The sequence below is a fragment of the Nocardia sp. NPDC004568 genome, from assembly GCF_040609955.1.
GTDB lineage: Bacteria > Actinomycetota > Actinomycetes > Mycobacteriales > Mycobacteriaceae > Nocardia.
The window spans coordinates 1-55,605 of the sequence record NZ_JBEXLL010000022.1 but is presented as its reverse complement, the minus strand read 5'-3'; the positions used below and the strand labels follow the sequence as shown (position 1 = coordinate 55,605).

The following is a 55,605-nucleotide window of genomic DNA, read 5'->3' as shown; positions in this document are numbered from 1 at the left end:
GATCAGCACCACTTCCGCCTCGACGGTCTCCTCCGGCCCGTCCGGGAACGACACCGCCACCCGATGGGTCGCCCGGCCCGAGCCCGGGCCCGCCAGCCGCCCCCGCCCCGGCAGGACCCGCACTCCCGCCGCCTGCAACTTGGACCGGATATCCGACGACTGGGCCAGCGCCAGCGCCTTCACCCGCTCGTTGACCTCCGGCAACCGCACCTCGGTCTGACTCTGGTCCAGCGCGACCCCCAGGTTCCGGGCGCGCCGCAGATCGGTCCGCACCCCGGTGGACGCGATGAAGGTCTTCGACGGCACACAATCCCACAGCACGCACGCCCCGCCGATTCCGTCGGAATCGATGAGCACGACCTGCGCCCCGTGCTGGGCCGCGACCAGCGCCGCTTCATAACCTGCCGGTCCGCCACCGATGATCGCAATGCGGGTCATACATTCCCCTTGTCCTAATCACCCGCGCGCGGCGCGCGGCAGCTTCGCGGCCTTCACTCGCCGGGGACCAGCCTAATAGGTCCTGCTGAGCCCACCCCGTCGGCATTCCGCGCGGCGGCGCGGCGACGCCGGACGTAGCCCCGGCACGCGCCCCGCTCCCGCTCCCGGCCTGGTCGCACCGGCCGTGGCCGTCCCGAAGGACATCCCGGAACACGATTTACGACGCCCCGTACCGCGGAGAGCGAGCACACAACTAAGCTGCCGGTGTGCCGATCTACGCTGCCTACGGGTCCAATATGGATTCGACCCAGATGCTCGAGCGCTGTCCGCACTCCCCCATGTCCGGGACGGGCTGGCTGGAGGGCTGGCGCCTCACCTTCAGCGGGGACGACATCGGCTGGGAAGGCCCGCTCGCCACCGTGGTGGAAGAACCGGGCTCCCGGGTCTTCGTCGTGCTCTACGACGTCTCCCCCGAGGACGAGCAGCGGCTCGACCGTTGGGAGGGCTCCGATTTCGGAATCCACCGCAAGATCCGGCTCCGCGTGACCCCCAGCCCCGGCAGCGGCACCGACCCGATCCTCGCCTGGCTGTACGTCCTCGACGCCTACGAAGGCGGGCTCCCCTCGGCGCGTTACATCGGCGTGATGGCCGACGCCGCAGAGAAAGCGGGCGCGCCGGAGGAGTACGTACACGCCCTCCGCACCCGAAACAGCCGAAACGTGGGCCCGGGAAACAACTTCAGCTGAGCTGTGTTCATTTGCGGCGCCTCCGGCGGTACGCCACCCACTACGGCCGGCCGGTAGTACCGTCGTTCCCGGGGCGTTCGCAGAATGCAGATTGCTCCGCGGGAGGACGAGACATGTGGGTGCCGTTACTCGCGATGGTTGTGTACATACTGGTAACCGCTTTTCCCGTCTTGGCACTGGGGTCGTATCTGGCCGAACAGGTAGAGGGGTGGTTGGGCTACCTGCTGGCCTCGCTGATCCTCGAGTTCTGGCTCGCCGGGATCGTCGGCGCGGTCCTGCTGCCCGGGCAGCGGGAAGACCGCAACGAGAAGCGTAAGCAGGCCGAGCAGGATGAGCAGGAGCGTGAATTACTGGATCGAATCCAGCGCGAACGCGATGAAAACCCGCATAATGTCGCGGTGCGGAGGAGGTGGGAGGAGATGCATCCAGGGCAGAAGTTTCCCTGGTAGAGCACTGACCGGGCGAACACCCACCGCCTCTTCGTACCACGATTCGCCCCGCGCGCCGAGAACGCCGGCGCTCCACGAACCGGGCCCGCTCTGGCATCTCGGAGAGCCGAGTCACCATCACGCTGGAACCCACAGTCGGCCGAGCACCGAACCGGTGAGCCGCACCGCGCGGCGCACCGGCGACTCGGGTCGGACCAGTTCCTATCCGGCCCGCAGCACGATATTGGTCAATGTCCGCACCCCCACCGGCAGCGCCCGTTCGTCGAGGTCGAACGTGGGCTGGTGCAGGTCGAGCGGGGGGCCTTCGCCGGGCCAGACGCCGAGGCGGGCCATGGCGCCGGGAACCTCTTCGAGGTACCAGGAGAAATCCTCGCCGCCCCCGGATTGCGGGGTGTCGGCGAGGGCGTCGGGGCCGATGGCGCGGACCGCGTCGCTGAGCATGCGGACCGATTGTTCGTCGTTGACCACCGGCGGCACGCCGCGCCGGTAGTCGAGCTGGTAGCGCACGCCGGTGGGCGCGAGCAGGCCGTCGACGATCTCGCGCACCATCGGTTCGAGCAGGGACCAGGTGGCGTGGTCGCCGGTGCGGACGGTGCCGGTGAGCATGCCCGTCTGCGGGATAGCGTTCGGGGCCTTGCCGGCGCTGACGGCGCCCCACACCATGACCGTGCTGGTGCGCGGGTCGATCCGGCGGGTGAGCAGGCCGGGCAGACCGGTGATGACGGTGCCGATCGCGTACACGAGGTCACTGGTGAGATGCGGGCGCGAGGTGTGCCCGCCGGGGGAATCCAGCACCAGTTCGACGGTATCGGCGGCGGAGGTGATGGCACCGACCCGGATGCCGACCTTGCCGACTTCCAGGCGCGGATCGCAGTGCAAGGCGAAGATCCGGTCCACGCCGGTCATCGCGCCGGCCGCGACCATATCGATGGCGCCGCCGGGCATGACCTCCTCGGCGTGCTGGAAGATCAGCCGTACTCCGACCGGAAGATCGAGGTCTGCCAGCGCCAGCGCGGTACCGAGCAGGATGCTGGTGTGCGCGTCGTGGCCGCAGGCATGCGAGACGCCGGGTACCGTCGAGGCGAAGGGCCGGCCGGTGAACTCCTGGAGCGCCAGCGCGTCCATATCGGCGCGCAAGGCGATCCGCGGCGCGTCCTCGGGACCGATATCGCAGATCAGGCCGGTACCGGTGGGCAGCACCCGGAACGAGAGTCCGGCCTTCGTCAGCCAGGTGCCGACGAATTCGGTGGTCGCGAATTCGGTGCGGGATAATTCCGGGTTGGCGTGGATGTGGCGGCGCCATTGAACGAGATCGACCGTGTGCTCGGCCAGCCACGCCGTCACCGCGTCCTGTCCGTCTCGCACCGTACGGCCGGTTGTGCTCACCGAATGTCCTCCTGTCGTAGAACGAGCAGCTGAACCACTTCTCCACGTGCGCGGGGTCGCCCGTACACGTATCCACCGCGGCCGTGGCCGCAGTACATACCGGCGGTTCCGCTATCCCCCCGGGGAACGGCCGTATCCTCCAGTTTCGCACCGCTGGCGGATCCGTGCGCGGCGGCGTCCGCGCCGCGCCGCGTATCCGGTGGGGCGAGGGCGTTCCTGTCGCCGCCCGTCCGGCCCGCGCGCGGCTAGTTCCCGGCGAATGCCAGGTTATCGGGAGTGGTGGGCACCGCGAGTCCGGCCAGCGCCGTGGCGTGCAGAGAGCGTTTGATGGCGGGCAGACTGGGGGTCCGGTTGGCGGCCAGTCCGGCACCCCTCTCCACCGCGGCGGCGCGCAACGCCTCGGCCTCGGCAATGTCGTCCACGATACCCGCCGCCAGGGCCTCCGCGGCTCCGAACCGGTGGCCGGTGGTCATGGCGGAGACCGCCACCTGGTTGGTCAACCGGGTGCCGAGCAGGGCGTTCATTCCGACCGTGAACGGCATCCCCAGATGTACCTCGGGTAGGCACCAGAATCCGCGATCGGCGCGCATCACCCGGAAATCATGGGAGGTGGCGAGCATGGCACCGGCGCCGAAGGCGTGCCCGTTGACGGCCGCGACGGTGGGCAACGGAAACGCGAGGAGCCGGCTGAACACGCTGTGCACGCGGTCGAGGTAGCCGTGCATGCGGTCGAGGTTCGCGAACAGCCAATCGGTGTCGAGTCCGTTGCTGAAGAACTTCCCGGTGGCGGTCGTCACCAGCGCGGCGGGGCCCTCACTGGCCGCCACGGTGTCCAGCAGCGCGTGCGTCTCGTCTATCCACTCGTGGCTGAAGCGGTTCTCGCTGTCGGTCTGGGCCTCGTTGCCCAGCGACAGCACGAAAACGTTCCCATCACGTTCCAGGTACGGCATCTGTGCAGCGTATAGGCGACGGGCGCCGGAGGCCGCACCGGCGCGGGCGGTTCGGGCGGGCCGACGGCGCGGAAGGCCATACACTGGCCGCCATGCTTGCCGAAGAGGCCGCCGAGGAGATCGCGGCCCGGTCGTCGGTGGATCGACACCGGGTCGCGGTGGTGCTGGGTTCGGGCTGGCAGGACGCCGCCGCCGAACTCGGGACCCCCAACGCCGAGATACCGATGCCGGAGCTGCCCGGATTCGCCGCGCCCACCGCGCAGGGTCATGTGGGGCGGGTGGTGTCGGTATCGGTCGGCGACACCCACGCCCTGGTACTGATGGGGCGTCAGCACCTGTACGAGGGTCATTCCGCCGAGGAGGTCGTGCATCCGGTGCGGACCGCGGTGGCGGCGGGCGCAGAGACGGTGATCCTCACCAACGCCGCCGGCGGTATCCGCCCGGGGATGCGGGTCGGCGAGGCGGTGCTGGTGCGCGATCACCTGAATCTGACCGGGACGACGCCGCTGACCGGGCCCTCCTTCGTCGATCTGGTCGACGCCTGGGACCCGCGGTTGCGCGATCTGGCGCGGCGCGTCGACCCGGACCTGACCGAGGGCGTGTACGCCGGGCTCACCGGACCGCAGTACGAGACGCCCGCCGAGATCCGCATGCTGGCCACGATCGGAGCCGATCTGGTGGGGATGTCGACTGTGCTGGAGGCCATCGCGGCGCGCGCGCTCGGTGTCCGGCTGCTCGGCATCTCCCTGGTCACGAACCTGGCGGCCGGGGTCACGGGGGCGCCACTGGCCCATGCCGAAGTGCTCGCGGAGGGACGCGCGGCGGCGCCGCGCCTGGGCAAATTGCTGCGCGGCGTGCTGGAGCAACTGTAGATGCTGACTTTCGGCACAGCGGGTCTGCGCGGGCCGCTGGCCCCGGGCCCGGACGGGATGAACGAGACCACGGTGGCGCGGGCCACCGCCGGGCTCGCGGCCTGGTTGCGCGACCGCTGCCTCGGTGGCGGCACGGTGGTGGTGGGCCGCGATGCCCGGCACGGCTCCGCGGAATTCGCGGCGGTCACCGCGGAGGTGCTGGCCGCGGCCGGTTTCGCGGTGACCCGGCTGCCCGAACCGCTGCCGACTCCGGTAACCGCCTTCGCCGTGCGCGAATCGGGTGCGGTGGCGGGTGTGCAGATCACCGCATCGCACAATCCGCCCGGCGACAACGGCTACAAGGTTTTCGTCGACGGCGGCACCCAACTGGCGCCGCCCGCCGATACCGAGATCGAGCAGCGGATCACGGCGGTGACCGAACCGATCGGACACGAGCCCGTGGCCGCGTCGGGCGGTGCGGTCCTGTCGCATTATCTGGCGCGGGTCGCGCAATTGCCCCGGCTGATCGGCGGGGACGGGGATCGCGCCGGGATCCGGATCGCGTTCACGCCGTTGCACGGTGTCGGCGGCGCGACCGCCGTGCACGCGCTCACCGCCGCGGGTTTCACCGATATCCACGCGGTGACTGAACAGTTCACGCCCGATCCCGATTTCCCCACTGTGTCCTTCCCGAACCCGGAGGAGCCGGGGGCGGCGGATCTGCTGCTGCGGCTGGCCGAACGGGTGGACGCCGATGTGGCCGTGGCGCTCGATCCCGATGCGGACCGGTGCGCGCTGGGCATCCCCACGCCGGACGGATGGCGCATGCTGCGCGGCGACGAAACCGGGGTACTGCTGGCCGAGGACGTGCTGCGCACCGCGCCCGCGGACCCGCTGGTCGCCACCACGATCGTTTCCTCGCGGCTGCTCTCCCGGCTGGCGCCGACGCGCGGCGCCCGCTACGCCGAAACCCTTACCGGTTTCAAATGGCTGGCGCGGGCGGGCGACGGCCTGGTCTACGCCTACGAGGAGGCGATCGGGCACTGTGTGGACCCTGCCGCGGTCCGCGACAAGGACGGTGTCTCCGCGGCGGTCATGGCCGCCGACCTGGTGTCCCGGCTGCGTGCGCGCGGCCGCACGCTGCACGACGAACTCGACGATCTGGCCGTCGAGTTCGGTGTCCACGCCGGCGATCAGGTGTCGTTGCGCCTGCCCGATCCGCGGGCGGCGGCCGCGGTGGTCGAGGCGCTGCGGGCCGCACCGCCGACAACCTTGGCCGGGACCGCGGTCGACTACACCGATATGGCGGCGCTGCGCGGCCGGATGCGTACCGACGCACTGGTCTTCGCCGGTGACGGCCTACGGCTGGTCGTCCGGCCGTCGGGTACCGAACCGAAGCTCAAATGCTATCTGGAGGTGGTACACCCGGTTTCCGGCCCGGCCGGGTTGCGCGCCGCCAGAGCCGCCGCGCGGGAGCGGCTTTCGCAGTTGCGCGACTACTGCCGCACGCGGGCCGGCTGAGGCGGGTTCAGCGGGGTCCGAATTGGCGGTCCCCCGCGTCCCCGAGACCGGGCACGATATAGGCGTCGTCGTTGAGCCGGTCGTCGATCACGGCCGTCAACAGCCGGACCGGATATCCCGAAGCCGCCAGCGCCGCGATACCTTCCGGAGCCGCCACCACGCAGACGGCGGTGATGTCGAGCGCCCCCCGGTCGACGAGCAGGCCCAGTGTGTGCAGCATGGATCCGCCGGTGGCCAGCATCGGGTCCAGCACCATCACCGGGGTGGCCGACAGGTCGTCGGGCAGCGATTCCAGATACGGCACCGGCCGGTGGGTCTCCTCGTTCCGGGCGACACCGACGAATCCCACCTGCGAGTCCGGGATGAGGTCGGTGGCGGCGTCGACCATGCCGAGCCCCGCCCGCAGGACCGGTACCAGCAGCGGCGGCCGGGCCAGTCGCGCGCCGCGAGTGGCCGCGACCGGCGTGGTGATGTCGAAATGTGTCACGGGCGCGTCCCGCAGGGCCTCGTAGACCAGGAGTCTGGACAGGTCTCGCAGGGCGGCCCGGAAGGCGGGGTCGGGGGTGCGTTCGTCGCGGAGCGTGGTGAGCAGTATCGCCACGAGCGGATGATCCAGCGTGTGCGTGCGCATGAGGGAACGATAAAGTCGATCGGGAGCGGCGGCCTTCGCGCCGTGACTTTCCGCGGTCATCGAATTCCGCGGAACCGCGCGGGAAGCCGATGCGTCGAAACCGGTAGATGACATACTCTGCCCGTTAACGAAGTCGATGGGGGAACCTCTGATGGTGAACATCTCAGCCGATGCCGAGGGCATCGCGGCCTACGGCGCCACCGCCGGGGTGATGGCCTCCGAACTCGCGACGGCGGGGACCGGGGCCGCGGGTGCGGCGCCCACGGTACTGGGGCCGATCTTCGGTCTGATCGGCGGTGATTTTCTCGCGGCGTACGCGGCCGCGCACGCCGGCCACGTGGCGACGATCGGCCAGCTGTCCGCGGTGCTGGGCACGATGAGCGGGGCGGCCGGCGTGGCCGCGGTGAGTTACGCCGAGGCCGACATCAGCAATGCGGCCGCCCTGCGCGGTGCTGCCGGGGAGTGACCCGGTGATCGATATCAACGCCCTGGCCAGGCCGATTCTCGACTTGCTCGCCAGTTTCGGCACCGGGGTGCTGGCCACCGGCGGCCCCGGCGATGCGCTGCGTTCCGCGTCCACGGCGATCGACCAGGTTCACGCGCTGGGCCGCGGCGGCATCAATCAGATGAACACCGCGTGGGACGGCACCGGCGCCGACGCCGCGACCTCGAAGGCGCTACGCGTGCAGACCTCGGCCGCGAGCATCTCCGACCGCGGCAACGAGATGGCGACCGTGATGGGCCAGGCCGCGGCCCATGTCGAGACCGGCAACAAAGACCTCACCGCCATCGCGCAGTCGTTCGTGAACACCGCTGCCGCGGCCGCGCCCGCGCTGGGCACCCCGGCGGGTATGTCGCTGCTGGTGGGTTCCGCCATCGATCACCTGGGCCAGGCGCTGGGCGTGGTGGGCCGGGTGCAGAACGAACTGCAGACCCAGACCTCCTCGATGAACGAGCTCACCCCGCCACCGCCCACCCCGTCGGCGGCGAGTACGGCGCCGGTGAGCACCCAGGCCGTTTCCACGGTGACGTCGGGGCTGAGCAGTGCGGCCGGGCTGGCCGGCTCGATGATGAGCACCGCCATGTCGTCGAATACCAGCGGTACCACGACGAGCTCGGGGACCCCGCAGAAAACGGCCACCTCGACCGGTACCGCCACCGGCGAGGGCGTGAAGGTCACCCTGCCGGACGGCAGCGTGGTGGAGGCGCCGAACGAGAAGGCCGCCACCGCGGTGAAATCGGCTCTGGGCACGCTCGGCACCCCCTATGTCTGGGGCGGCAACACCCCCGGCGCCGGGCTGGACTGCAGCGGGATGACCAAATACGCCTACGGCGAGGCCGGCGTGGACCTGCCCCGGCTGGCCCATGAACAGGCCAACGGCGCCACCCCGGTGTCGCCGGGCGATCTCATGCCCGGCGATCTCGCGGTATGGGACGGACATGTGGCGATGGTGATCGGGAACGGCCAGTTGATCGAAGCCGGCGACCCGGTGCAGATCAGCTCGGTCCGGACGGAGAACAGCGGGATGGAATTCCTCGGGTTCTACCGGCCCACCGAATGAAACAGGAAGGCCCTGTCGTGAGTCAGGGAACCCCGGCCGTTCAGGACCGGGAGGAGGTCGAGAGTGGACAGAATCATGAGCGAGCAGCAGCTTCCCGAGGTACCGAATGTCACGATCGCGGCCAGCCGCAATCGGGCCGGCACACTGTCGGTGCGCGCCACCGACCAGGGCATGCCGGTGGAGATCGCATTCGAGCGCAGCGAATACCGTTACGGCGCGCAGGCTCTCGCCGACGAGATCCTGCGGCTGACCCGTCGCTCCACCATCGCGGCCAAGGCCAAGCGCCGGGAGCTGCTGGCGGAGAACGGGATGCCGGCCGAGATCCTGGACCGGCTCGGTCTGCCCACCCGGCAGCAGGCGGTCGACGAACTGGACCGGATGGACGATGCCGACACCGGCCCGACGAGTTGGATGCGGCCGGTATGAGCGGCCCGCACGCGCGACACCACCGCAGCGGATCGCCGCTCGGACCCAGGAGAGATGTATGAGCGCGGAAATGGACGCCCTGGTCGCCGGCGCCACGCGGAAACTGGAAGCGCTGGAAGCCGCGCTGTACGGGCTGAAACAGGTACGTGGCCGCTTCAGCACCGAGGACGGCATGGTCACCGCCGAGGTGGACAGCGACGGCGCACTGGTGAGGTTGCAGCTCACCGAGGCGGTGACCGCGTTACCGCCCGCCGAAGCCGCCCAGCTCGTCATCTGGGCGTGCCGCCAGGCCGCCGAGGACGCCGGCGGCCGGCGTTCGGAGGTCGTTGCCGCACTGAACGAGTCGTTCGCGCCGGCGCCGGAGACAGTGGTCGGACCGACCGGAACCGAATCGGACGGCGCCTGACAGGCAGCTCGCCGAGCACGTTCCACCCGATGTGGCGCGCTGACAGCGGCCCGGAATACCTCGCTTCCGCTACAGCTGTGCGTGGACCAGGGGTGGGCTCCGCCCAGCTGGACCTATTAGGCTTCCGCGTATGGCTTCTGGAGACATCGTCCCGATCGAGCTCGGTCTGACCGACGGCGATCTTGTCACCCTGTGGGCACCGCGCTGGCGTGACGGTGACGACGAGTGGGAGGCGTTCCTAGGACATGAGGACGCCCTCTACGGCTTCGAGTCCGTGGCCGAACTAGCGGCCTTCATCCGGACCGACTCCGACAACGACCTGATCGATCACCCGGCGTGGAAGGTGGTCGCCGGTCTGTCGGCCGCCGAACTCGAGCCCGGCGACAACTACTCCTTCGACCTGGTCGGCGTGCCGGAACTCGTCGCCGGTGACCCGGATGTGGACACCGTCGCCGAGTTGGAGGACACCTTGGCCATGGTGCGCAATATCGGCGAGGTCTGCGAGCTCGAAACGGTCACCAAATTCTTCGGTTCGCATCCGTCGCTGAGTGCCCTGGCCGGCGGCACCCAGATGTTCGCGGGCCGCGACGGCGAGGAGCTGTGGGACCAGATCGGGGCCGCGGTGGCCAAGAGCTGGGACGACGTACTCGACGCCATCGATTCGGTGGTGCGGGTGCCCGAAGTCGACGCCGAGGCCGTCGCGCTGGCCGAGGCGGAACTGCTGGCCGCCGAGGAGAACGAGGTCGATGCGGACGACGCGGCCGACACCGACGACGACAGCGACTTCGAGCCCGTCGACCTGGACGACGAGGACGACGACGAGGACGACGACGCGGAACTCACGTTCTGGGAAGAAGTCGGGATCGACCCCGTCAAGATCGTGACGGCCGATACCGAATACTTCACCCTGCGCTGCTATCTCGACGATGAACCGATCTTCCTCGGCGCGAAGAACTCGATCTCGGTATTCGCCAGTGAGCGTGCACTTGCACGGTATCTCGCCGACGACCACGAACACGATCTGGCCCGGATCAGCACCTTCGCCGAAGTGCAGACCGCCGCCATCGACGGCTCGCTCGAGGTCGAGGTCACCGAGGAGAACGTCTACGTGCTGCCCGGCCTCGCCGACGATCTGGCCGAAGGCCCGGAAGCGGTCGACACCGAGCAACTCGACCTGGTCCTGGAGCTGTTCTCCGACGCCGCCGACTACGCCGACGACGACGCGGTGGAACAGGCCCTGGCCAAATCGACTCCGCTCGGGTGGTACGTGTCCTACCTGCTGCATCCGGACCCGACCCGGATGGCGCCCAACCCGCCGTTCGACGCCGAGGCGCGGGCCTGGCGTGAACTCGAACGCAATTTCGAGTCGCGCCTGTCTCCACACTGACCCGGCGCTGTGCCCGCCGCGTCGACCGACGCGGCGGGAGGCGCTCCTAGGTCTCGATGTGGACACACGGCGTGACATTCGGTCGATAAACCGGCGGCGACTGGGCAAACTGACTGGCCAGCGGCATTTGTTCGCGTGGTCATCGCCCGGGTGCCGACGCCACGCTGCCGCAGCAGGGCGGATGTACTAAGGAGGACGCATGCCGACAGTGCGGATCGAGCTGGATCAGGATCTGCTGGCGGCCGCCGGGGCCATCATGGGCACGGCGTCGAACAAGGCGACCATTCACGAGGCGCTGCGCCGGATCGTGGTGCACGAGCGGCAGCTACGGCATTTCGAGCGGCTGGCGGCGTCGGCGCTGAACCGTCCCCCGCAGCCCGCGGTCGTCGACGGCTGATCCGGCCGGACAGCCGCCGGCGAGCCCGGCCGAACCCTCCGGAACTGTCGGTACCCGCTGGCATGATGGCCACGGAATCTGGAGGGGGAATCATGCCGGTACCGATCGCCGATCTACCCGAGGCGCAGCGACCGCGGGAACGCCTGTGCGCCCTCGGGCCCCAGGCGTTGAACGACGGTGAACTGCTCGCCCTGCTGCTCGGTCAGGGCCGCCGCGGCGAGAGCGCGGTCGAACTCGCTTCGGCCCTGCTCACCGAGTTCGGCGGAGTGGGCGGCCTGGCCTCGGCACGGCCCGAGGAACTGCGGCGCCGGCCCGGGGTGGGGGTGGCCAAGGCCGCGGCCATCGCTGCCGCGTTCCAGCTCGCCGCGCGGGCCCGCACCGGTACGCAGGCTCCGGCGCCGCTGCTGCGGCCCGACGATGTGGCCCGGGAAGCGGCCCCGTTGTTCGCCGGAGCCCGGGTGGAGCGACTGCTGGTGCTGATCTGCGATGCGCGCAACCGGCCCCGGCAGCGGGTCTTCGTGGCCGAGGGCGCTATCGACGAGGTGGCGGTACCGGTGCGCGAGATCCTGAACACGGTCCTGCGCCACGACGGTCGCGCCTTCGCGCTGGCACACAATCATCCCTCCGGCGATCCGACTCCCAGCCCCGACGATCGCCGGGCCAGCACACTGCTCGCCGCGGCGGCACGAACGGTGGGCCTGCGGTTCCTGGACCACGTGGTGATCGCGGGCGACTGCTGGCGGCGGGCCGCCCCGTTCGAGGATGCGTTCCGGTGATCCCGCCATCGACGCCGCCGGGGTGGGCTGAGTTCTCGTCGCCGAAGACCCGGCGTTCGCGCGACTGTGCCGGCAGATCGGGGTCACCGTCATCGACCCGAAGCCGTGCGCCAACTCGGCGCACGCTGTGCACCTGATGGTCCCGCCGGTGCACACCACGCAGAACCGAGCCCGAGGGGCACATCCGAATACCGGACAGGAGCATCGCGCGACGGCGGCGGTCCACATCTCCGGGGCGACCGGTGCGCCGGATGCAGTGCGGGTCGGCCACCGCGACCCCGCCGAGGTGGGCGCCGCACCGGCCGAAGCGTTCGCAACCACCGACTCGCCGGTCACCTCGTCGGGCTTCGTCTGTGTCTCCGAACAGCTGCACCTCGGGCGACGGTGTTTCCGCGGGCTCCCCGGCGGTCAGGTGGTCGGTTCGACGGCCACGGCAGCCGTCGGCTTGCCGGACAGCTCGCGCCCCCGGCGACGCCCGGCCGCCAGCCGGGAGCCGATCAGGCCCTGCCGCGGCGCGAACAGATAGACCACGGTGAAGACGACACCCTGGGCCAGCACGATGGTGGCCCCGGGTGCGGTATCGGCGTAGTAGCTCACATACAGGCCGGTGACGGCGCAGATCGCCGAGAGGGTCGGAGCGATCACCAGCATCCGCCCGAATCGGTCGGTGAGCAGGTAGGCGGTCGCGCCGGGAATGATCAGCATGGCCACCACGAGGATCACACCGACCGCTTGCAGAGCCACCACCGAGGTCAGCGCGAGCAGGCCGAGCAGGGCCGCGCCCAGGAACCGTGGGTTCAAGCCGAGCGCGTAGGCGTGGGTGGGGTCGAACGCGTACAGCGTGAAATCCCGGCGCTTGAGCACGAGCGCGACGAACACCAGGGCCGCCAGCCCGGCGATCTGGACCAGCTCCTCCTGGCTCACCCCCAGCAGATTGCCGAAGATGATGTGATTGAGGTCGGTATTGCTGGGGGTCACCGAGACGAGCACCAGCCCGAACGCGAACAGCGTGGTGAACACGATGCCGATGGCGGCATCCTCCTTCACGCGGCTGGTGTCGCGGACCAGGCCGATCAGGCCGACCGCCAGGAACCCGAAGATCACCGCCCCGACAGCGAACGGCACCCCCGCGATATAGGCGAGTACCACGCCCGGCAGCACCGCGTGCGAGACCGCGTCCCCCATCAGCGACCAGCCCACCAGGACCAGCCAGCAGGACAGCAGGCCGCAGACCACCGCCGCGACGAGGCTGGCGGTGAGCGCGCGCACCATGAACGCGTAGCGCATCGGCTCGAGCAGGAATTCGATCAGGTCCATGGTGCTCACCGCTGCCCGATGACATCGAGGCCGAAGGCGAGGGCCAGGTTCTCCGGCCGCAGCGCCTCCTCGGGGTCACCGTGGACGAGCACCCGACGCATCAACAGCACGGCTTCGTCGGCCAGGCCGGGCAGGGCGTGCAGGTCATGGGTGGAGATCAGGACGGTCGCCCCGTCGGCCGCGAGTTCGCGGAGCAATCCGGTGATCGTCGCCTCGGAACGCTTGTCCACCCCGGCGAACGGTTCGTCGAGCAGCAGGATCCGGGCACCCTGCGCGATACCGCGCGCCACGAACGCGCGTTTGCGCTGGCCACCGGAGAGCCGGCCGATCTGCCGGTCGGCCAGATCGGTCAATTCCACCCGCTCGAGCGCCTCGTCGACCGCGGCCCGGTCGGCCCGGCTCGCCCGCCGGGTGAAGCCCATCCGGCCGTAGCGGCCGGTGGTCACCACATCCCGGACCGACAGCGGAAACGACCAGTCCACCGCCTCGCTCTGCGGGACGTAACCGAGCACGCCGGCCCGCCGGGCCGCGACCGGTTTGGCCCCGCCGATCCGGACCGTGCCGCGATCGGGGGTAATCATTCCCATCAGGGTTTTGAACAGCGTCGATTTCCCGGACCCGTTCATCCCGATGAGCGCGCAGACGCGGCCGGCGTCCACGGTCAACCGGACCTGGTCGAGTGCCTGGACCTCGCCGTAGTAGACGGTCACACCGTCGACGTCGATCGCGGGAATTGTCATGGCCTGCTCCCGGTGAGTGCTGCGGCGATGGTTTCGGCGTCGTGCCGGATCAGGTCGAGATAGGTCGGTACCGGGCCGTCGGCCGCCGACAGCGAATCCACGTAGAGCACTCCGCCGAATCTCGCCCCGGTGGCCTCGACGACCCGGCGCATCGGGGCGTCGGAGACGGTGGATTCACAGAACACGGCCGGGACCTCGTGGTCACGAACATATTCGATGACCCGGGTGATCTGTTGTGGGGTGGCCTGCTGTTCGGCATTGACGGGCCAGATGTAGGACTCCGACAGCCCCGCGTCACGGGCCAGATAGGAGAAGGCGCCCTCGCAGGTCACCAGTGCGCGCTGGCGGCGGGGCAGGTTCGCGAGGTCGGCGACGAGTTCATCGTGGACCTGCTGCAACTGCTGTTTGTAGGCCTCGCCGTTGGCCCGGAAGTCCGCCGCGTGCTCCGGCACGAGGCGCGAGAAGGCCGCGACCATGTTGTCCACGTAGGTGCGCACGTTCAGCGGCGACATCCAGGCGTGCGGATTGGGTTTCCCTGCGTAGGCGTCGGAGGTGATGGGGACCGAGGCGACCCCTTCACTCACGGTGACGTGCTCGGCGTCCAAGTCGGCGACGAACTGACCGAACCATGCCTCCAGGTTCATGCCGTTGTCGAGGATGAGATCGGCTTTGGCGGCGCGTTTGATATCGCCCGGGGTGGGCTCGTAGCCGTGAATCTCGGCACCGGGTTTGGTGAGCGACTGCACCTCGAGATGCTCGCCCGCGATATTCGACGCGATATCGGCCAACACGGTGAAAGTGGTGACGACAACCGGTTCACCGGTACGCGGCAGGTGAAACGTAGCGCAGGCGGAGAGTACGACGGTGAGACCACAGGCCGCGAACACGGCGGTGATCCGGGGAAACATCTGCATACCGAACCACCCGCCTTCCGTGCTCGATCATAAGTTCGGTAACCCTAATTTTCAACTTCGCGCAACGGAAGAAAAGCGATCAGGACACCCCCTACGGCCGTGAGCAGCAGAGCAAATCACTCCTGCCGGCGCTGATCCGACGGCGTCGCAGCACCCCTGAGTCAGTGATCACCCACCCGATTGCCGACCCCGGGCGTCACCGGCCGGCGGTGGGCGACCCGGATCGCGCCCTGACGGGAAGTGGGGGGCGCCGCAGAACGCCCGAAAACCGGACTACGTCGAGATCCGGAACGCAAAACTCCTTGTCACCGGTCCAGCGGATTGATCCACTGCACCTCGGGGAAACGAGCGAAATCGGTATCGAAGGAGCAGATCGCCACCCCGTGCTCGATAGCCAGCGCCGCAAGGTGGGCATCGGGCAGCAGATTACCCGTCGCATAGTGATCATCGACAAGTCTGGCGAGAACCCTGCGGTGCCGATCCGTCGGCACGGGAATCCACGCCATATCGTGGTCCAGCCACTCGTCCACGCACGCCCAGGCCTCCCGGCCTGTCATAGGCGCGGCGAAGATCTTCGGGTGAGTGACGATCCGAACGAACCCGACCAGACTGTGCCATGGAAAACCCACCCGGACGTCACCGTTCATCGCCTGCTCGAACCAACTGTGCGCCACCCGGTGATGCGGACTCGTCTCGTCGACCGCGTACAGGAGCACGTTCACATCGATGATCACGGCCGCCCCGGATACGGCTCGTCCATCAGGTCCAGCACTTCCGAGTTCTGGGACAGATCCGCCCGGGCACCCAATGAGCGTGTGCGCTGGCGGAACGGGATCCGCGATGCCATCGGCCTACTGTGCAGTCCGGCCCGCGCCAGTTCGTTGATCGCCTCACCGAGCCCGATACCGCGTTCGCGACGTAGCTGTTCAGCAGCGGCCAGCACATCGCCGTCGAGCCGGATCGTAGTACGCATACCCCAGGCTACATCACTGATGCGGAGTTCCTGAATCAACGATGCCCGGCAGGGGGGCAGAAGAGCCGCAGGTTTCCGACGTAGCCACTGGCGTCGAGGAAGGCTGCCTCCGCACTCCGAGATCCTGCGAGCCGGTCGCCCATCGCGGCCGACAACGCGCGTACTGCCGGAGTTCTCCTCCGATAGAGCGGAAGTGCCGGTGGGCCTCGGCGCGCTCGGGCAATGAGCGACATCGACGAAGCGGCGCAGGTCGCCCCGGAGTGGGCGTGGTCGATCCCGGGCGCATCTCGGCAGTTATCGACCAGGCTGTTCACCGATACGCTGCCCGGCGTACCTGCCGACTGGAAATCTCGGACAGGCTCGGCCAAACCCATAGGCCCCATGCCGCAGGGCATCGACCGCTACAGCGACGAATAGCCCTGCACTGGCCCGACGATCCGCTATGACTGGACCGACGAGACCGACTACCCGATGAACCTGCTGTTGGATGCCGCAGTCGAGAGGCGCTTCGTGGTGATCCCCGATCGGGGCCGGGCGGCATGTCCGACGAACAAGAGATCAGCAAAGGGTGCGCGAAAGGCGCAGGCTCCCCGCGCCTGACGGTGACATCGTTCCGGGGTGTGCGAGGATCTCTTACACCTCGTTCACCGGAGGCGTATCGCGGCCTCGGAGGGCTACCGGCGTCGAGCGAGGAGACAAGAGTCGCCTTATACGATCTCAGGAACTGAATCGAGCAGATTTGAGCCATAGCGTCAATCGGCTTCTCGCAAGGCTCACATCAGGCCTGGTGCGCAGTAGTCGAGAGGTGTGCAAGGATGTCGCCCGGCGATATCGCTCGGGATTCGCGCGCACCACCAAGCACGGCCTCCGCGTCCTGAGTGACAAAGACTCGAGCCAGTTTCCGCAGCCCGGGCCGAACGCGGCGGCCGCCTCCCGCCTCGAGACGGGAGCGCGTAGAACAGGCCAAGATACGTTCGGGACACCTCGCACCGGTAACCCGGTGCCCCAGAACCCGCGCTTGGAGCGTTTGCAGGTGTTGGCGGAGGCAAAAGGTGTCAAACTCGCTGCGACCGAGATCCGGCGACTGCGGCCCGACGACTGGAGGGTGAACCAATTCCTTTCGATCCGAAATGCCGGACGGGATCGCCTCGACTTCTCGGTGACCTTGTCCGACGCTGAACGGACAACCGAACGGGAATACCGTGACACTTTCGACAAGAAGGAGACGTTCGCTGCTTTTTACGGGGAACTACCCGTCGGTCGGGTCCGGTTGAGCCCTGGATCCGATCCGGACGTGCTGACCCTGACAGCGATGAGAGTCGATCCGGTCGCGCAGGGTACCGGGACCGGGGACGGTCTGGTACAGACCGCCCTCGACTGGGCCCGGAAAAACGGCTTCCGCGAGGTCGAGCTCTGGGTACGGGGCGACAACGAGCCAGCCAAGGGCTTATATCTACGCAATGGATTCCGCTTCACGGACGAGTCGAGACCTGGACGGATCGAAGGCGCAGCACCGGACATCAAGATGACATATATCCTGCCTGAGTCTTGAGCACAGGCTCGGCCGTCGGACCGAGATCAGTTCCACCGGAGTTCAGGCTCTGGCCCACTCTTGGTGTATGGCCGTGCCGGATTCCGGCTACTCCGCCCACCGCATCCTCCTGGCGTGAGCCCACCAGCCACCACCGAAAGTGGGCCAGAGCCGAAGTTTCAGACAGTCCCTCTTTCAGATCAGGGGGCGAGCCTGTCGGAGCGCCCGGCGTTGATTCGTGACCATTGAGCGGTGGGGCGGCCGTTGGTCCGGAAGGGGTGTACGTCTGCGACGCCGGTACCGGTCTCCTCATGGAATTGTGGCCAGCCTGCCGGTGAGTCCTCCCATGGTTCCTGTCGTCCGTAGATGGTGAGGTCGATGAGCCGGTAGTTGATGTCGACCGCCTCGACTCCGCGCCAGGAGGTCCAGTAGGTCTCGAAGACACGGTCGTTGTGTTGGAGGTAGCAGACCACGTGCATTGAGCCGATCTGCCGTCCGTCCAGCAGGGTGCCGAGCGATTGCTGGGCGGAGTACCAGGGCATTGTCCAGTTCATGAACTCGTGGTACCGCTTGCTCTCCTCGTACGGACCTTGACAGAACACGGCGTAGGTGATGTCCCGGGAGTGGACGTAGGACAGCTCGTCGAGCTGGGTGTTGTTCCAGGTGCAGCCCTCGCACTGCTGGGCTGCGGGCCGGCCGGAATACCACATGAAGTAGTAGGTGATCAGCTGTCGACGGCCTTCGAACGTGTCGATCAACCGGACCGGTCCATCGGGTCCCGTCAGCGGGGTCGCGGGATCCACCTCGACCACCGGCAGCCGGCGGCGAGCGGCGGCGAGCGCATCGCCGGCCCGGGTGTGCGCCTTCTCCTGGCTGCGCAGTTCGGCCAGTCGTGCCTCGAAGGTGGCCCGGTCGGTGATTGTGGGTTCGGGTGGGTTCTCGATAGCCATGGGGACAGCCCTCCTTGTGGTCGATACGTGACGGTGTTGTGGTCGGGTGAGTTCTCGGTGTCGCGAGTGGGTCAGAGGTTCTCGGCAATGTGCTTGATGGCGGCGAGGCGACGGTCCCATGCGGTGCCGATGGCATCGAGGCGGCGGGCCGTGGTGCTGAGCCCGGTGCCGATGACCCGGTACTGCACCTCGCGCCCGGCCTGGACAGTCTCCACGAGGCCGACCTCGCGAAGCACGGCGAGGTGCTTGGCGATGGCTTGCCGGGTGACGGGTAGTCGCCGGGCAAGGGCGGACGCCGAGGCGTCGCCCTCACCGAGGACGGCGAGGATACTCCACCGGGTTTCGTCGCCGAGCGCACTGCACATGTTCACCACGGCCTGGTCAACGAGACTGCCGGTGCTCATGAGCTGTGCTCGAGCAGGGCGACGAGCTTGTCGAGTTCTTCGTCCCAGCCGCCACGATGGTCGGCCATGAGCCCTGCCGGGTTGCCGGTGTGCTCGAAGCCCGTCTCGACGACGGTGAGCCGAGTGCCGCCGGAGGCCGCCTCGAGGGTGAAGCGGAAGACCGTCGAACGCCGTTCGTCGACCGTCTCCGGCAGCGGGCCTTCCTCGTTGCACCAGCGGTAGGACACCTCCGACGGAGGGTTGAAAGTATCGACACGGATCGGCACCCGGCGCTCACCTGGCCAGCCGATCGTGCCGAGGGCGCCGGCGCCGGTACCGGTGAGGGTGATCTGGCCGAACCACTGCGAGATCAGCTCGGGATCGGTGACGGTGCGCCAGACCTTCTCCCGGGGCGCGTTGATGTGGATCGTGCGGTGCACACTGAAGGTGTCGGCATCGATCACAGCCTGAGGGTTCTGCGTGTTCTCCATGAGCTTTCTCTTCTCTCTTTTCGGCGTTCAGTGGACGGTGGCGGGCTCGGGTTCCAGGGTCGGGGCCGGTTCAGCCTGCAGCAACGATGCGGGGCGCAGGGAGCGGCCGGCGATCGCGGCGGCGATGGAGACGGTCGCGAGAATCGCGGCGGTGAGGATTGCTACCGGGATGCCGCCGGTGTCGATCGCGTGCCCTCCGGAGAAGGCGCCGATGGCGTCCCCGAGGTTCCCTGCGGACGCAGGCAGGGAGGCCGCGACGATCGCACCGGGCCCGGCGAGGTGCTCGACGCGGTGCTGCCAGGGGCTCGTGATGCCTGAACTACACATGCCGAGACCTAGTACCGCGAACACTGCGACCAGCGGGCTCGCTCCCCAGAGAACCATCGCGACAAGCGAAGCCGATACGCCGCCGGCGCCGATGATCAGGGCCCGTGCGGCACCGGTGTCGGCGAACTTCCCACCAGCGAACGACCCGACCGCGGCGGCGATACCGAAGCCCATCAGGCATGCCCCGATCCAGGGCCCGGAGATCCCGGCCACACCCTCCAAGAACGGAACGAGATAGGTCAGCGCCGCCGAGACGCCCGCGAACAGAAGCACGCCGACAGCAAGCACGGCGAGCACACGTGGGGCAAAAGCGAACCGTAGTCGGCCCAGCATTCCGACCTCGCTCTCGGTCGCCACCCGGGGCACCACGAGCAAGGCGATCAGGAGAACGGCGGTGGCCGCCAGGACGACGGCGAGGAACGATACGCGCCAGCCCACGGCTTCGCCGAGGAGCCGGCCCAGCGGCATCCCCACCGCGCCGGAGACAGCGAAACCGGAGATGACCACCGCCATCGCCCGGCCGGCTCGTTCCGGGGGCACGATCGAGGTCGCCGTGGTGATGGCGGCTGCGATGAACAGCCCCTCCACCGCGCCGATAACGACCCGGGCGGCAATGAATGCCTCCAGGCCGGCACCGAGGGCGGGCAGCAGGTTCAACACGGTGAACACGGCGAGCGCGGCCAGCAGCACCGGCCGCCGGTCGAGCCGAGAGGTAAGAACCGTCAGCATCGGCCCGCCGATCGCAATCCCGAGCGCATTCGCCGACACCAGCCCTCCCACTGCCGGGAGCGGGACAGCCAGGTCCGTAGCCATGAGGTCGAGCATGCCCATCACGAGCATCTCGGCGCACCCCATGACGAGCGTTCCCGCGAACAACGCGCCCAGGGCGATCGCCGCCCGTGGACGACCTGATTCTGAACAACCCTGTCGATCGAGCATCGGAACCTCCGAGGACATGCAACCTAGCGATTGCAGTAAACCTTGACACACTATTCGGCGACTTGCAACCCTAGGATTGCACTAGTTGTTCGACCGAGCTTCCGCAGAGGTGGAGATGGTGACGAACCCGATGCGACGGAGGTGCCGAGCTCACCGTGGATACGGGAGAGCCGGCGCTTTCCAGGGTGCTGCGGCCGAAGTGCCTCCGCCGGGCGATTCCTTGCGAACGAGATCGAGCAGGATGCCCAGCTTTTGCGCGACCAACGGTTCGTCGTCGTGGAACGCCCACCAGCAGGTCGCCGCGCGGTGGCGGCTCTTGCGGCAGACCCCGGCCGTGCTCGACGGAACGGATCCTCGACCTCACTTCTCGTTGGTGAACAGCTGTCTCGATCACACGCGCGCGACGAGATCGCCACGCTCTACGGGAGCGAACGCAGAAGTACTGACGGCAAGTACTACCGCGACTATCTGATGCAGTACTGGAACGACCACTGGGATCGCTGGGAGAAGCTGCGTACAGGAGGGTCCTGAGGCGTGACCCTGTTCAACCAGGACTTCGACCAGCGCGAACACGCTCAACATTGGATCCTGGCTGTCGATAAGTCTTTAAAACGATCATTGTTTCGAATCTTCAGCGTTTGGCGGAAACGCCTAGCTGGATGGGTTGCCCAACCGGTCTCGACAGCTTCGTCCGGAAGGTGGCGAGGTCGCCGAGCATTGTCAATTCGCCACCTTGGTCGGCTCCGCGGGCTGGGATCAGTCGTGATGTTCTGGATTGGGTGGAAGTTCTCGTCGTAGGGAGGGTGGTAGCTCGTTCCAGGGCGCGCCGCGGCGGATGCGGGATTCTGTGTTGCGTCGTTCCCAGAGTGGTTCGGTCGCGTACTGGGAGAACAGTGTCGCGGTGGCTGCCGAGGCGAGGAGAGCGGTGGCGATGCCGCAGTAGGTGGGGTAGTCGAGCCAGGCGATGACGGCGCCGGCGGTGATACCCGCCGCGAGGGTGAACACGGTGATGCCGGGGTAGTGGTCGCTGAGCAGTCGCAGGTCCGAGATATCGACCGTGATCAGCCACAGCAGCAGGATCGGGAAGGTCGTGGCGGTGAAGATCAGGCCGAGGAACAACTCGTCGGTGCTCAGTCCGACGACGAGCCCGAACCCTGCGGCGGTGGCGGCGGGTGGCATTGCTTGCCAGGTGAGCATGGTCTGCCAGGCGGGCCGCTGGGGTTCGTGTAGTGCGTAGCAGGCGAGACCCAGCAGGACCGCACCGATTGCGGCGGCCACACCGGTCGGCCACGGCGCTGCGAAGTGGTCGTGCAGGCTGATCGTGGCGAGCAGCATCGCCACGGCGGCCGGAAGCAGGGCGAGCAACAGTCTCCCGCGGCCGGGTGCGGGGGAGTCCCAGGTGGGTAGGAATCGCTGATAGCCCGAGGATCCACTGCGGTTGTGAGGGTTTCCGGTGTAGGTGATGTTCACATCGCCGGCGATGTGAACACTTCGGCCGAGGTCACCGGCGTCGAGGATATCGGCCAGGCTGGGCCCGGGCCGATTCATTGTGTCCTCTTCGGCCACCGGCGAGGTGGGATGGAGGGTTTCCGCGTCGACGGATCGGCTTCGGATGGTGTCGAGTCGTTTCCACCATCGCATCAATTGCTCGACCTGGGGTTCGTCCAGCCCGCAGGCCTTGGCGTATTTGCGGACTTGGTCGGGGTTGGAGGGCAGAGCGGTGTTGGTCGGTGACATGAAGCTGTAGGCGGTGCTGCGCGGGATCTCGGAGAACGCCGCGATCTGGCCTTTGCTGCGCGGGGACTGCTGGGCCATCTGCCGCAGCAGAGCCAGGAATTCCGCGGTCGAGGCCGGTCCTCGGTCGGTCATTTCGTCTCCTCCGCGCCGAGCAGTGTGGCCGCCGCACGCCCCCACCGGCGGGCTGCCGCACTGGCCGGGCAAGCGGGCACGACACAGACCACGACGCCGGTGACCACGGCCAACGCCAGGACGCAGGCGAGTGTGGCCTCCACACCTGAGGTGATGAGCAGGAACGTGAAAACGACAGTCACCGGCACGAGTACGGAGACGACCAGCGCGGCAGGCCACGTCCATGTCGGTGGGGGTGGCTGCCCCGGCTTGCGTGGGCGAGACCGCGTCGGCCGGGAGGGTTGGTTGTGGGTCATGCTCGGTCCTTCACTCGCCCCTGGGGGCGAATCGCTCGGGCCCAGCGGCTGGCGCACGGGCTCATGGGTGGGATGCAGTCGAGACTGAAACAGTTGCGGTGGTCGGCTATCCGGGTCGAGCTGGCGTTCTCGGCCCGGCCGCTCTCGCTCGTGTGAAGTTGTCGATTCCCATGAAACCGCACATCAACTGGCCGCAGGCCCGCCACCGAGATTCGGTGTGCAGACCAGGACACCTCCGGGGACCGCGCGCCGTGTCCAGCCGGTGTCCGGAATCGGCCGGGCAGGGTCCAGATGTCCGGAATCGGCCGACGGAATGAGTTTTCCGTCCAGAACTGTGCAGCGAAACCGCCGGTAGAACCCGGCACCGGCTGCCGGACGTCGATGGATGACCCGCCGGACACTCCGCCGCCGTCTCGGACACATACAGTTCCTGGAGAGGAGATCGGTCGCTGCCGTTGTCCTCGTTCCCGGACTCGCGCAGTGGGATGCAGTCGAGCATGGGTTCCGGTGCCTCCCGCTGGCGTGGGAACGGCGCCTTGCCGAGGGCCTGAAACCACCCGGTTGAGGCCCTCGGCTCAATTTCGGATCGGTCGGCACACCTGCCCGGAACCCGGTTCGCCGAGTGTGATGTTCCCCCGGTTCCACGGCACCAGCCCGACTTGCGGGCACGGTCGGTGAAGGCCCAGGAAGTGAATTGAACGCCGTGCGCCGGGTATCTGGGCGGTGTCAACCAGTTCTTGTTTACGCCGGAAAGGAGGCGGAATTGCATCCGATGCAATATTCGGCAGGTTGGTGAAACCACGGTTTGCGCTGGTGGCGGCTGTCCAATCGGGTTGGGAGACAGCTGAGGCGGTGGGGGTGACCTGGTGCTGACCCCTGATGCATCGTTGTTGCGCTGGATACAACAGTGGGGTGACTCCGATGGCTCCCGATTCGGCGCATCTGATCATCACATCGACGAGTTCGTGCTCTCCCACCCATCGAAATCCCACCCGGTCGATGTGTTCTTCCGCTGGCTCCAATCTCGCGGATTCGCCGCCGGCCTCGACATTCCTACCCAAATCAGCGGACTGCCCAAACCACTTTCGAGACTTCGAAGCCCACCAACAGCAACTACACCGTTGCCTGACCGACGAATCCATCCCGCTGGCAGCACGAGTCGCGGGAGCACTGATCAGGCTTTGTGCCCTGCCCTTGGTCCTCATCGTCGAGTTCACCACCGACCGAATCCACCGCGACGACACCGGCGCCTACCTCACCATCGACCGCCACCCCGTCCTGCTTCCACCGACCCTGGCTCGCTTGATCGACCGGCTCATCGCCTCCGACGCCATCCAAACGATGATCAGACCAGGAGCACACGGACCCGCCTACCTGTTTCCCGGCCGACCACCGGGCCGCCCACGTCATCCCCACGCCTTGCGAGAAATGGGCGCCGACCACGGACTTCCGATCCGGACCGCCCGCAACACCGCCATGATCACCGCCGCCGGAGAACTCCCATCCATGGTCATGAGCGACCTGTTGGGCATCGCCCCCGGCACCGCCGAGAAATGGAGATCCGGGCGCGCCGGCGGGCCGCCCCGGATCGCCGCCGCACCGATGTTCGTTCGAAACCGGGATCATGCCGTTCATACTGGGTGTCGTGGTGACTGCTCGGCTGGTGCACAACAACGGCACAGAGGGAGGTTGCTCGATGCACGCGAACGTCGGAAACCAACTGAGGATACGAAGCCACGATGTGGGCGTGATCGATCAGACGGGGAGATCACCGAGATTCGGGGCGCCAACACCGCACCCCCATAAGTGGTGCGGTTCGAGGATGGACACGAGGGCCTGATCTTTCCCGGGCCGGATTGTCTGATCAGACCGGGCTGACGCCGGTGGTCGCGCGCGACGGGCGGCCGCATTGCCGGACAGGGGTCCGCATGGTCGGCGTCCATGACCGATATCGGTCCGGGCCGGCACCCGGCCTACGCCGCGGTCACCTGCGCGGGGTGCCTGCGCATCCTCGGTCTGGAAGCGATCACGGGCGAGGCGATGCACTGCCGCTGTTCGACCGGCACGCCGGTGTCTTGTAGCAGCCGGGGTGTTATCCACGACAGCGCCCACCCGCCCGTGAGCACGCCGCGACACACCGGCGCCGTCGACATGTTCCTTCCACATTCCACGGAGGAGTTTTCGATGTCCGAAACCGATGAGCATCCGACGTATCCACCGCAGCGTTCGAGCGGAGGTGTGATCGCAACTGATGAAAAGGAACTGCAAGACGTTCGAACCGAAGCCGCACCGACCTCGGGGATCAGCGAAGAACAATTTTTGGCCGGGATTTTCTGGGCCAATAAACAGGCAATCTGCATGGGGCTCGGGTTCGTGCCTGTAATCGGCGGCATCCTGGGTTCAGCCGTCGGAATGCTCATGGATTCGATATGTCCTTTTACTCGAGAGGAAGAGAAAGAGAAACAGGAAGCCCTCATCCGGCTGATACGAGAGGTCACCAAGCAAGAGATCCAGGGCTTCTACAACGAATCCGCCAAGCAGATTCTGGAAGGTATGCATAGAAGCGTCAACTACTATCGCAAATATGCCAAGCAGTACGGAACAGATGTCTGGGATGTGCGGCGCACCGACGAGGAACTGAACGGCGCGATCCGCTATCTCAACAACCGTATCCCCGATCTCACAGTAGGGCAGTATCGTTTCGATGCACTTCCTTACTTTGCCATGGCGGCGAACATGCACCTGATGCTACTGCGCGAAAAGCTCAAGTTCGCCAAGAAACTCAAAATCTCCGAAGGAGATACTCGAGTAACAAAGAGTGAACTCAAAGAGGGCATCGAGAAATACGTCGACTATGTTCGCAAGACCTATGACGAGGGCCAGAAGCGCCCCATGCCTCACTGGAGCTGCAACATCGGCTACGCGCGCATCATGTACATCAGCGCCTACGAATTCACCCTCCTCTGGCCCTACATGGAGGATCCCGACTGGAAACCCGTCGACATACCCCGGGAAATCGAGCTCCACTTCGGCCCGTTCGGCTACGACCAAAGTACGGATTTCCGCCGATGGATAGACTCGAACTGGCCAGGCCCCAAAAAGCCGCGAACCAGCGAACCTCTACGGTGGTTGGAAATCGGTGCAGATTTCGGAACCAAAACAGTCAGTTCATGGGGATCATCCCGGACCGTTGAATATTCACTGATCGACCAATGTTCCCACAACGGAAATAACACTTCGGGAACGGGCAGGAGAGTGAATCGCCGGACCCCCGCACGGCCGCCGTGGCAAAAGAAAGAATCATTCTTCCCTACTCCAGTCCTTATCCCTTTCTATATCGCCGACCTCACACTCTACTGTTCGAAACCGCAATCCCGGGGACTCCACGATACCCGCTTTCACCGTGTGGATGTCGCAGATTCGGTAGGCGATACAGATTCTATCGGCATCCGCGAGGATGAAGATACCAAACTCGAATGCAGCATTCCCGGTTTCGCCCTTTCTCAGTTACGGATCCTGAGTCAGAATTCCCTCGGGCAGGCGAACTGCATGATGGCCAGCTTCAAACCGGCCCCAGGGCATGACACTTTCAATTCCTTCAACGTCCGGCCGAAGCCGGTGTCCGGGCAGGAGTACCACGTCATCGACGCCGACAGTGGCGGCTTTCTGGATGTGGATCACTACACGCTGACCGGTAGTCCACGGCCGGTGGTGCGTGAGGGTGCGGGCTCCCGGAGTCGTGACTGGGTCGTCTCCGCAACCGAGGACGGCGGGTGGATCCTGGTCAATGCCTACAGTGGGCAACGGCTGCAACACAGCCCCGATGGCCTGCGCCTCGTCGATGCGGACGAGCCCGCGACCGACGACCACGTGTGGGACTTGCATCCGAACCCGGCCTCGGGCACCGGCAACGGCACCGATCCCCAAGGCACCGACGGCACCTGGATGATGGGCTGCCGCGGCCAAGGTCGCGACCACTACGCCACGGTGGCCGACGGCCCCCTGGTCGAGGGCCAGTCCGATCGAGTCCAGGCGACCCGGTGGGTACTCGCGCCCGCGCCGGTCCTCGGCGACGCGCTCGTTGATCAACTGCCGTCGCTGTGGACGGACTCGTCCCCCCTCGGATACTCCGCCACCACAGAATTCATCTTGCACAACCCCACCGCCGGGGAAGCAATCCCGGGCCCATGGACCCTGCGGCTGATGCTGCCCGCCGAAACCGGTAACGGACTCGTCCTCGACAGCGACGCCGGACTCGAACTCACTCACACCACCACCGACCGCGGCACCCGAGCGACGATCATCGCCGCCACACCCCCGACCCCCGGTGAAACGATCACTTTCACCCTCACATCCACCAGCGGACGCATCGCCCCCACCGACATCACCCTCGACAATCACCTCCTACTCACCAACGACGACCTCACGACCAACCCCGCCACGCTCTAGATGTTATGACCATGGACGTTGGTGACGCTGTGTCGAGCTGACAAAACGAAGACCTCCGAGTGAAGTGCGAGCTGTCCAGTAACGCACCCATCCATCGGAGGTCTTCGTGTCCCACCGTAACGCCCCGCTGTCGGAATTGGGCCGGTTACGGCCGGCTCGTTGTGTCGTCGAGGACGGCCGGCCACTACGACGCGCGGCCGAACGGTTCCAGGTCCCGGAGGGAAACCGTGCAGGCCGCCGCGCCGGCAATCCTATGGGCGGTCGAGATCGCCGGTTCGCAGGGTTGCGGTGAAGGTGTCCCATTCGGCCGGGGCGAAGACGAGAGCGGGGCCGGCCGGGTTCTTCGAATCGCGCACACCGACCATGCCACCGTCGAGGAAGGCGGCCTCCACACAGTCCTTGTCAGGTGCGCTGTGGCTCGATTTGAACCACCGGGCCGTGGACTGGTCTGCGGTCATGCTCGGTACTCCCTGGCTGCTATTTGCCTTATCAGGCTCTTGCTGGCTGCAACATCAAGCGACGATTGCCGGATGGCGTCGTACGCCTGACGATACCGGCCCACGTCCTTGGCACGTTCCAGGTACACATCGCCCGCGTAGGACTCGATGTAGACGACCGTGGGCGAGCTCTCCCGTCCCCTGGCGTCCCGGCCGAACTCGAGGATCGTGAACGGGCCGGTCGCGACGCCCGCAGGAAACCCCGCCATGAAGGTCAGCACGGATACCGTCACATTGGCAGGCATATTCGCCAACCGGTTCAGCTGCTCCCGCATTACCTTGGCGCCACCGACCGCAGTACGCAGGACGGACTCGTGGACTATAAGGTCCACAGTGGCGGGCTTGGTCTTGCGGGTGATCAGCGCCTGACGCTTGCTCTTGAGTTGGGTACGCCTTTCCCGGATCTCTTCGGTAACTTCCGGCATGTAGATTCGATCGAGCGCGCGAGCATAGTCCGGTGTCTGAAAGAGGCCGGACAACATATCTGGTCGGTAGATGGTCAGGTGTTTGGCTGATGACTCGAGTCCGACGTAGAGGTCGAACCCGCGAGACACGACATCGTCGAACTCCTGCCACCAGTTCTTGACTGCCGCCTGCTTCGCCAGCCCGATCAATCCCGCGATAACGCCGGGGTCATCGATGCCGTAGATGCGGCAGAGCGCTTCCACATCCGGCACCCGAATACCGGTAAGACCCCGCTCTATTCGCGACAGCGTGCTCACCGAGAGCTGCATGAGCGGCGCCACATCGTCGAGGTTCATATTGACCGCTTCGCGGGCTTCCCGGAGGTAACGACCGAGCTGGCGGCGGGGCAGGGTGGTCGAGCTGTTCTCTGGCACAGGAGGTTCCTCGCTTTGCATCAGGAGCGATGGTCGTTTGCACGCTGCAAGCCTTGTACGCAGGTGTGACAACCGCTCTGGCCCTTTGGAGATACTTCAGCGCAATTGCAGACTGCGCTTGATTCGGTTGCTTGTCCAGTGGTGTGCTGGATTCACCCGGCAGCCGGGAAGCTCGAATCGAGAAGCCGCCCACAAAGATCCCCATCCCAGGCGCGACCGGTTCGAGACATTACCGCGAATCATCGAACGATCAAACGGCACGACTCCATGTCGTCGCCCCCGGCCGCCGGGCCCACCACCCACACCCGTCGATCGGGAGCCTCAGCCATGACGAAATACGGAGCAGGACAACTCGATAGCCCGGCCGATCGACCGCCGCGTGCCGGCGCGGCGCGACAACCGCGCGTGCACCCATCGGTTCGCCGCGCACCGGCAGGCCACCGGCCGAAGGCATCGGCCGGCGACCATATCGTGCGGATCCGCACGTGAGTGTCCCGCGGCGTGCGGTGGCCGTGCGTGCCCACGGCAGCGACAGCGGCGATATCGACCGATTGTGCGAAATACATGGTCTCCGTGTGGTGTTCACGGCCTATATCGGTGCCGGTTCGGTGCATGCGCCGATGATCGCCGCCCATCACGCGCTCGATCACGATGCCGACGTGGTGCTGGTTCCGCATCTCGGCATCCACGAAGCCCGGTCGCCCTCGTGGCGGACGGTGACCCGGTTCGCGGACTTGATCACCGCCGCCGGGGTACTCGAATCCGGGTCATGACCCGCCGGTCGTCGCGGTAACCGATACAGCGCCCACCGGATATCTCCCACCGGGAAATTCCCGGCCCTCGCTCGCGCCGCGCGCGAGTACACGAGTCCACTTCTCGATCTCGACTGTCTGGAGTGTGTTCCGTCATGTCTTCTTCACCTGTCCCCGAGCGTCCCGTTCTCGTTGTCGGGGCCGGTCCGTCCGGCCTCACTCTCGGCATCGAACTCTTGCGCCGGGGTGTGGATGCCCGCGTCATCGACAAGCTGGACGGCCCGGTCACCACATCACGGTCGTTCACCGTGCACGCCCGTACCCTGGAACTCCTCGAACTGGCGGGGGTGGTCGACGAGTTCCAGGACCGCGGCCTGCGGGGTGAGTGGATGGACTATCACTTCCACGGCGCCGCGGAGAAGGTGCGCCTGGATTTCACCGGTCTCGACAGCCGGTACCCGTATTACCGGGCCTTGAGCCAGAAAGATACCGAGGAGATACTGCGGCGCCGGTTCACCGGACTGGGCGGGGCCATCGACTGGCAGCGTGAACTCGTCACCGTAGATATCGGCCCCGGCGGCGAGGTCACCGCGACGGTGCGGGATACGCGGTCCGGACGCGTGGAAACAGCGCGCCCGCCCTGGTTGGTCGGCTGCGACGGGGTACACAGCACCGTCGCCACCTCGCTCGGCGCGCAGGCCGATCGTGTCGAGTACGCGGGCACCGCGATGCGGATGATGGACGTCCCGCTCCGGGTGCGACCGGACTGGCCGGTGCAGGCCGGAGGTGTCGATTACCGCGTCACCCGTGATCGGATGCTGCTCACGACCGCACTGCCGGACGGTGTGTGGCGAGTGTTGATCAGCGATACCGGCGACGCGCGGGACGCGGATACGTCGGTGCACGCTTTTCAGGCCGTCGTCGACGAGCACTTCGGGGGCGCGGTGCGATTGGGGACCCCGGAATGGACCTCCGTGTTCCGTACCCGGCGGCGATTGACCTCCCGGTACCGGAACGGGCGTGTCCTGGTGTGCGGGGACGCCGGGCACGAACGCTCCCCGGCCGGTGGGCAGGGGATGAACACCTCGATGCAGGATGCGTTCAATCTGGGATGGAAACTGGCTGCGGTGGTCCACGGCGATTCCCCGGACGCGCTGCTGGATTCGTACGAGGCGGAACGGCGCCCGATCGCCGAACAGGTGAACGCGGGTACGCACGAATTGCATTCGGTGTTGATGAACCACGGTATGCCCCTCGCCGAACGGATGGCCCTCGCCCGCGAACCGGGGTTCACCGACCGGGCGGTCGCCCGGATCTCCGGCCTCGCCTACCGGTATCCGGCGACCGGTGAAATCTACGCACCACCCGGGCACACCCGGTTGGACGGTCTCGGGGCCGGGGACCGGGCGCCGGATGTGGAGATCACCCCACGGCTGCGCCTGTACGAGATGCTGCGGCGTCCCGGCCACACCCTGCTGATCACCCACCGCGACCCGAGCGCGGCCGCACACACCGCGGCGCTGGTCCACCGGCTGTCTCCGCAATTCGGCCACCGGGTCGAACCGGTGGTGATCACTGTCCCCGGCCACCACCGGCCGATCCCGGCCGACGCGATCACCGCCGACAGCTTCCGGGTCCACGAACTCTACGGCGCCCCGGACACCGACGCGGCATGCCTGATCCGGCCCGACGGCTATCTGGCCCACCGCTGCCGGACCACCGAGCACCACACCCTGCACACCGCCCTACGCGCGACCTTCGCCTGATCCGCATACCGGCCACTGCCGCCGCAGAACCCGCCGCACCGTCGGCATTCCGGCGACTCCCGCCCTTGGATTCGCCCGCCTGCCCGGCCCACCCGTCTCTCCCGCCCGCGTCGCCCCGCCTGGCCTGCCCGGTCGAGATCGGGTGCCGGCCCCCGAACAGCGCCGCACGTTGTTCGACCCCAGGGACCACCGCCCCGACCAACCCGCTGTCTTCCGGAAAGAAACCGCCATGCCCTCGTCCGCTTCGCCACCCTCGATCTCGCTCCCCCACTCCGGATCGCCGGCCGGCTGCCCGGTCGTGCCCGGCATCCCCGCCGAGACCGGTTCCCGGGTACCCCTCCACACCCCGGAATTCGCTGCCGATCCCCACGGCGCCTACCGCATGATGCGGAAACAGTTCGGTGATCTCGCACCCGTCGAACTCGCGCCCGGAGTCCCCGCCACCCTCGTCCTCGGCTATCACACCGCACGCCGCATCCTGCACGACCCCGACCACTTCCCCACCGACCCACGCACCTGGCAGCACACGGTCCCCGCCGACTGCCCGGTCCTGCCGATGATGCGCTGGCAACCCGCGGCCCGTTACAACACCGGGATCGCGCACACCCGCTACCGGCAGACTGCCACGGCCGCCATCGACGCCATCGACACCCATGCCCTGCACGCGACGGTGGAACAGGTGGCCGTCCCGTTGATCGACACCTTCGCTGCGTCCGGGTCCGCGGAACTGGTCACCGACTACGCACAGCCCCTCGTCATCACCGTCCTCAACCGGCTCATGGGCTGCCCATCCGATATCGGGCAACGAATCGTCTCGGGGACGGCCGCCCGCTTCGACACCGTCCGAGCCGCCGAAGGCATGCGCGTCATGCACGCCGCGCTCACCGAATTGATCGCGCTCAAACATCGGTATCCCGGTGACGACGCCACCACCCGCCTGCTCACCCACCCCCACCACCTGGACGACGGCGAAGTACTGGCGCAGTCGATGAGCTTCTACGGCGCGGGCGGCGAAGCCCAGCCCAACCTGATCACCAACACCATCCTGCTCATGCTCACCGACCCCCGCTTCGGCGGCAGCCTCCTCGGCGGCAGTCTCTCCACCCGCGACGCGCTCGACGAGGTGTTGTTCCACGACCCCCCGATGGCCAATTTCTGCACCACCTACCCGCACACCCCGCTGCTGCTCGGCGATACTTGGTTGCCGGCGCATCAACCCGTGGTGATCAGCCTCGCCGCCGCCAATACCGACCCCGCCCTGACCGGCGGCGACCCCACCGGTAACAGGGCACACCTCGCCTGGAGCGCGGGACCACACGCCTGCCCCGCCCGCACCATCGCGTACCTGATCGTGCAAGACGCCATCGACCAGCTCCTGGATGCGGTCCCGGACATGGAGCTCGCGGTCGCGCCCACGGAACTGGTGTGGCGGCCCGGACCCTTCCACCGGGCGCTCACCGCCCTACCGGTCACCTTCCGGCCCACCCCGCCGACCGGCCTCCGCCACGACACCGGTGACCGGGAATGATCCGGTATTCGCTGGCCATACACCAAACCCTCGCCCTCTACGAATCAGAATTCCAGCGGATCGGACCGCGTTTCGGCCCGAACCGCTGCGGATCCGCCCCCGAGGTCACTGCGGCCACTGCTCATCCGACCCGGCTTCGGATGACGCATACACAGAGGTATCGCCCTGGGGCGTCAGGCCAGTCGGACACCTGATCACCAGACCCGCACGGCCTCGTCGTCGCCCCGAAAGGCCGGGACGCCTGCACAACCGCAGCCGGTACGACCTACCAGGAGGTTTACGGCGCGTCGGATCCTGGCGCGGGGACCCCTTCAGCGGGTGGCGCTCATTCCCAACGCTGTTCACCGGCAGCGTGATTGAGCCTATTGTTGCAGCATGGTGACCGAACCGAGTAGAGAGCAGGTGTACGCCGAACTGTCCTTCCCGAGTACGGACCAGGCGGTAACGTTCGACCTGTACCAATGGCTGCCGAACGATCCGGGCCTCCGCACGCACGCCGAGGTGGGGCTGGCCCGCCGGCCCAGTGCGGACACCTCGATGGGGCACTGGAGGTCATCGGCCTCGTCCTGAGTCGGGGCATCGCCGCGACGAACCTCGCGGTGGCGTACGCCGCCCGGCGGACTGCGCAACGACGAACCGGGCTCGGATGACCGCCGCGCCACGGGTGGATTCTGGGCGGACGGGTACTACGGGCCCGCACTCCCGGCGTCACCCAGGCCTGCGTTCCGCATAATTCGGGGCGGCTAGGTGTTGCGGGTCATAAGGTTGGTGACGCCTGGGCAGAGGTGAGGTGCAGGGGACGGGTCTTCCGGCGGCGGGATAGAAAACGCCAATCCTCCGCCCGCGCTACCGGAAAGACCCGTCCGTGACCCACGGTAATGCCCCGCTGTCGGTCGAGGGCCGACGCCGCCTTGTCCGACGCTGCCGCAACCGCCCCATCGCCCATGTCGCCGCCGAAATGGGTATTTCCCGTCAATGCGCATCGAAGTGGGTGAATCGGTGGCGCCGTGTCGGTGAGCTGGGACTGGTCGACCGGTCCTCGATGCCGTATCACCAGCCCCGGGCAACGCCGGCCGAAGTCGTGGCCCGGATCGAACAGTATATAGACACCGCGATGGCGGCGGAGAACGCCGATATCGCCGATGCGTTCAATGGTCCAGAATTTGTGTGGCTCGGCGTCGAAGCTTTGCCGCTCGGTCATCCCTCCTGATGCTCGGATCGGGTCAGTTCCCGGGTGAATTCTCGCCGTGCTTTCTCGATGAGCTCGTCAGTGGCTGCCGGGTACGCTGCGGCTATCGCGATCAATGCGCCCTCGACATGGGGCCCCAGGCCAGTGTGGGATCCAGGAGCCAACCCGTCCAGCGCACGAACCAAGCTTGTATCGAAGTTGCGTCGAACCTGATCGACAGACAATCCTCTTCCTATCAAGTCAACCTCACTTTCCGCCACTCGGACCGGGCCGAGTTCACCAGCATCTCATGCAGCACTTTTGCAGGTTCGGTCGCACGAACACCATTCATCTCGACGTCGGCAAACGCCTCTGCCAAGGCCTCGATGGGATGAAAATATCCTTTACAAAAACTGTATCCACTGAGCTTTCCGAGCCAATCCTTGTAGGATTTTTCCAGATCGCTTTCAGGATTGCTATACTTCCGGCGATAGTATTCGAACAATTTTGTTTCAGCTATATCGACGATGGCCGACCGTCCTTCATAGGTTAGTGCGTGACCGAATTCGTGAACTATTGCGCTGTATGCCGGGCCTTCGGATCGCCGGGAAAAATGGCCCCTATTTATGGCCTGTTCCGTATCCTCCGATAGTAGCCTAGGATTCGAGGCGTACTTTGTCGAAAATGCAATTCTGGTACCGACGAGACTGGTTTGAGAGGATCTGTCTTCGAACGATCGAGCAATACTTCCATCGACGTCACCGATTTCTATCGATAGAATTCTGGTATGTGGATACTTGGCCAGCATGTTGTCCATGGCTCTGACGATTTCCCGTATCGTGCCGGTATCGAGGCCCGGCCTGCCGAAGCCGTATGTCTGGATACCGTGCCGCTCGGTCAGGCCATTTGCAATCTGCGTGTTCAGCCTTTCGAGTTGTCCGGCCCGGCGACGAACAGGAAGTGGCGACTCCAGATTGCCTGCGGTTGCGGGAACTGGCTGTATTACTTTTGCATTGTCGGCACTGTGCAATTCAGAGTCTGCGGCCCGCACGTAGTGCGCAGCGCCCCGTGGCAGAGTCGCCCGGATGTGTGCAACGTTGTTTGTGACGGAGATCAACCTGTCGAGAAGACCTGCTCCCTCATCGATTTTCCTGATCATGGGATGTGACCGATCACTCGATCCGCCCGGCGCTCGGGCAGGACTGAAGAATACGCACCGGTCGGTCTTTGTTTCAGCCTTGGGAGTACCTACCTCGATTTTCCGCGGCTGCTGGGTCGGGTGTGTCGGGTGGTGAGGTTGTCAGGGCAACAGTGTTCTCGGTTGACCCACGCTGACCCGCGCTGACGATACTCAGCGACATGCAACCCCAGATACGGGCAGGTACAGGCACGTTCAGGTACCAATCAAGATGCTCTACGCCGTCTCGTTCCCAGAGTGCCCGTGCCCGCAGCAACACTATCTCGGTTCCCGACTACCCTCGATCGCATGACTTGCCCGCGAGACCCGACACCTCGAATCCGGGTCTGCTGAAAGTTCTCGCCCCGGTACCCGACCCCCGAGATCCCCGTGGACTGCGCGACTCGATGCCGCTGCTGTTAGCCATCGCGATCCCGGCCACCGCCGCTGGCATGCGCGGCTTCACCGGCTACTCCATCTGGGCGCACCGCACCCGCGGCCCTGCTCGCCGACCTCGGCCTGACCGAGAAGTACCGGCCCAGCGATAAGCCTCAAGGTGCTCCGCGGCACGGCACGGTGGCGCTGCTCGCACTTCCGCAGCGCTCTTCGCGAGGGGGATCAACCTGTCGCAGCGTGGGCGGATCTCCGGGATATGTCATCATGTGCAATACTCGCGAGCTGAGTGTTTCCGACGCCGCCCAGCGGGGCGTCGCCGGCCTGGTGGCGGATGCCGAAGGTGGTACCGATCTGTTTGTCACGCGCCATCACCGGCCGGTTTCTGCCGTGGTCGGCATGGATCGGTTCGCTGAATTGGATCGCGCGGAGTCCGACCTTCGTGACCTCGCATTGGTGCTCGCCCGGGCCGCGACCGACAACGGGAACCGGACGTCACTCGATGACGAGCTCCGCGCGTCCGCAAGCTGATCGTCGGCCGCAATACCTGGCGAATCGTGTATCGGAGCATGGACCGGCAGACCATCGAGATCTGTGAGATCTGGCGGCAGCGCGGTGGGAGGGCGGCTTTCATTCGAGCCGAGTCGTAGCTATCCGGTCGAGCGAGCGGGGGAACCGCAGGGCGCTTCCCGCATCGGGAACGCCCCACGGTTAGGCGCTGAACGGTTCAGCGGGCGAAGAGCAAAGCCCGCTTGACCTCCTGGATGGCCTTGGTGACCTCGATACCGCGCGGGCAGGCATCCGTGCAGTTGAAGGTGGTGCGGCAGCGCCACACACCGTCGACCTCGTTGAGGATGTCCAGGCGCTCCCGGGCAGCCTCGTCGCGGCTGTCGAAGATGAAGCGATGCGCGTTCACGATCGCGGCCGGGCCGAAGTAGCTGCCGTCGTGCCAGTACACCGGGCAGGACGTGGTGCAGCAGGCACACAGGATGCACTTGGTGGTGTCGTCGAACCGGGCGCGGTCGGCCTGACTCTGGATCCGCTCGAAGGTCGGCTCGTTACCGGAGGTGATGAGGTAGGGCTTCACCGCCCGGAACGCGTCGAAGAACGGTTCCATGTCCACGACCAGGTCCTTCTCGACCGGCAGACCACGGATGGGTTCGACGGTGATGGTGACCGGCTTACCGTTCTTCGGCAGCATGTCCTTCATCAGGACCTTGCAGGCCAGCCGGTTCACCCCGTTGATCCGCATGGCGTCGGACCCGCACACCCCGTGCGCGCAGGAGCGCCGGAAGGTGAGGGTGCCGTCCAGATAGGACTTGATGTAGATGAGGATGTTGAGGAAGCGGTCCGTCGACAGCGCGGGCACCTGGAACGACTCCCAGCGCTGGCCCTGACCGTCCTCCGGGTTGAACCGCGCCACCTTCACGGTGATCATGGTCGAACCCTCGGGGACCGGCGCCGGGTTCGCGGCCGTCGGATTCTCGGCTACAGCGGTCATCAGTACTTACGCTCCATCGGCTCGTAACGGGTCTGCACCACCGGCTTGAAGTCGAGGCGGATATCGGAGAGGAGATCCGCGCCGTCCTTGTAGGCCATCGTGTGCCGCATGAAGTTCACGTCGTCGCGGTCCGGGTAGTCCTCGCGCGCGTGCCCGCCACGCGACTCCTTGCGGTTGAGCGCCCCGACCACCGTGACTTCGGCCAGCTCCAGCAGGAAGCCGAGTTCGACGGCCTCGAGCAGATCGCTGTTGTAGCGTTTGCCCTTGTCCTGCACCGTGATCCGGGCGTAGCGCTCCTTGAGCGCATGAATATCGGTGAGGGCCTGCTTGAGCGTGTCCTCGGTACGGAAGACCGAGGCGTTGTTGTCCATCGACCGCTGCAGTTCGGTGCGGATATCGGCGACCCGCTCGTTGCCGTGGTCGGACAGGATCAGCGCCAGCCAGTCCTGCACCATCTGGGCCGGGTTCTCCGGCATCTCGACGAATTCGGCGCGATGCGCGTATTCCGCGGCGGCGATACCGGCGCGGCGGCCGAACACATTGATATCGAGCAGCGAGTTGGTGCCGAGCCGGTTCGCACCGTGCACCGAGACACAGGCGCATTCACCGGCGGCGTACAGGCCGGGCACGATATCGGTGTTGTTCTTCAGCACCTCGCCCTGGATGCGGGTGGGGATACCGCCCATCACGTAGTGACAGGTCGGGAACACCGGTACCAGTTCCTTCACCGGGTCCACACCGAGGTAGGTGCGGGCGAACTCGGTGATATCGGGCAGCTTCTCCTCGAGGACGTCCTCGCCGAGATGGGTCACGTCGATGTAGACGTAGTCCTTGTTCGGTCCGGCGCCGCGACCCTCGAGCACCTCGAGCACCATGGAGCGGGCGACGATATCGCGCGGCGCGAGGTCCTTGATGGTGGGCGCGTAGCGCTCCATGAACCGCTCACCGTCGGCGTTGCGCAGGATGCCGCCCTCACCGCGGACGGCCTCGGAGATGAGGATGCCCAGGCCGGCCAGGCCCGTGGGATGGAACTGGTGGAATTCCATATCCTCGAGCGGCAGCCCCTTGCGGAACACGATCGCCATACCGTCACCGGTCAGCGTGTGCGCGTTGGAGGTGGTCTTGTACATCCGGCCCGAGCCGCCGGTGGCGAAGACGATCGACTTCGCGTGGAAGACGTGCAGCTCACCGGTGGCGAGCTCGTAGGCGACCACGCCGGTGGCGACCTGCCCGCGATCGGTGTCGGTCAGCACCAGATCCAGTACGTAGAACTCGTTGTAGAACTCGACGTCGTGCTTGACGCAGTTCTGGTACAGCGTCTGCAGGATCATGTGACCGGTACGGTCGGCGGCGTAGCAGGCGCGCCGGACCGGGGCCTTGCCGTGGTCACGGGTGTGACCGCCGAAGCGACGCTGGTCGATCTTGCCCTCGGGCGTGCGGTTGAAGGGAAGACCCATCTTCTCCAGGTCCAGCACCGCGTCGATGGCCTCCTTGGCCATGATCTCCGCCGCGTCCTGGTCGACCAGGTAGTCGCCACCCTTGACCGTGTCGAAGGTGTGCCACTCCCAGTTGTCTTCTTCGACGTTCGCCAGGGCCGCGCACATACCGCCCTGAGCCGCGCCGGTATGGCTGCGGGTGGGGTACAGCTTGGTCAGCACCGCGGTCCGTGCCCGTGGGCCGGCCTCGATGGCCGCCCGCATGCCCGCGCCACCGGCACCGACGATCACCACGTCGTAGCGGTGCTCCTGAACAGGTCGGGATTCAACGGGTCCGCTGGTTCGTTCGCTGCTCTCACCTGCGGCGGCACTTCCTTCGCTGCGCTCACCGGTAGCGTCGATTCGTTCGCTGCGCTCACTCATGCGAGGTGGCCCGTTCCTAACTGATATTGGGGTCGAAGGTGAAGATGACGTAGGTGCCCACGCCCATGATCAGGATCATCGACAGCACCAGCAGCGTGTTCAGCCAGAACCGGGTCGAATCCTTGCGCGAGTAGTCGGCGATCACGGTGCGCACACCGTTACCGCCGTGCAGCTGCGCCAGCCACAGCATGGCCAGATCCCAGATCTGCCAGAAGGGGCTGGACCACCTGCCGGCGACGAAGGCGAAGTTCAGCCGTTTCACGCCGCCGTCGAGCAGCAGCATGATCGCCATATGACCGAAGACCAGCACGATCAGCGCGAGACCGGAGAAGCGCATGAACAGCCACGCGTACTTCTCGAAGTTCCCGCTGGCGTGCGAACGCGGGGAGCGCGGCAGATCCAGGCTCGCCGGACGGTCGTAGGACTTGCCGAGAACGGGTGCAGGCCCACCCGTCGCCCGACCGCCGCCCCCCACGGAATTGCTTCGCAATGCAGTCATTCTCAGTGCTCCGTCAACAGTAGGTAGAACATGCGGCCGATCGAGGGCACCAGGAGCACGACCAGGAGCCCGATGATGCCCCAGAGCATCTGCTTCTGGTAGCGCGGCCCCTGGGACCAGAAGTCCACCAGGATGACCCGCACACCGTTGAGCGCGTGGAACAGCACACAGAAAACGAGTGCCATCTCCATGAGCGCGACGATCGGCGTCTTGTAGATCTCGATCGCTTCGTCGTACATCTGCGGGCTGACCCGTACGAGCGCGGTGTCCAGGACGTGCACGAAAAGGAAGAAGAAAACCGTGACACCGGTGATCCGGTGCAGGGCCCAGGACCACATTCCGGGGTCGCCTCGGTACAGCGTTTTGCGCTTCGGCTGGGCCGGAGCTTCTATCGTGGCCATAGAGTTTCGGTGCCTCCAACATCGTTGATGGACCCGGTCGCAGATCCCGGCACCGGTGTGGCGGGCCGGAAATTCGGTGGCGTACCAACCCGCGGCCGACAGGGACCGACTCCGGGGCCGCTGTCGATAGGGCTCGCCGCCGCCGAACCTGAACCGATCTGTTCTGGACTCTAATCCTCTGGCAATCGGGGAACTAATTCGGCGTGCCGCGCGTTGCGCCCAGATCACACAGGTTAGGTTTACCTTTGTAAGGCGGTGGAGGGGTTCCGCGGCGGGTCCGTCGCGCCCTCGATCACCTACTCACAGAACCACTCCGCGGCGTCGGATTGTTCCGCAAAACCTTGGTGTGCAGCGGATTTCACATCCGACCCGCCACGCACGCGCACACCGCGCGATTTCCGGCGCGCACCGCGACGCACAATGCCGATCTCGCCGTCGCGCACACCGGCAATGTGCAAAATGTCTCAACCGGAGAGACGAAGTTACTCCAGAGTAGCGTACCGATCGCCGCGGCGACGAACACCTTTCCGCCGTGCCCGGAAATACGGACAGACCGCCCGCCGCCCGGGCCGGGCGCGAGACCCGGGCCCACCGGCCGCCGCGCATCCGGGGCGGGCCGCCGGTGGAACCACGCCGGGTCAGTCGCCCTAGTGGATCGAATCGACCCGTAGCCGCACGGCCTCGTAGTTGAAAACGGTGTCGACGACATCTCCGGGCACCCGCCCCAGCAGTGCCTGACTCGCCGGCGCGCTCTGCGGGTACTTGCCGACGGCGGGATCGGCCTCGTGATCGGGCACGATCTGGTACTCCATCCGCACCTCGACCTTGTCGAAGGCGTCGAGCCTGGACAGCAGCAACTTCGAATACACCATGACGATGAGGAACTTCGGAAGCGTCATTCGCACCTTCCTGGTGAGGGGCCCCGGACCGAGCGGCCGGGTTCTCTACATATCTCCGAGCGGAACGACGTGTTTCACATCTGCGCGGAACAGATCGTGCGCGTAGTCGCACGGCGGACACGGTGATGCGGCAGGCTGGGCCGGGACCCGGTGGGTCGCCCACGGACGCGGGAGCAGCTATGGATATCGACTGGAATCTTCTTCGCACCAGCGCGCACACCGCCATGCGACGCGCCCATGCCCCCTATTCCCGTTTTCCGGTCGGCGCGGCCGGTTGGGACGGCAGCACCATCTCCCTCGGCTGCAATGTCGAGAACGTGTCCTACGGGCTGGGGCTCTGCGCGGAATGTGTGCTGGTCGGCAATAACAGAACCGTCGGAGGCGGCCGGCTGCTCGCCGTCTCGGTCTGCGATTCCCGGGGCGCGATCCTGCTGCCCTGCGGGCGCTGCCGCCAGGTGCTCTTCGAGTTCGGCGGGAAGGAACTGCTCATCGACCACCCCGACGGGCCGGTACCCCTGGGCCGGCTGCTGGCCGACGCCTTCGGGCCCGACGACCTCGCTGCCGGTAGGACCTGACCGCCACACCGCATCGAGTTCCCGGCGCCGATCGGCAGCGCGCCTTCCTACGGCGCCGGCCCCCAGGTCGGCTCGGTGCCGGCCCGGCCGATCCGCCGGCAGCAGGCTTCAGATCCACAACGGCCGCGAGTACGAGCCGATGGGCGACCGGCGCAGCGCGCGACGGCCCCGCCGGCGTCCCGCCGTCGTGGAATCCACGCGGGACAGAACGGGTTGGTCCGGGTATGACTGTTCCCCTCTCCGTGCTCGACCTGGCCGCCGTCGCCGCCGACGGATCACATCGGCAGGCGCTCGCCGACACCCTGACCGTCGCCCGGGAGGCCGAGCGACTGGGGTACCGCCGGTTCTGGGTGGCCGAGCACCACGGCATGCCGGGTATCGCGAGTTCGGCGCCGCCGGTGCTGATCGCCGGGGTGGCCGCGGCGACCGAACGGATCCGGGTGGGTTCCGGCGGGGTGATGCTGCCCAACCATTCCTCGCTGGTGGTCGCCGAACAGTTCGGCACCCTGGTCGCGCTCTACGGGGACCGTATCGACCTGGGATTGGGCCGGGCCGCCGGTACCGATCCGCTCATCTCGGCCACCATCCGGCGCGGCGCGGCGGCCGAGGCGGTGGAGGATTTCCCGAAACAGGTAGTGGAACTGCTCGCCTACTTCGGGACGATTCCGCCGCTGCGTGGTGGACAGGGCGACCGTATCCAGGCGGTGCCCGGTAAGGGCGACGTCCCCGAGATGTGGCTGCTGGGTTCCAGTGATTTCAGTGCCCGGCTGGCCGCGATGATGGGCCTGCCGTTCGCGTTCGCCCATCATTTCGCCGGTGGCCGCAACACCCCGCTGGTGTTCGAGCTGTACCGCAGCGAATTCCGGCCCTCCGAGGTGCTCAGCGAACCGCATTCGATGCTGGCGGTGGCCACCGTGGTCGCCGACTCCGCCGCGGAGGCCCGCCGCCGCACCCTGCCGCAGAGCCTGGTCCAGCTGCGGATGCGCACCGGTCAGCTGCCCCAGCGGATACCGACCCTGGCCGAGGCGGAGGAGTACCCCTGGTCGGACGCGGAGAACGCCTTCGTCGACGACCGCAACGCCGACCAGGCGATCGGCATGCGCGAGCAGGTCCTCGACCGGCTCGACACACTGGTGAAGGACACCGGAGCGGACGAGATCATCGTGACCCCCACGGGGCCCACGGTGCAGCACCGCCTCGAGACCCTGCGGGCGCTCCAGGAGTAGTTCTCCGGACACACCGGGCGTCCCGCCGGCCGCGATCGCGACCGCGGCCCCGACGTGGCCGGGTAGAAGAGGCCCGCCGGACCGGCTCGGCGTACCCGGGCGCGACCGCCGCGGCGCTGCCAGACTGGTGACGTGACAGCACACGACGCGGTATCGATCATCGGGGCCAAACGCGACGGCGGCGAGCTGTCCGACGCGCAGATAGATTGGGCCATAGCCGCTTTCACCCGCGGTGAGATGGCCGACGAGCAGATGGCGGCGCTGGCCATGGCGATCGTGCTGCGCGGGATGAACCGGCGGGAGACCGCGCGCTGGACCGAGGCGATGCTGCGGTCGGGCCGGCGGCTGGACTTCACCGATCTCCCCCGGCCGACGGTCGACAAACATTCCACCGGCGGCGTGGGTGACAAGATCACCCTGCCGCTGGCCCCGCTGGTCGCCGCCTGCGGTGCGGCGGTACCGCAGCTGTCCGGCCGTGGACTGGGCTACACCGGCGGCACCCTGGACAAATTGGAATCGATTCCGGGCTGGCGGGCCGATATCGACCCGGACCGGATGCGCGAGATCCTCACCGACCCGGCCGCGGGCTGTGTGGTCTGCGCGGCCGGCGCCGATCTGGCGCCCGCCGACAAACGCCTCTACGCGCTGCGCGACACCACCGGCACGGTCGAATCCATTCCGCTGATCGCCGGCTCCATCATGAGCAAGAAGATCGCCGAGGGCACTGCCGCCCTGGTCCTGGACGTGAAGGTGGGATCCGGCGCGTTCATGCGCACCCGCGACGAGGCGCACGCGCTGGCCACCGCCATGGTCGAACTGGGCGCCGACGCGGGCGTACGGACCGTGGCACTGCTCACCGCGATGGACAGCCCGCTGGGACGCACCGCGGGTAACGCGCTCGAGGTCGCCGAGGCCGTGGAGGTGCTCGCGGGCGGCGGACCGGCCGATGTCGTGGAGCTGACGCTGGCCCTGGCGCGCGAGATGGTCGCGCTGGCGGGTCTGGACACCGATCCCGCCGACGCGCTCGCCGATGGACGCGCCATGGACCACTGGACCGCGATGATCCGGGCGCAGGGTGGTGACCCCGGCGCCCCGCTGCCGGCGGCCGCCCACACCGAAACGCTGTCCGCGCCGGACTCGGGGACCCTGACCCACCTCGACGCGCGCGGGATCGGTATCGCCGCCTGGCGCCTGGGCGCCGGCCGCGCCCGCCAGGGCGACCCGGTCCAGGCCGGCGCGGGCGTCCAGTGGCATGCGGTCCCCGGCGACCGGGTCACCGCCGGCCAACCGCTGCTCACCCTGCACACCGACACCCCGGAGGCCTTCCCCCGCGCGTTCGAGGCCCTGGCCGGGGCGATCACCGTCGGGACCGGATCCACCGACCGACCCGCCCGCGGTCCGCTCGTCCTCGACCGGGTGGCCGATGCGCACCGCGCCGGACAGCACTGGTCGCCACACCGGCATTCCGGTCACCCGCGCGCCCGGTCCGGGCCGGTTACCGCGCACAACCACCCGCGTCCGGCCGCTGACCACGAAGGGAATTCGACGTGAGCGCCTGTCGAAGAGGTGGAACATTTCCGGCCGTACGGCTGACCGCCGCGACATTCGGCGATACCGTCGGCATATGACCGGACCTCTGCCGCTGGATCTCGCCACACTGCGCCGGGCCCCGAAGGCGCTGCTGCACGATCATCTCGACGGTGGGCTGCGGCCCGCCACCGTGCTGGAACTGGCCGCTGACTGCGGATACGACCGGTTACCCGCGACGGATGCCGAATCTTTGGCGCGCTGGTTCCGGGACGCGGCCGACAGCGGCTCGCTGGAACGCTATCTGGAGACCTTCACCCATACGGTCGCCGTGATGCAGACCCCGCGGGGGTTGCACCGGGTGGCCCGCGAATGCGCCGAGGATCTGGCCGCGGACGGGGTCGTCTACGCCGAGGTGCGGTTCGCGCCGGAACAACACCTCGAGCAGGACCTGACGCTCGACGAGGTGGTCGAACACGTATTGGCCGGTTTCGCCGCGGGTGCGGCGGCCGCCGCTTCGGCCGGGCAATCCATCGTGGTGCGCTGCCTGCTCACTGCCATGCGGCACGCGGCCCGGTCCCGGGAGATCGCCGAATTGGCGGTCCGCTTCCGCGACCGCGGGGTCTGCGGTTTCGATATCGCGGGCGCGGAGGCCGGATACCCGCCCACCCGGCATCTGGACGCCTTCGAGTTCATGCGGGTCAACAATGCGCATTTCACTATCCACGCGGGTGAGGCCTTCGGCCTGCCGTCCATTCACGAGGCGCTGGCGTTCTGCGGGTGCGACCGGCTCGGGCACGGCGTCCGGATCGTCGACGATATCGAGGTGCCCGGCGAAATCGAGGATGCCCGGCTCGGGCGGCTGGCGGCATATGTGCGTGACACCCGGGTGCCGCTCGAACTGTGCCCGTCGTCGAACGTGCAGACCGGCGCGGTGCCCTCGCTGGACAAACACCCGTTCGACCTGCTGGCGCGACTGCGCTTCCGGGTCACCGTGAACACCGACAATCGCCTGATGAGCGATACCAGCATGAGCCGGGAGATGCTCAAACTGCACCAGACCTTCGGCTACGGCTGGAGCGATCTGGAACGGTTCACCATCAACGCGATGAAATCGGCGTTCATCCCGTTCCCGGAGCGGCTGCGGATCATCGACGACATCATCAAACCCGGGTACGCGGTGCTGCTGGGCTGAGGCGGCGCCCCGGAGTACCGGTCGGTCCGGAAACCATCGGTGGGAGCCCGTGGCGCACCTCTCGGGCGCCGGGATTCTAGGCTCGGCGTCGATATGTACAACAGGCAGCTAAACCAGCGCACCGCCCGCCTCCTGGGTTCGGTGCTCTCCGCCGCGGTTCTCGCGGCCGGACCGCTCACCGTCTGCGGGAGCGCGGCAGCGCAGCCCGCGCCACCCACCACCACTCCGTTCACCACCCCGGTCACCGATACGTGCCCGCAGAAGGCACAGCCGCCGCCGGCGATCGACGCCTCCGAGGTCCCCGCACCCGGCGAATCGGCGCCGACGCCGCTGTCGGTCCCCGATTCACCGATCGGCGGGAAACGGCTCAGCGAATGCGGTGTGGTGCTGCCCGCCGGCGCGCCGGCACTGCCCGCCGATATCTCCGCGACCGCCTGGATGGTCTCGGACCTGGACACCGGGGCGGTCCTGGCCACCAAGGACCCGCACGGCCGTTACCGCCCGGCCAGCACCATCAAGGTGCTGCTCTCGATCGTCGCGCTGCGCACCCTCGACCTGGACAAGGTCGTGGTCGGCACCCAGGCCGACGCCGATGTCGAGGGCACCCGCGTCGGGATCGGTCCGGGCGGCCGCTACACCAACCGGCAACTGCTGCACGCCCTGGTGATGGCCTCGGGTAACGACGCCGCCCACGCCCTGGCCGCTCAACTGGGCGGCGACGACGTGGCGGTGCTCGAGATGAACGATCTCGCGAAATCACTGCACGCCTACGACACTCGCGCGGCCACTCCGTCCGGTCTGGACGGTCCCGGGATGAGCACCTCGGCCTACGACCTGTCGCTGCTCTTCCGGGAGGCCATGTCGATCCCGCTGTTCGCGGAGATGATCAACACCGAACAGTTCGACTTCCCCGGCTACCCACCGGACCCACGCATCCCCGGCGACCAGGACCATCCCGGCTTCCCGATCGCGAACGACAACGGACTGCTCTACAACTACCCGGGAGCACTGGGCGGCAAGACGGGTTACACCGACGACGCCCGCCAGACCTTCGTCGCCGCCGCCGAACGCGACGGCCGCAGGCTCGCGGTGACCCTGCTCCAGGCCGATGTACTGCCGATCCGCCCGTGGGAGCAGGCGGCCCGGTTGCTCGACTACGGTTTCGCGCTCGGCCCGGACGCGCGGGTCGGCGATATCCCCGGCGACGACGACGAATCCGAACTCGACGCACCGGGGCTCGCGGTCCCGCCGCAGGACGCGGTGGCGTACTCGGCCCAGGGCCCGGGCGGTGGAGGATTCGAAGAGCTGTGGATGCTGCTCATGGTCGGGGGTCTGATCCTGGTACCGATTCTGCTGCTCGGTACCTGGCACGTACGCACCCGTCAGCGCTAGCCGGAGTTTCCCGGCGGTGCCGGCCGGGGGTCCCTCACCGCCCCCGGCCGGCCCGGGTCAGTCCGTGGTGAAGAAGTCGCCGGCCCGCTTCCGGACTTCGGCGCACCGGAAATCGAGTTCCTCGGCGGTATCCGCGACGACGAACACCAGGCCGAGGGCCACCGAATCCATCATGGACCGGGTGGCCGGATAGATCCGCCCCGGCTCGGCCGCCATCCGGACCTCCCGCACACCCGGGAGCTCCGCCAGGAGCACATCGGCTCCACCGAGGTACCGGGCCTCTCGCTCGACACTGAGCAACACCAGCGCGCCGCGCCGGGACAACACATAGCCACAATCGCGTGCCGGCACCGGCGCGCGCAGACCGAAGAGCTCGGCGATGTATTCGCTTTCGCGGTGGATCTGCGAATTACCGGTCAGCACATAGGTGTGCTGGGGGTGACCGATCCCGTGGGCGCGCGCCCCGAAGTCGATCAGCCGGGGGCCCAGCGGGCCGGACATGATCTCCATATGCCCGGGCCCCACCCGCATACCCAGGGCATCGAGCACGCGGCGCGCGTATTCGGCCAGTTCCCGCACGATCGGCTCGTCGTGGTCGAGCCACCGGCCCTTCTCGTAGACGAAATCGCCGGACTCCGAGACCCACTTGTCGTACACGGTGACGCAGAGGATCTCGTGTCCGGCCGGGGTGGAGAAGGTGTCCACGGCGTATTCCACCCGGGGGGCCGGATACATCTCCTGGATGAGAGCGGCCGAGGCACCCCCGAAAAATCCCGCACTGTCGGTGATCGCCGTGACCGCTTCGGTCAGCTGGCCGGGGGTCCCGACCAGCCGGACATCCACGGAGGCGGCGCCCCGGGCCGGTTTCACCACCAGCTTGCGGCCGGCGCGTAATTCGGCCACCGCTTCGGCCGGTACCGCGGTGTGCCCCGCGGGCACGGCCCGGGTGGCCAGTGTCGGCACCCCGGCGGCGGCCAGGGCCTCGAACATGTACTGCTTGTCCCATCTTCGCTGCGGCAGCGGCGTCTCCCCGGCCGGGCAACCCGGAATATCGGCGCGTAATCGCTCGGTCAATTCGACACCGGGCTCGGATCCGGCGACGACATAGGCGACCGACCGCTCCGTGCACAGGCGCAGCAGCGCTTCATAGGAATTCCCGAGATCGGCGGCGAAATCCACCGCCCCCGGTGTGGGCGCGGTACGGAATCCCGAGACCAGCGCATGATCGGTATCCAGGAGGACGGGTTCGATCCCGTACCGCTGGAGCACCCGGGGATACAGTTTTCCCGAGCTCACGGGATCCACGATCAATACCGAATTATCCGACACGAACCGAACTCCTGTCCTTGGACATTCCTGCAACTACCGCCACCGCGCCCGCGGCGAACGAGATCTGGATGACGAGCGTCCAGTACAGCGCGCTGTCGTGCAGCACCCCGAAGGCGCCGAGGCCCGGGCCCACCGCGAAACCGAAGGACTGGGCGGCCGACAGGTATCCCTGGTACCTGGGGTTCTCCGAAGGCGTCGAGATATCGGCTATCGAAGCGCTCGCCTGCGGAATGAAAATCGCCTCGCCCAACGAGAAGAGCACGAATCCGACGATGCATACGGTCCAGCTCGAACCCGCGCCGCAGACGGCGAGCCCGAGCCCGGTGACGAAGATCCCCAGCCCCAGCGCGTAGTTCCATTTCAGGCGGGCAGTCAGCGTACTGATCGGCAGCTCGAAGAAGATGATGAAAAGTGAATTGACGACGAGCAGCACGCTGTAGAGCCGACCGTCGTCGGAGATCTTCGCGACCGACAGCGGAATTCCACTCATACTCTGCGCGTAGACCGCCATGGCCGTGCCGAATACCACGACCACCGCCCACAGCCGCGAAACGCGGGACGGATCGTGTGGTGCCGCCGCGGCGGCATCGGAGACGGGATCGGGTACCGGCGCGTTCCGCTCCCGCGCCGCCGCCAGCACCTCGGCACCCCGGAGCCTGGCGCGTTCGGAGAACAGGAACGCGCCGGTGCCCGCCGACCCGAGCGCGGACAGGAAGAACAACATCGAGAAGTTGTGCTCGCCCACCGCGGAAACCATGATCGGCGCCACCGTGACACCGCTGCTGAGGAAAATGCGGTGGAAAGCGACCACCGTGACGGTGTTTCCCTCGTAGGCCGATCCCGTCACCAACGCCGCCGCGGGCCCCGAGAACGATTGCGTCACCGCCACGCTCAGCGAGGCGAGGACAATGGCCGGTACCGGATCATCTGTCGAAGTACCGAGCAGGTACAGCAGCGGAACATTGAGCAAGGAACCGGCGATGAGCACATCGGTGGAGCCGAAACGGGCGGCGAACCAGCCGCCGGCGACCGATCCGAGCACCCCGGCGAAACCGCCCGCGAACAATGCGAGGGTCAACGCCGAGGGGCTCAATCCCATCGATTTGTAGAACACCGTGGAGAAGAGCGCCAGAAAGCCGACCGACCTGCTCAGAAAGGTGGTGATCGAAATGATCCATACTTCCGCGGGAAACGTCGGCGTCTTCCGCTTGCGGGCTAGCGCGACGGCCAACGGATACTCCGCCTCGAATCAGCCGGGCGCACCACCTCTGGTGCGGGATGCCGGGTCGATGCCTCGGAATCCACCGGGTCCTCCTCTACTCGGCAGCATGCCGAATGCTCTGCGTCCCGGTAAATTTCCGGGAATCGAGCTGCCTCGGATCGGACCATAAGACAGGCGCCGCCCCGGAACATCCGTCATACGAGCAGAAATATCCGTATTCGGGCGCATAAGCACTTACCCGGCGGGGTACTCAGGCACCCCGCCGAGGCGAAAACGACCGGACGGCTCCGGCAAGAGCGCCGATTCGGTATCGGAGTATTCGCGTATGTCGCCCACCGGCCGCCCGCGGTTCGGGCCCGATCCGCCGAGGTGAAATATGGCCGAACATCCGGTGCTGCGCCGGGTTACGCGCGCCGCCCGGCCGGGCGCGCCGTTCAGCCGCGCCGGCGGCGGCGCAACCGGGTGAGTCCCAGAGTGGTGAGCGCGCCCGCGCCGAACAGCGCGGCACCACCGAACACGCCCGGCCGGCCGCTGTCCATTCGCGGCCGGATCAGCGCCGGCGCGGGGACCGGCACCGAAGCCAGTTGCTCGTTCTCCCGTGCGGTGGCCGCCCAGGCCGTGGCGAACAGGATGATCCGATAGACCACGTAACTGAACACCATGATGCCGATGATCGAACCGAAGGCGGCGCCGGCCGGACTGTTCAGCACCGACCGCATATAGATCCCGGCGATATTCTTGAAGACCTCGAAACCCACTGCCGCCAGCGCCGCGGCCTTCAGCGCACTGCGCAGGGTGACCGGTTCCCGCGGCAACCGGGCGATGATCCAGGCGAACAGCGCCCACGAGGCCACCATGGCGAGCACTGTGGACGACAGCCACAACAGCCACCGCACCCCGGGCATCTCGTGCAGGCCCAGCAGTTCGAGCAGTTGCACACCGAGCCGGCTCGACGCCACCGCCGACAACCCCAGCGATACCACCAGGGCGAGGAAGAGACCCAGCAGCGCACCCAGGTCCGACAGTTTGGTGCGCAGCCAGTTGTCCTCGTCCGAGGGCTGCTCCCACTGTTCTGTCAGCGCTTTGCGCAGGTTCGCCATCCAGCCGAGGCCGGAATACAGCCCGGTGAGCAGACCGAGCACACCCACCGTGCCGCGTGAGTTCACCGCCTGGTCGATCAGGTCGTTGAGTTGATCCCCCATCTCGCCCGGGATGTTCTCGACGACCTTGTCCTGCAGTTCGCCGAGCAGCTCGGCATTGCCCGCGAGCACGAAGCCCGCGATGGCGAAGGCGATCATGAGCAGCGGGAACAGGGACAGCACAGTGAAATACGTGATACCCGCCGCGTAGTAGTCGCCGCGCTGACTCTGATATCTGCCCGCCGCACGCACCAGATGATCGAGCCACGGCCGCTGTCCGATCATGCGCTGGACTGCGGCCTTGCCGTTATCGATCACCTGCACTGTTCGCGCCCCTCATCGCCACACGCACGGCCGCGGACCGGTATCAGTGGGTCAGGAAGCCGACCCGGTCGTAAACCTGTGCGAGAGTGTTGCCGGCGATCTCGCGCGCACGCTCGGCTCCGGTGGCGAGTATGCGATCGAGTTCACCCTGATCCGCCATGTACTCTTCCACTTTCGCACGCAACGGCGTGACGAATTCGACCAGTGCGTCGGCGACGTCGACTTTCAGGTCGCCGTACCCGCGGCCTGCGTAGTCCTTCTCCAGCGTCACGATCGGCGTCTCGGTCAGCGCCGACAAGATCACCAGCAGGTTGCTGACGCCGGGCTTGTGCTCGACGTCGTAGCGGATCTCGCGCTCGGTATCGGTGACCGCCGAGCGCACCTTCTTCGCCGTCACCTTGGGATCGTCGAGGAGGTTGATCAGGCCCGCGTCCGAACTCGCGGATTTGCTCATCTTGGCGGTGGGATCCTGCAGGTCGTAGATCTTCGCGGTGCCTTTGACGATATGGGCCTCCGGGACCACGAAGGTCTTCTTGAACCGGGTGTTGAACCGCTGGGCGAGATTGCGGGTGAGCTCGAGATGCTGACGCTGGTCTTCCCCGACCGGCACCTGATGGGCCCGGTAGAGCAGGATATCGGCCGCCATCAGCACCGGATAGGTGAACAGGCCGACGGTGGTGTTCTCGGCCCCCTGTTTCACCGACTTGTCCTTGAACTGGGTCATCCGGCTCGCCTCGCCGAACCCGGTGATGCAGTTCAGCACCCAGGTCAGTTCGGCGTGCTCGGGCACCTGCGACTGGACGAACAGGGTCGAGCGCTGGGGATCGATACCCAGCGCCAGCAGCTGCGCCGCGGCGACCCGGGTGCGGCGGCGCAGTTCCTTGGGATCCTGCGACACCGTGATCGCGTGCATATTCGGGATGAAGTACAGCGTGTCGTATTCGTCCTGCATATTGACCCAGTACTGCAGGGCACCGAGATAGTTACCGAGGTGGAACGAGGCACTGGTCGGCTGGATACCTGAGAGCACCCGCTGTTTACGTTCCCCGGCGGCCGGGGTCTGCGCAGGACTGGACATGCCCATGATTTTGGCATGCGGGTCGAGCCGAATTTCGCTCCGCCCAGTTGCGCGGATCGATCCCGGGCATACTCTGCTTCCCCTCCCGGGCCAGACGCCGCTCCTGCTCGGTGATCAGCCGGTACATCGGTGCGCTCGGCCCGTTGAGCGCGGTTTTCACCGGCCGCGGTACCAGCACCGAGGGCACGCTGTGCGCATTGCGCACCGACTGCGCCAATCCGCGGTAGGCGATCTCGTCGGTACGTTTCCACTCGATCCCGTACATTTCGCGGATGCGCCCGGGCAAGCTGCCCTGGACAAGCAGGTAGTACGCCGAACTCACCTGCCGGCCCGGCGCGCGCTGCGGGTAGGGCACCACGTGGCCGGACAGATAGTTGCCCACCTTGCGCGCCTCGTCGGTGAGGAACAGCTCGTCGGAGGCCAGGTAGGAGTCGAAGTACGCCCGGAACGCCCGGTAGTCCGCCGGGGCCGCCTTCCGCGGCATGCCGAACAGCTCGCCCCAGCACACATAGTCCTGGTACAGGTCCTCGCGCTCGGTATCGCTGAGCCGCCGGACCAGCAGGTCGTACATAACCTCGGCCGATTCGAAGGTGAACGCCATGGTCATGAAGCTCAGGTGCGGGTCGTAGGCGGAGTAGGCCGACCCCGCCGGGTGGTGCGCCCCCGCGTGCTCCGGTAGCCGGCCCTGCACCTTCGCGTGCTTCTTCCCGGTGAACGCCAGCGCCCGGTCGGCCTGCTCCCGGGTGCCGAAGAAGACGGCTTCGAAGAGTTTCCCGGTAAGCGCCAGCCGGGTGTAGGGGGTGTCGCGATGTTCGGTCGACTCGGCGGTTCCCACGTAGAGCAGGGGGTTCACCGCACCGATCACGAGCGCCCGCAGTCCGTAGGTGAACCCTACGGCGCGTTTCCGCATCACCCGCCTGATCATCGAGTCGTCGGAGAAGTATCCGGTGTCCACGGCCATCTCAGCCTCCTGGTCGGCTCCACGACGTGCACTGCGCACCCGCATCTGGCAATAGCATCCACCAGTTCGAGCGTTTCTGGCAAGAGGTGTTCCCAAATTGCGGCGGTTTCCGTGGCGGTGCGGAGGCGGCGCCGACGGGGTGTGGCGGTGAGCTGGTTGTGAAGGCGAGGGTGGGCGGACCAATAAACTCGGGCTATGGCAGCGCAGCGCACGTATGGCGGTTTGTCCGCGGAGGAACGGCGGGTCCAACGGCGCACCGCGTTGCTCGATGCGGCACTCGAGATCATCGGCACCCAGGGACTGGACAAGCTCACCGTGTCGGGGATGTGCTCGGAGGCGGGGCTCAACGAGCGCTACTACTACGAGAGTTTCGGCAGCCGGGACGACGTACTCACCGCGCTGGTCGACGGCATCGCCGAGGAACTGGTGATCGCGATCGCGGGGGCCCTGCGGACCGCCGGTGACGACTCCCGTGCCAAAGCGCACGCGGCCATCACCGCCGGTATCCACCTGCTCACCGACGATCCCCGCAAGACCGAGGTCACCATGGTCGCCGCGATGGCGACCCCGCAGTTACGGGCGCGCACCACCGAGACGATCCGGGTCTTCGCCCGGCTGGTGGCCAGTGAGGGAATCGAGTTCTACGGGGTCAGCGATCCGGCGCCGGACCCGGTGATAGATTTCCGGGCCACCTACCTGGTGGGCGGGCTGGTCCAGACCCTCACCGGCTGGGTGCGCGGTGATCTGCCGATCGACCGGGACCAGCTGATCGAATACACCACCGATGTGTTCGTCCTGCTCGGTGAGGATTTCGCGCATCGCGGCACCTGACCCGCCGACGGTCAAATGCGGACGGGAACCGCGGTCAGCCCGTCCGGCGCCCCCTGCAGCACGACCCGGAACGCCACCTCCCGTGAGATCCAGAATTCCGCGCATTCGGCGAGCACCGAATCGAACCATGCCCGCTCTCCCGGCGCATCCGCGAGCAGTTGCTCGGCATCGCGGACGGCGACCACATAGCCGGTGGCGTCCCCGAGCAGATCCTCGAGGTTGAACAGGCATTCGTCGAACGCGTCCTTGTTCGGCCGGAAGTAATACGGGAACTGCAGAGCCGCGGCGAATTCGTCGAACAACCCCGCGACTGTGCGCATCCGGCTGCCGCGGACTTCGCGCACCCGGTAACCGGCGGGCGCGCTGTAGCGCACCCTGCTGAACTCGGCGGCGTCCACGGCCGCCGCACCGACGGCCGGGGGCGCGGCCACGACCGTCGGTCCGTGGCGCGGCAGGGTGAGGAAATCGGCCAGCAGAACAGGTTCGGACATCAGCGCATCCTGGTGAAGGTGTCGTAGTGGTCGCCGGTGTACCAGGCAGATCCGTCGCTGCCGGTGACGATGCGTTCGGCGTCCCGGGACTGTCCCGGTTTCTTCGGGTTCACATCCCATTCCCGGTACTCGACGGCCTTGCCCGCGGAATCGGCGGCGGGCAGGCGACCCTCCCGGTTCCTGAACGGGACACCGCCTTTGGTGCCCGGAGCGTTCGCCGAATCGGGCCAGCGCCCGGCATCGATCTCCACGAGTGTCGTGTAGGCACGGTCGGGCACCCCGGCCGCCTTCGATACGACCGGGGCATCGGAGGCCGTGGTCCGGCCCGGCGCCGGCTTCGGAACCGCCGGTGCGGAGGTCACCGTGGTCTCCGACCGGGCCGCGGCCGAGGACCCGCCGTCGTTCCCATCCCCCTGGGTGCCGAGCAGGGCGACCACGACAGCCACCAGCACCGCACCCACCGCCGACAGGACCTTCACAACTTTCGCACGCACGGCTACCCCTTCATCGATACTGGACCGTCACCGGAGCGTGGTCCGACCAGCGCTCCGCGTAGGTCGCGGCCCCTTCGACCACCGCCTGCTTCGCCCGTTCGGCGGCCTGCGGCGTCGCCAGCTGGTAATTGATCCGCCATCGGACCGACTCCGTTCTACAAACTAGGATTGCCCTCAGCAGGGAAGGAAAAGGAAGCAGGATGGAGAACCAGCTACGCGCGTTGCTGGTAGCGCGCTTGTCGGTCATGACTGACGAATCTACGTCACCAGCGCGACAGGTAGAACACGGCCGAAACGCGATGCGCGCCCGAGGATGGATAGAAGCAGACCTACACCGGCGACTGCCCAGATGAGCTAAGTGGTTGGGCAGGCGAGACGCCAGTTGCCTACTCTCCCCATCCGGCTCGATACGTTCCGATGTGCCGGACGTGCCGTGAGTACCGCTAAGCTGCGTCGTATAAATCTTGCTATCATGTTTTCATGATTTACATACCGGGTATGTAAATGTCAGCGAGTGGGTGCGGGTCGGGTGCTCCAACACCGTATGACCCACACCACCTCTCGTTGGGTTACCTCCGTCGTTTCTTCCAGAGCTGGCGGAGCACAAGGCCCGCACCTGCAAGTGCGAGCCGCGCCAAGATCTGATCCGGTTCCGGCGTAACGCCGGTTCCGATCATTTCTACGGTCAGGTCCAGGACGGACCCAAAGACTGCCTTCACCACCGCCGGGATGGCTCGTAACCACCGGTGGTGTTCGGGTTCTCGGCGCTCAGGCTGTGTATTGCCCCGCTCCTCCGGGGGCAACCGCCCTTCTTGAGGGTTAGACATGACGTCCTTCCTCAACAGCCCCGGCGCTGGACTTTCCATGCTAGGGCTGAAGCTTTAACTCCTCTCCTTGCCGCCTACACCCTGGGACTTCATCGTCCGGGGGCGGCAACGTTCTTGTGTTCTAACAGATTAGCGTGCTGCGTTTCCGAAAAAGCCTCTCGCACAGGCTTTCGAGTCGCGAGGGTGCAACTCGCCCCCCAGTCAAGTCAAAGGCGAGGATGCTTAGCGATCGCCCTACCTCATCGGTTACCAGATTGGTTACAGCCAATTCTGACGCGATCCCAAGGATTCAAAGTGACTAGAGTCACAAAAATGGCCTCGGTCGACGAGGAAGAGAAGCCGGGCTCACGCCCACGGCGTGTCTGTTGCGCTGCTGAGCAAGCGCTCTTTCCAGCCCTTCGGGGAGGCCACGGAACACCCCACTCGGCTAGTACTCCAGCCGCACTTGGTTATGTAATCGGTGTCGGCGCTGGTAGTGGGCTTTTCTGGCCCGGTATTGGTGCCGGCGCCGCCACGTTGACCACTGCCAGATAGCGGTGTGGTCTGGGCGGTAGGTGATTATGTGTGCCAGAAGACGGCGGATTTCGCCGAGGGTGAGCGAGATAAATTC

General features: G+C 66.8%; 60 protein-coding genes and 4 pseudogenes (1 of these 64 only partly in view). 31 read left to right on the top strand and 33 right to left on the bottom strand.

What is annotated here, in order from left to right; translation table 11 throughout:
- On the bottom strand, positions 1-438 hold the beginning of the coding sequence (locus ABZV91_RS13185) for an NAD(P)H-quinone dehydrogenase (RefSeq protein ID WP_355239929.1). It extends 966 nt beyond the left edge of the window; 438 of the gene's 1,404 nt are visible here — the first part of the coding sequence; the start codon lies at positions 436-438; its stop codon lies off the left edge, out of view.
- 266 nt (positions 439-704) lie between these two features.
- Between ABZV91_RS13185 and ABZV91_RS13180 the strand changes: the two genes are divergently transcribed.
- Entirely contained in the window at positions 705-1,184 is a 480-nt protein-coding gene (locus tag ABZV91_RS13180) for a gamma-glutamylcyclotransferase (RefSeq protein WP_039822672.1), read from the top strand.
- Between the two features lie 134 nt (positions 1,185-1,318).
- Entirely contained in the window at positions 1,319-1,633 is a 315-nt protein-coding gene (locus ABZV91_RS13175) for a hypothetical protein (RefSeq protein WP_355239926.1), read from the top strand.
- Between the two features lie 201 nt (positions 1,634-1,834).
- Here ABZV91_RS13175 and ABZV91_RS13170 read toward each other — a convergent pair whose 3' ends face one another.
- Together ABZV91_RS13170 and ABZV91_RS13165 are read right to left on the bottom strand one after the other, a co-directional pair.
- Entirely contained in the window at positions 1,835-3,019 is a 1,185-nt protein-coding gene (locus ABZV91_RS13170) for a M20 family metallopeptidase (RefSeq protein ID WP_355239923.1), read from the bottom strand.
- A gap of 245 nt (positions 3,020-3,264) precedes the next feature.
- Positions 3,265-3,969, bottom strand: a complete 705-nt coding sequence (locus ABZV91_RS13165) for an enoyl-CoA hydratase-related protein (RefSeq protein WP_355239921.1) — start codon at positions 3,967-3,969, stop codon at positions 3,265-3,267.
- 92 nt (positions 3,970-4,061) lie between these two features.
- On the opposite strand from ABZV91_RS13165, the gene ABZV91_RS13160 reads away from it, so the two are divergent.
- Positions 4,062-4,841: a purine-nucleoside phosphorylase gene (locus tag ABZV91_RS13160; RefSeq protein ID WP_355239918.1), complete on the top strand. Its 780-nt coding sequence runs from the start codon at positions 4,062-4,064 to the stop codon at positions 4,839-4,841.
- A complete protein-coding gene (locus tag ABZV91_RS13155; RefSeq protein WP_355239915.1) occupies positions 4,842-6,341 on the top strand; it encodes a phospho-sugar mutase in 1,500 nt (499 codons plus the stop codon).
- A gap of 7 nt (positions 6,342-6,348) precedes the next feature.
- Here ABZV91_RS13155 and upp read toward each other — a convergent pair whose 3' ends face one another.
- Positions 6,349-6,972: a uracil phosphoribosyltransferase gene (gene upp / locus ABZV91_RS13150; RefSeq protein ID WP_355239912.1), complete on the bottom strand. Its 624-nt coding sequence runs from the start codon at positions 6,970-6,972 to the stop codon at positions 6,349-6,351.
- Positions 6,973-7,123: 151 nt separating this feature from the next.
- Between upp and ABZV91_RS13145 the strand changes: the two genes are divergently transcribed.
- From ABZV91_RS13145 to radC, 7 genes are all read left to right on the top strand, one after another.
- Positions 7,124-7,438, top strand: a complete 315-nt coding sequence (locus tag ABZV91_RS13145) for a type VII secretion target (RefSeq protein WP_355239909.1) — start codon at positions 7,124-7,126, stop codon at positions 7,436-7,438.
- Between the two features lie 4 nt (positions 7,439-7,442).
- On the top strand, positions 7,443-8,534 hold the full coding sequence (locus ABZV91_RS13140) for a C40 family peptidase (RefSeq protein ID WP_355239906.1): 1,092 nt from the start codon (positions 7,443-7,445) through the stop codon (positions 8,532-8,534).
- A 75-nt stretch (positions 8,535-8,609) separates the two neighbouring features.
- On the top strand, positions 8,610-8,960 hold the full coding sequence (locus ABZV91_RS13135; RefSeq protein ID WP_355239903.1) for a hypothetical protein: 351 nt from the start codon (positions 8,610-8,612) through the stop codon (positions 8,958-8,960).
- A gap of 58 nt (positions 8,961-9,018) precedes the next feature.
- Positions 9,019-9,366: a YbaB/EbfC family DNA-binding protein gene (locus ABZV91_RS13130; protein WP_355239900.1), complete on the top strand. Its 348-nt coding sequence runs from the start codon at positions 9,019-9,021 to the stop codon at positions 9,364-9,366.
- A 130-nt stretch (positions 9,367-9,496) separates the two neighbouring features.
- Positions 9,497-10,753 (top strand): primosomal protein, encoded by a 1,257-nt coding sequence (locus ABZV91_RS13125; RefSeq protein WP_355239897.1) that lies wholly within the window; start codon positions 9,497-9,499, stop codon positions 10,751-10,753.
- Positions 10,754-10,952: 199 nt separating this feature from the next.
- The gene (locus ABZV91_RS13120; RefSeq protein ID WP_355239894.1) at positions 10,953-11,150 is read left to right on the top strand and encodes a type II toxin-antitoxin system VapB family antitoxin; all 198 of its coding nucleotides are present in this window, start codon (positions 10,953-10,955) and stop codon (positions 11,148-11,150) included.
- Positions 11,151-11,242: 92 nt separating this feature from the next.
- Positions 11,243-11,926: a DNA repair protein RadC gene (gene radC, locus ABZV91_RS13115; protein WP_355239891.1), complete on the top strand. Its 684-nt coding sequence runs from the start codon at positions 11,243-11,245 to the stop codon at positions 11,924-11,926.
- Between the two features lie 408 nt (positions 11,927-12,334).
- Here radC and ABZV91_RS13110 read toward each other — a convergent pair whose 3' ends face one another.
- The 5 genes from ABZV91_RS13110 to ABZV91_RS13090 all read right to left on the bottom strand — a co-directional run bounded on the left by ABZV91_RS13110 (position 12,335) and on the right by ABZV91_RS13090 (position 15,870).
- Entirely contained in the window at positions 12,335-13,243 is a 909-nt protein-coding gene (locus tag ABZV91_RS13110; protein WP_355239888.1) for a metal ABC transporter permease, read from the bottom strand.
- 5 nt (positions 13,244-13,248) lie between these two features.
- Positions 13,249-13,983: a metal ABC transporter ATP-binding protein gene (locus ABZV91_RS13105; RefSeq protein ID WP_355239885.1), complete on the bottom strand. Its 735-nt coding sequence runs from the start codon at positions 13,981-13,983 to the stop codon at positions 13,249-13,251.
- The gene (locus ABZV91_RS13100) at positions 13,980-14,897 is read right to left on the bottom strand and encodes a metal ABC transporter substrate-binding protein (protein ID WP_355239882.1); all 918 of its coding nucleotides are present in this window, start codon (positions 14,895-14,897) and stop codon (positions 13,980-13,982) included. Before ABZV91_RS13100 ends, ABZV91_RS13105 begins: the two co-directional genes overlap by 4 nt.
- 305 nt (positions 14,898-15,202) lie before the next feature.
- Entirely contained in the window at positions 15,203-15,631 is a 429-nt protein-coding gene (locus tag ABZV91_RS13095) for a type II toxin-antitoxin system VapC family toxin (RefSeq protein ID WP_355239880.1), read from the bottom strand.
- On the bottom strand, positions 15,628-15,870 hold the full coding sequence (locus tag ABZV91_RS13090) for a CopG family transcriptional regulator (RefSeq protein ID WP_355239877.1): 243 nt from the start codon (positions 15,868-15,870) through the stop codon (positions 15,628-15,630). Before ABZV91_RS13090 ends, ABZV91_RS13095 begins: the two co-directional genes overlap by 4 nt.
- Before the next feature lie 222 nt (positions 15,871-16,092).
- On the opposite strand from ABZV91_RS13090, the gene ABZV91_RS13085 reads away from it, so the two are divergent.
- Positions 16,093-16,287, top strand: coding sequence for a hypothetical protein (locus tag ABZV91_RS13085; protein WP_355239875.1), 195 nt, complete (start codon positions 16,093-16,095; stop codon positions 16,285-16,287).
- 601 nt (positions 16,288-16,888) lie between these two features.
- On the top strand, positions 16,889-17,422 hold the full coding sequence (locus ABZV91_RS13080; protein WP_355239872.1) for a GNAT family N-acetyltransferase: 534 nt from the start codon (positions 16,889-16,891) through the stop codon (positions 17,420-17,422).
- Positions 17,423-17,601: 179 nt separating this feature from the next.
- Here ABZV91_RS13080 and ABZV91_RS13075 read toward each other — a convergent pair whose 3' ends face one another.
- The 4 genes from ABZV91_RS13075 to ABZV91_RS13060 form a co-directional block, all read right to left on the bottom strand.
- The gene (locus ABZV91_RS13075) at positions 17,602-18,351 is read right to left on the bottom strand and encodes a DUF899 family protein (protein WP_355239869.1); all 750 of its coding nucleotides are present in this window, start codon (positions 18,349-18,351) and stop codon (positions 17,602-17,604) included.
- 71 nt (positions 18,352-18,422) lie between these two features.
- Positions 18,423-18,755 carry a metalloregulator ArsR/SmtB family transcription factor gene (locus ABZV91_RS13070; protein ID WP_355239866.1) on the bottom strand — a complete coding sequence of 111 codons (333 nt, stop codon included), beginning with the start codon at positions 18,753-18,755 and terminating at the stop codon, positions 18,423-18,425.
- Complete coding sequence (locus tag ABZV91_RS13065; RefSeq protein ID WP_355239863.1) at positions 18,752-19,225, bottom strand: SRPBCC domain-containing protein; 474 nt, start codon at positions 19,223-19,225, stop codon at positions 18,752-18,754. Before ABZV91_RS13065 ends, ABZV91_RS13070 begins: the two co-directional genes overlap by 4 nt.
- Before the next feature lie 27 nt (positions 19,226-19,252).
- A complete protein-coding gene (locus tag ABZV91_RS13060) occupies positions 19,253-20,491 on the bottom strand; it encodes an MFS transporter (protein ID WP_355239860.1) in 1,239 nt (412 codons plus the stop codon).
- A 252-nt stretch (positions 20,492-20,743) separates the two neighbouring features.
- On the opposite strand from ABZV91_RS13060, the gene ABZV91_RS13055 reads away from it, so the two are divergent.
- Complete coding sequence (locus ABZV91_RS13055; RefSeq protein WP_355239857.1) at positions 20,744-21,022, top strand: hypothetical protein; 279 nt, start codon at positions 20,744-20,746, stop codon at positions 21,020-21,022.
- A 225-nt stretch (positions 21,023-21,247) separates the two neighbouring features.
- On the opposite strand, the gene ABZV91_RS13050 is transcribed toward ABZV91_RS13055, so the two are convergent.
- The 3 genes from ABZV91_RS13050 to ABZV91_RS13040 form a co-directional block, all read right to left on the bottom strand.
- Entirely contained in the window at positions 21,248-22,360 is a 1,113-nt protein-coding gene (locus tag ABZV91_RS13050; RefSeq protein ID WP_355239854.1) for a hypothetical protein, read from the bottom strand.
- Positions 22,357-22,656 (bottom strand): hypothetical protein, encoded by a 300-nt coding sequence (locus tag ABZV91_RS13045; RefSeq protein ID WP_355239851.1) that lies wholly within the window; start codon positions 22,654-22,656, stop codon positions 22,357-22,359. Before ABZV91_RS13045 ends, ABZV91_RS13050 begins: the two co-directional genes overlap by 4 nt.
- Positions 22,657-23,769: 1,113 nt before the next feature.
- Entirely contained in the window at positions 23,770-24,291 is a 522-nt protein-coding gene (locus ABZV91_RS13040; protein ID WP_355239848.1) for a hypothetical protein, read from the bottom strand.
- A 171-nt stretch (positions 24,292-24,462) separates the two neighbouring features.
- Between ABZV91_RS13040 and ABZV91_RS13035 the strand changes: the two genes are divergently transcribed.
- The 3 genes and pseudogenes from ABZV91_RS13035 to ABZV91_RS13025 form a co-directional block, all read left to right on the top strand.
- Positions 24,463-24,534 (top strand): DUF1918 domain-containing protein, encoded by a 72-nt coding sequence (locus ABZV91_RS13035; protein WP_355239979.1) that lies wholly within the window; start codon positions 24,463-24,465, stop codon positions 24,532-24,534.
- A 63-nt stretch (positions 24,535-24,597) separates the two neighbouring features.
- A complete protein-coding gene (locus ABZV91_RS13030) occupies positions 24,598-27,105 on the top strand; it encodes an insecticidal delta-endotoxin Cry8Ea1 family protein (RefSeq protein WP_355239846.1) in 2,508 nt (835 codons plus the stop codon).
- Between the two features lie 106 nt (positions 27,106-27,211).
- Positions 27,212-27,319: pseudogene (locus ABZV91_RS13025) on the top strand (IS481 family transposase); the annotation flags it as partial.
- 37 nt (positions 27,320-27,356) lie between these two features.
- On the opposite strand, the gene ABZV91_RS13020 reads toward ABZV91_RS13025, so the two are convergent.
- Positions 27,357-27,563 (bottom strand): DUF397 domain-containing protein, encoded by a 207-nt coding sequence (locus tag ABZV91_RS13020; RefSeq protein ID WP_355239843.1) that lies wholly within the window; start codon positions 27,561-27,563, stop codon positions 27,357-27,359.
- Positions 27,560-28,441, bottom strand: coding sequence for a helix-turn-helix transcriptional regulator (locus ABZV91_RS13015; protein WP_355239840.1), 882 nt, complete (start codon positions 28,439-28,441; stop codon positions 27,560-27,562). The genes ABZV91_RS13020 and ABZV91_RS13015 overlap by 4 nt, the downstream gene beginning before the upstream one ends.
- 485 nt (positions 28,442-28,926) lie before the next feature.
- Between ABZV91_RS13015 and ABZV91_RS13010 the strand changes: the two genes are divergently transcribed.
- The 6 genes and pseudogenes from ABZV91_RS13010 to ABZV91_RS12985 form a co-directional block, all read left to right on the top strand.
- Positions 28,927-29,214 (top strand): hypothetical protein, encoded by a 288-nt coding sequence (locus ABZV91_RS13010; protein ID WP_355239837.1) that lies wholly within the window; start codon positions 28,927-28,929, stop codon positions 29,212-29,214.
- Positions 29,215-29,348: 134 nt separating this feature from the next.
- The gene (locus ABZV91_RS13005) at positions 29,349-30,959 is read left to right on the top strand and encodes an FAD-dependent monooxygenase (protein WP_355239834.1); all 1,611 of its coding nucleotides are present in this window, start codon (positions 29,349-29,351) and stop codon (positions 30,957-30,959) included.
- A 229-nt stretch (positions 30,960-31,188) separates the two neighbouring features.
- Positions 31,189-32,487 carry a cytochrome P450 gene (locus tag ABZV91_RS13000; RefSeq protein WP_355239831.1) on the top strand — a complete coding sequence of 433 codons (1,299 nt, stop codon included), beginning with the start codon at positions 31,189-31,191 and terminating at the stop codon, positions 32,485-32,487.
- Between the two features lie 375 nt (positions 32,488-32,862).
- Positions 32,863-33,057 carry a hypothetical protein gene (locus ABZV91_RS12995; protein ID WP_355239987.1) on the top strand — a complete coding sequence of 65 codons (195 nt, stop codon included), beginning with the start codon at positions 32,863-32,865 and terminating at the stop codon, positions 33,055-33,057.
- A complete protein-coding gene (locus tag ABZV91_RS12990; RefSeq protein WP_355239976.1) occupies positions 33,033-33,137 on the top strand; it encodes a hypothetical protein in 105 nt (34 codons plus the stop codon). The genes ABZV91_RS12995 and ABZV91_RS12990 overlap by 25 nt, the downstream gene beginning before the upstream one ends.
- A gap of 215 nt (positions 33,138-33,352) precedes the next feature.
- Positions 33,353-33,580: pseudogene (locus ABZV91_RS12985) on the top strand (leucine zipper domain-containing protein); the annotation flags it as partial.
- 331 nt (positions 33,581-33,911) lie between these two features.
- Here the strand turns inward: ABZV91_RS12985 and ABZV91_RS12980 are convergent.
- A complete protein-coding gene (locus ABZV91_RS12980; RefSeq protein ID WP_355239828.1) occupies positions 33,912-34,814 on the bottom strand; it encodes a hypothetical protein in 903 nt (300 codons plus the stop codon).
- A gap of 368 nt (positions 34,815-35,182) precedes the next feature.
- Between ABZV91_RS12980 and ABZV91_RS12975 the strand changes: the two are divergent.
- Positions 35,183-35,381 (top strand): annotated as a pseudogene (locus ABZV91_RS12975) (ISAs1 family transposase); the annotation flags it as partial.
- 84 nt (positions 35,382-35,465) lie between these two features.
- The gene (locus tag ABZV91_RS12970) at positions 35,466-35,756 is read left to right on the top strand and encodes a hypothetical protein (protein WP_355239984.1); all 291 of its coding nucleotides are present in this window, start codon (positions 35,466-35,468) and stop codon (positions 35,754-35,756) included.
- A 196-nt stretch (positions 35,757-35,952) separates the two neighbouring features.
- Here the strand turns inward: ABZV91_RS12970 and ABZV91_RS12965 are convergent, their stop codons facing one another.
- The 5 genes from ABZV91_RS12965 to ABZV91_RS12945 form a co-directional block, all read right to left on the bottom strand.
- Positions 35,953-36,726 (bottom strand): succinate dehydrogenase iron-sulfur subunit, encoded by a 774-nt coding sequence (locus ABZV91_RS12965; protein ID WP_355239825.1) that lies wholly within the window; start codon positions 36,724-36,726, stop codon positions 35,953-35,955.
- A complete protein-coding gene (gene sdhA / locus ABZV91_RS12960; RefSeq protein WP_355239822.1) occupies positions 36,726-38,585 on the bottom strand; it encodes a succinate dehydrogenase flavoprotein subunit in 1,860 nt (619 codons plus the stop codon). The genes ABZV91_RS12965 and sdhA overlap by 1 nt, the downstream gene beginning before the upstream one ends.
- 16 nt (positions 38,586-38,601) lie before the next feature.
- Positions 38,602-39,084, bottom strand: coding sequence for a succinate dehydrogenase hydrophobic membrane anchor subunit (locus ABZV91_RS12955; protein WP_355239819.1), 483 nt, complete (start codon positions 39,082-39,084; stop codon positions 38,602-38,604).
- A 2-nt stretch (positions 39,085-39,086) separates the two neighbouring features.
- Positions 39,087-39,485, bottom strand: coding sequence for a succinate dehydrogenase, cytochrome b556 subunit (sdhC, locus tag ABZV91_RS12950; RefSeq protein WP_081876974.1), 399 nt, complete (start codon positions 39,483-39,485; stop codon positions 39,087-39,089).
- A 647-nt stretch (positions 39,486-40,132) separates the two neighbouring features.
- Entirely contained in the window at positions 40,133-40,384 is a 252-nt protein-coding gene (locus ABZV91_RS12945) for a GreA/GreB family elongation factor (RefSeq protein ID WP_355239815.1), read from the bottom strand.
- A gap of 179 nt (positions 40,385-40,563) precedes the next feature.
- Between ABZV91_RS12945 and ABZV91_RS12940 the strand changes: the two genes are divergently transcribed.
- From ABZV91_RS12940 to ABZV91_RS12920, 5 genes are all read left to right on the top strand, one after another.
- Positions 40,564-40,959, top strand: a complete 396-nt coding sequence (locus tag ABZV91_RS12940; protein WP_355239812.1) for a cytidine deaminase — start codon at positions 40,564-40,566, stop codon at positions 40,957-40,959.
- Positions 40,960-41,183: 224 nt separating this feature from the next.
- Entirely contained in the window at positions 41,184-42,185 is a 1,002-nt protein-coding gene (locus tag ABZV91_RS12935) for an LLM class flavin-dependent oxidoreductase (RefSeq protein ID WP_355239809.1), read from the top strand.
- A gap of 132 nt (positions 42,186-42,317) precedes the next feature.
- Complete coding sequence (locus tag ABZV91_RS12930) at positions 42,318-43,736, top strand: thymidine phosphorylase (RefSeq protein WP_355239806.1); 1,419 nt, start codon at positions 42,318-42,320, stop codon at positions 43,734-43,736.
- A gap of 73 nt (positions 43,737-43,809) precedes the next feature.
- Positions 43,810-44,907, top strand: a complete 1,098-nt coding sequence (locus tag ABZV91_RS12925; RefSeq protein WP_355239804.1) for an adenosine deaminase — start codon at positions 43,810-43,812, stop codon at positions 44,905-44,907.
- A gap of 93 nt (positions 44,908-45,000) precedes the next feature.
- A complete protein-coding gene (locus tag ABZV91_RS12920) occupies positions 45,001-46,299 on the top strand; it encodes a D-alanyl-D-alanine carboxypeptidase family protein (RefSeq protein ID WP_355239801.1) in 1,299 nt (432 codons plus the stop codon).
- Positions 46,300-46,356: 57 nt separating this feature from the next.
- On the opposite strand, the gene ABZV91_RS12915 is transcribed toward ABZV91_RS12920, so the two are convergent.
- The 5 genes from ABZV91_RS12915 to ABZV91_RS12895 form a co-directional block, all read right to left on the bottom strand.
- A complete protein-coding gene (locus ABZV91_RS12915) occupies positions 46,357-47,628 on the bottom strand; it encodes an ATP-grasp domain-containing protein (RefSeq protein WP_355239798.1) in 1,272 nt (423 codons plus the stop codon).
- Positions 47,618-48,859: an MFS transporter gene (locus ABZV91_RS12910; RefSeq protein WP_355239795.1), complete on the bottom strand. Its 1,242-nt coding sequence runs from the start codon at positions 48,857-48,859 to the stop codon at positions 47,618-47,620. Before ABZV91_RS12910 ends, ABZV91_RS12915 begins: the two co-directional genes overlap by 11 nt.
- Before the next feature lie 425 nt (positions 48,860-49,284).
- Positions 49,285-50,313, bottom strand: coding sequence for an inner membrane protein YhjD (gene yhjD / locus ABZV91_RS12905; RefSeq protein ID WP_355239792.1), 1,029 nt, complete (start codon positions 50,311-50,313; stop codon positions 49,285-49,287).
- Positions 50,314-50,356: 43 nt separating this feature from the next.
- Entirely contained in the window at positions 50,357-51,391 is a 1,035-nt protein-coding gene (trpS, locus tag ABZV91_RS12900; protein WP_355239789.1) for a tryptophan--tRNA ligase, read from the bottom strand.
- The gene (locus tag ABZV91_RS12895; protein WP_355239785.1) at positions 51,351-52,352 is read right to left on the bottom strand and encodes an oxygenase MpaB family protein; all 1,002 of its coding nucleotides are present in this window, start codon (positions 52,350-52,352) and stop codon (positions 51,351-51,353) included. Before ABZV91_RS12895 ends, trpS begins: the two co-directional genes overlap by 41 nt.
- A 195-nt stretch (positions 52,353-52,547) precedes the next feature.
- On the opposite strand from ABZV91_RS12895, the gene ABZV91_RS12890 reads away from it, so the two are divergent.
- The gene (locus tag ABZV91_RS12890; protein WP_355239782.1) at positions 52,548-53,183 is read left to right on the top strand and encodes a TetR/AcrR family transcriptional regulator; all 636 of its coding nucleotides are present in this window, start codon (positions 52,548-52,550) and stop codon (positions 53,181-53,183) included.
- 11 nt (positions 53,184-53,194) lie between these two features.
- On the opposite strand, the gene ABZV91_RS12885 is transcribed toward ABZV91_RS12890, so the two are convergent.
- From ABZV91_RS12885 to ABZV91_RS12870, 4 genes and pseudogenes are all read right to left on the bottom strand, one after another.
- A complete protein-coding gene (locus ABZV91_RS12885; RefSeq protein WP_355239779.1) occupies positions 53,195-53,674 on the bottom strand; it encodes a barstar family protein in 480 nt (159 codons plus the stop codon).
- Positions 53,674-54,168, bottom strand: coding sequence for a ribonuclease domain-containing protein (locus tag ABZV91_RS12880; protein ID WP_355239777.1), 495 nt, complete (start codon positions 54,166-54,168; stop codon positions 53,674-53,676). The genes ABZV91_RS12885 and ABZV91_RS12880 overlap by 1 nt, the downstream gene beginning before the upstream one ends.
- 10 nt (positions 54,169-54,178) lie before the next feature.
- Positions 54,179-54,307: pseudogene (locus tag ABZV91_RS12875) on the bottom strand (exodeoxyribonuclease III); the annotation flags it as partial.
- Positions 54,308-55,422: 1,115 nt separating this feature from the next.
- A partial coding sequence (locus ABZV91_RS12870; RefSeq protein WP_355239774.1) for a hypothetical protein occupies positions 55,423-55,605 on the bottom strand: 183 nt, incomplete at its 5' end.

Coding starts and splice junctions, on each gene's coding strand:
- ABZV91_RS13175 (WP_355239926.1), top strand. CDS start 1,319: ATGGTTGTGTACATACTGGTAACCGCTTTTCCCGTCTTGGCACTGGGG.
- ABZV91_RS13165 (WP_355239921.1), bottom strand. CDS start 3,969: ATGCCGTACCTGGAACGTGATGGGAACGTTTTCGTGCTGTCGCTGGGC.
- ABZV91_RS13160 (WP_355239918.1), top strand. CDS start 4,062: ATGCTTGCCGAAGAGGCCGCCGAGGAGATCGCGGCCCGGTCGTCGGTG.
- ABZV91_RS13155 (WP_355239915.1), top strand. CDS start 4,842: ATGCTGACTTTCGGCACAGCGGGTCTGCGCGGGCCGCTGGCCCCGGGC.
- upp (WP_355239912.1), bottom strand. CDS start 6,972: ATGCGCACGCACACGCTGGATCATCCGCTCGTGGCGATACTGCTCACC.
- ABZV91_RS13145 (WP_355239909.1), top strand. CDS start 7,124: ATGGTGAACATCTCAGCCGATGCCGAGGGCATCGCGGCCTACGGCGCC.
- ABZV91_RS13135 (WP_355239903.1), top strand. CDS start 8,610: ATGAGCGAGCAGCAGCTTCCCGAGGTACCGAATGTCACGATCGCGGCC.
- ABZV91_RS13130 (WP_355239900.1), top strand. CDS start 9,019: ATGAGCGCGGAAATGGACGCCCTGGTCGCCGGCGCCACGCGGAAACTG.
- ABZV91_RS13125 (WP_355239897.1), top strand. CDS start 9,497: ATGGCTTCTGGAGACATCGTCCCGATCGAGCTCGGTCTGACCGACGGC.
- ABZV91_RS13120 (WP_355239894.1), top strand. CDS start 10,953: ATGCCGACAGTGCGGATCGAGCTGGATCAGGATCTGCTGGCGGCCGCC.
- radC (WP_355239891.1), top strand. CDS start 11,243: ATGCCGGTACCGATCGCCGATCTACCCGAGGCGCAGCGACCGCGGGAA.
- ABZV91_RS13110 (WP_355239888.1), bottom strand. CDS start 13,243: ATGGACCTGATCGAATTCCTGCTCGAGCCGATGCGCTACGCGTTCATG.
- ABZV91_RS13105 (WP_355239885.1), bottom strand. CDS start 13,983: ATGACAATTCCCGCGATCGACGTCGACGGTGTGACCGTCTACTACGGC.
- ABZV91_RS13100 (WP_355239882.1), bottom strand. CDS start 14,897: ATGCAGATGTTTCCCCGGATCACCGCCGTGTTCGCGGCCTGTGGTCTC.
- ABZV91_RS13090 (WP_355239877.1), bottom strand. CDS start 15,870: ATGCGTACTACGATCCGGCTCGACGGCGATGTGCTGGCCGCTGCTGAA.
- ABZV91_RS13085 (WP_355239875.1), top strand. CDS start 16,093: ATGAGCGACATCGACGAAGCGGCGCAGGTCGCCCCGGAGTGGGCGTGG.
- ABZV91_RS13075 (WP_355239869.1), bottom strand. CDS start 18,351: ATGGCTATCGAGAACCCACCCGAACCCACAATCACCGACCGGGCCACC.
- ABZV91_RS13070 (WP_355239866.1), bottom strand. CDS start 18,755: ATGAGCACCGGCAGTCTCGTTGACCAGGCCGTGGTGAACATGTGCAGT.
- ABZV91_RS13065 (WP_355239863.1), bottom strand. CDS start 19,225: ATGGAGAACACGCAGAACCCTCAGGCTGTGATCGATGCCGACACCTTC.
- ABZV91_RS13060 (WP_355239860.1), bottom strand. CDS start 20,491: ATGCTCGATCGACAGGGTTGTTCAGAATCAGGTCGTCCACGGGCGGCG.
- ABZV91_RS13050 (WP_355239854.1), bottom strand. CDS start 22,360: ATGACCGACCGAGGACCGGCCTCGACCGCGGAATTCCTGGCTCTGCTG.
- ABZV91_RS13045 (WP_355239851.1), bottom strand. CDS start 22,656: ATGACCCACAACCAACCCTCCCGGCCGACGCGGTCTCGCCCACGCAAG.
- ABZV91_RS13040 (WP_355239848.1), bottom strand. CDS start 24,291: ATGAACGGCATGATCCCGGTTTCGAACGAACATCGGTGCGGCGGCGAT.
- ABZV91_RS13030 (WP_355239846.1), top strand. CDS start 24,598: ATGACCGATATCGGTCCGGGCCGGCACCCGGCCTACGCCGCGGTCACC.
- ABZV91_RS13020 (WP_355239843.1), bottom strand. CDS start 27,563: ATGACCGCAGACCAGTCCACGGCCCGGTGGTTCAAATCGAGCCACAGC.
- ABZV91_RS13005 (WP_355239834.1), top strand. CDS start 29,349: ATGTCTTCTTCACCTGTCCCCGAGCGTCCCGTTCTCGTTGTCGGGGCC.
- ABZV91_RS13000 (WP_355239831.1), top strand. CDS start 31,189: ATGCCCTCGTCCGCTTCGCCACCCTCGATCTCGCTCCCCCACTCCGGA.
- ABZV91_RS12995 (WP_355239987.1), top strand. CDS start 32,863: ATGGTGACCGAACCGAGTAGAGAGCAGGTGTACGCCGAACTGTCCTTC.
- ABZV91_RS12980 (WP_355239828.1), bottom strand. CDS start 34,814: ATGATCAGGAAAATCGATGAGGGAGCAGGTCTTCTCGACAGGTTGATC.
- ABZV91_RS12965 (WP_355239825.1), bottom strand. CDS start 36,726: ATGACCGCTGTAGCCGAGAATCCGACGGCCGCGAACCCGGCGCCGGTC.
- sdhA (WP_355239822.1), bottom strand. CDS start 38,585: ATGAGTGAGCGCAGCGAACGAATCGACGCTACCGGTGAGCGCAGCGAA.
- ABZV91_RS12955 (WP_355239819.1), bottom strand. CDS start 39,084: ATGACTGCATTGCGAAGCAATTCCGTGGGGGGCGGCGGTCGGGCGACG.
- sdhC (WP_081876974.1), bottom strand. CDS start 39,485: ATGGCCACGATAGAAGCTCCGGCCCAGCCGAAGCGCAAAACGCTGTAC.
- ABZV91_RS12945 (WP_355239815.1), bottom strand. CDS start 40,384: ATGACGCTTCCGAAGTTCCTCATCGTCATGGTGTATTCGAAGTTGCTG.
- ABZV91_RS12940 (WP_355239812.1), top strand. CDS start 40,564: ATGGATATCGACTGGAATCTTCTTCGCACCAGCGCGCACACCGCCATG.
- ABZV91_RS12935 (WP_355239809.1), top strand. CDS start 41,184: ATGACTGTTCCCCTCTCCGTGCTCGACCTGGCCGCCGTCGCCGCCGAC.
- ABZV91_RS12925 (WP_355239804.1), top strand. CDS start 43,810: ATGACCGGACCTCTGCCGCTGGATCTCGCCACACTGCGCCGGGCCCCG.
- ABZV91_RS12920 (WP_355239801.1), top strand. CDS start 45,001: ATGTACAACAGGCAGCTAAACCAGCGCACCGCCCGCCTCCTGGGTTCG.
- trpS (WP_355239789.1), bottom strand. CDS start 51,391: ATGTCCAGTCCTGCGCAGACCCCGGCCGCCGGGGAACGTAAACAGCGG.
- ABZV91_RS12895 (WP_355239785.1), bottom strand. CDS start 52,352: ATGGCCGTGGACACCGGATACTTCTCCGACGACTCGATGATCAGGCGG.
- ABZV91_RS12890 (WP_355239782.1), top strand. CDS start 52,548: ATGGCAGCGCAGCGCACGTATGGCGGTTTGTCCGCGGAGGAACGGCGG.
- ABZV91_RS12885 (WP_355239779.1), bottom strand. CDS start 53,674: ATGTCCGAACCTGTTCTGCTGGCCGATTTCCTCACCCTGCCGCGCCAC.